Raw genomic sequence first — 57,671 nt, forward strand, 5'->3', positions numbered from 1 at the left:
ACATTTCAAACTTTTCTTAAGAATTTATAATCAAATTGTCATAAAACATATAAAAATCTATGTTTTCTATTTGTTACTTTGAAAATGTAACTAATTGATTTTTAAGGCAATTACACATTCTGGGTGCCCGCTCAGATGTTATGAGTCAAATGTAAGGAATTAAGGACAAAAAGATATTTATATAGAATTATTAAAACCTTTATATATATCTTTTAATGCTTTTACAACACTTTCAATAGTTGAATCATCATTTAAAGGATTAACCATTAATCGAACAAATGCACTATTTTCTTCCTTTTGTATATGCTTTTCTAAAATATTATTAAGTCTTTTTACTAAACCCTCATTGCTACTTGCAATTTTTCTCATTTCTCTCCCTAATACAATTGGTCCGATGCTTTCGAAAACTATATTTTTTGTTTCATCAAATAAATCGTTATGATGTTGATATATCATTTCATCATTTAATGTAAAAAAATGGACAACTAGATTCGAGATGTCAGTAGCATCCTTTTGACGATGTTCGGGTCTATCATCGTAAGCAATAAACTTGAGTAAGGCTATTGCAGGTAATGTTGCTACTTTGAATGAATGTCCAGTCTCAAATTCTACATCTTCTATCCCATTATTATATACATCTATTAATCCATCTACACGAATACTGGTCATTCCTTGTCCATTAACAGTGACACTTCCATCATCTTCAATTTCACCAAATGGTAAAATGTCCACTTGCGTACCATCTGGAGCAATTAGAACAAATGCATTACCTCTATATGGTGTAAATTTTTCAGTATCTATAAGATACGCTCTGATCCGCTGGTACTCATCTTCATTACACACCAATACAGCATAATCAACATCTTTTGTTGTTCTAAAACTCATGTTACCTTTTTCGTACCATACTTGTCTAGCTAATGCGCCTATTAAGTAAAAGTCTATATTTAATTGATTAAAGCTGCGCTCCACTATATCAAATATATGTTTAAGTTCTCCGTGTCTCATATTAGGAAAAATCTGCTTTTAAATAACTGTCAAAAATCGATTCTGCAACCTCTATATTTCTTGGATCTTGACTAATGATTAAATCAGCATAAATTAATATTGGTGGCGCACAGTATTTCTCTAAATTATACGCTTCTTGCCAAAAATGCTGTATGATTTCAATATCACCTTTAGAGTCGGGTACAAGCATCATTTTTGTCATAAGCTCCATCTTCGATAATTTGGTGTAAAGTGTTTTTATTTCGGGTTCAATATAATTTGACATTATGTTCGCACCAGCTTCTCCTCCCCATACATCACCAGGTGCAAGTTGTTGCTCTTTCCAATATTTATTATTTTTTAAAAACCGATAGCGCCCTACCATTAGTTTTGGTTTCAAGGTCTCGCCATAGCCTGTAATCCATCGGTCTAGTAGCTCTCGTTTACGAGTTATTATATATTTATTTCTATTTTTAGCGATTAGATAACCGGCTTCTTGTAAATTATTTATAACTAAAGGAACGTTGCCTAGTGCTACATTTGCTCGATGAGCAATTTCCCTATAAGACATATTTAAAGCGTTCTTTTCAGTAAGCAATAAAAAGACTATTTTAAGTCCAGTAGGAGTAAATGCTCTGTTAGGTTTTTCTTTTTCCACTGTTGGTATTCTGTTTCCCTCAATAAAAATATAGCAGCTCTCGTTCCGGAAATAAAAATTTCCAGCTATATCTAAATACGCTATATTTTCATTTCTTAGCATTTCCTTAGCTTTAGGAAAAATGTTTTGTGCTAAGAGTAAGAACATATCATTTACGTTAGCACGAGCTTTAATTAGTTCTATATGTGTGTGGCGGATTTCTTTCTTTATGTCCGTTTTAAAACTAATTCTATTTTCGCCTAAAGAAATTGTCAATATTCCATCTATTCCTGTATTTTTAGTATGTTCTAAGAATTCCCACTCTCCATATATACCCGCTACATTTTGGAGATTGTTCAATGCTTTATTTACCGTCTTGATTTCCTGTTGAGACATTGGTTGTTCATTTTATTGCAGCGTTCACGTTACGTGAACAATCAAATTTAATGAACATTATTTAATAATCAAAGAAATATTATATGTTTAAAACTTGAATTAAATATATAAGAGTTTAGTTCGTGGATAATAAACATATAATGGTTCTATTATCCGGATATTATCTAACTTCATATAATCGGATTGTCAAAAAACAAAGGAAATACTGTGTTTTCTATTTGTTACTTTAAAATCGTAACTAATTGATTTTTACACTAATTGAACATTCTGGGTGCCCGCTCAGTTTGTTTTGTGATAAAGGTAAGTAATTATTAAAACTTAGTGGGAATAATAGGATGATTGTCATTGATATTTGGTCAAGGTTGATCCAATTTTATCTATATTTCCCCAATAAACAATTTTACCTTCTGGATTTAAAATTATTGTAAGAGGAATTGGTGCTTGACCAAACATTTCATACATATCCTCGATTTTTGAAACTTTAAGAAAAGTCAGATTTATACCATATTGGGATAAATATAAGGAATCAGTTCCTAATGTATCCTTACTCATAGGAATATTGACTGAGTAAAATTTTATTTTTTCATTACTTGAAAATTTTTCATATTGAAGCTTCAAAGAAGGTAAATATCTGGGAGTATACGGACAACTTGTATTCCATATAAAGAATACGGATGTTTTTCCTATAAAGTTTTTATTACTGAGTCGAACATTTTCTTTGTAAAATGTGAAATGCGGAGCATCTTTTAATGTTTCCCCTGTTCCAAAAGTCCTGTAAATCATAAAGTCTTGCCATATTTTTGAAAATGTTGTAAATACCCATACACTTAATAGAATTGGTATAATTAGAATATAAAACTTATAAAATTTGTTATTTACCATATCTGAAATATACCCCAATGTTATCCCAATTACTGGTGCAAAAACTAACCCTGGGAAATAATCCAATAATTGAAAGAAAAACGAAAGGATGACCAATATTATAAATGGTAATAATACTAGAATTGATTTTATATTTTTTTCCTTTTGTAGGAGAGTCTTTTTTAAAATTAAATATGAGAATATAAAATATGAAAATAGACTAACAACAATATTTGTGTGGAAGTTATAATAGCTTCTAACTAAAGGTATAACTGATAGACAAATAATTAGTAAAACAAAAGACAGAATAGGATACTTCCAATATTTTTTGAGATTTTGCATAAATTATGATTTAATTGGATAATCATAATTATGATGAATTAGTTAGGGTTATTCCATAAATTATTTTTCAACAATATACTTTAGAATGGGTGAATTGTATTGGGATTGTCAAAAAACATAGAGAAATCTATGTTTTCCATTTGTTACTTTTAAAACACAACTCATTGATTTTTAGAGTTATTTAATTTTCTGGGTGCCCGCTCAGTTATTATTTGACAAAGATACTAATGATATAATTGATTTAGAGTCATTGTTTTTGAAAACGCTTATCTTCTAAAAAATAATACGATTATAGTATTTTATTATATTTGGAGTATGAGTCTTAAGCTAACATTTTGGAGCCATTTTAGAAATTTATGGATTCTACTATTTTACTTTATTTTGATGTATTTTGTTCTGTGGGCTAGTGATTTTGAGCAGGGAGTTTTTCTTTTAGCGATTTTTGGGGCTATGGCACTAATTATTCCCACTCTAATAATACATTTAAATCATAATCAGTACTGTAAAAATCGGACTGTTGTATTATTACAAGATATGATAAAAATTGAAAGTAAACATGAAGTAATCACTATACCAATTAATGATATTGTTGAGGTGAAGATATTTATGTCGAGCACTAGATATTCGAGCTTAAGTATTCAAAGTTTTCCATTTGAAAATTACTTTTATTGTAAGATCGAAACAAATTCAAATACTACATACTATCTTCCTAGTCTTTTTTCGGATAAACTAGATAAACTTTTACAAGAAAAATATAATGTAGATACTAAATATAACAGAATATATTATCCTTACATCAATAATGAAAATATAGGTTAAATAAGTTGAAAAAAATAGTTTATTTTATAATCCAATTGTCAAAAAACAAGGTTAAATCTATGTTTTTCATTTGTTACTTTAAAAATATAACCTACTGATTTTTAGGCTAATTAAACATTCTGGGTGCCCGCTCAGTTGTTATAGGGCAAAGGTAAGGAATTAAATAAGCGATTTAAATGTAATTATTTTCATAATTGGCCAAAGATTTTTCTAATCTTCGTTTTATAAAATTTTTTAATCGAGGAGGAGAGATAACTTTTATATTTTCTCCAAAACCTAAAATCTCACGTTCTAATTCAAAGTTCAAAACCACATCTATGCGTATAATGATACTTCCATCTTCTCTTTTTTTGAGAATTTGTTGGGATGGATGTATAGGCTTGGTTTCTACATAAGGAGCATTGTATGCATCTATTTCGAGAATGACACGTTGACCTCTGTCACGACTAGTTTTTGTAACACCGATGGTGTCTTCGAAATAACGTTCAAAATCTATTCCTTCGTAAGGTACAAATCCGGATTTTGCCATTTCTTCAATTTCAAGTATTCGATCTAAAGCCAAAGTTATTAAAACGGTTCCCTTTTTAGGTTTACAGATCAAAAACCAACGGTTTCGGTATTCCTTTAATAAGTAAGGAAAATAAACTTGTTGCGTTTCTGCTTTAGACTTGAAAGATTTGTAGGATATTAATAAGGGTATCTCGTCACGAATGGCTTTGTGTATTGCTGTAATCCACTCTAAACCTTTGAGTAGCTTATTGCTTTCTAATTGTATAGCTACTTTTTTATTTCCTTCGGATTTACTCAAATTGGACTCTAAACGAACAATCAAATCACTCATTTCTTCAAAATGAGTGAAACCATTCATATATTTCAAAAAATCTACAGCATCTTTCATTTTACCTAAATCAGCATCAGTCATTGGAGAATTATTAATACTGTAACTAGGGTCTGAGTAAGTGTAGTATTTTCTATCTACCACCACAATTGGTGCATTATAAGCAAGCTTATTAGAACGCATAAACTGTATGTCACCTTGCACCGTTCGTTTGCTGACTCCAGATGTAATACCCTCGTATTCATATAATGCATCTGCAATTTTTATCATCAAATCTTCCAATGTCCACTTTCTATGGCGCTGTCTGAGGAAGTGATCTATAGTTTTATAACGTATAAGTGCAAGTTTATTTACAGACATGGCTATTTGTGTGCTTTAAATACAGTATTAAATGTAAGGACAATTATTTTACTACGCAAAGGACTTGCGTAATTATTCACTAACAAACCTCATTTTTGTAATAAATATTGTTTTATTAAAAATTATACAACTGATTTTAAGTAAATTATCTGTTTATACGAAATTTATTTCATTAATTGTTTTACTGCGCAAAACTGTTGCGTATAGACCTTTGCATCTTTGTAATGTCAGCTAAGTTGAATGAGTTCTTTGATTATAATGAAGCGAAAAGCTTATAAAGATATGTGCACAAACGTGCACAAAGAAACCACAAAGCTCGAATGCTTGTCCTAGTCTCTTGTTTCTGTATAGCAAGATAGTGTTGATTCCATAGAATACAATATACTGACATAGCAAGAGGACAGTGGTGTTAATGCTAGGGTCGTAGGTTCGAATCCTACTTTTGTCATAGACGAAATAACTCAGTGGGTAGAGTATAGCCAAAAAAGGCGGGTTCGAGTCCCGCACACATCTGTCACATGTGTCATCGGTTGGAGGAACGAAAGTTCCATTTTTGAAGTTTAGACTTTCTTTCAAAAAGTCACCATAAGCTTTTCGTCTCTTGTTCGGTTGTTGAATTGCTTTAATTAAAGTATGAAAATAACAAATCGGCTTGCTTCTTAGCAGAATAGAACAAGTTTGTTAAACATATTCGTATGTAATCTCTAGGGAAATCTTTGGTCGTAGATCATCGAAATATAATAGATGAATACTCGTGTGGCTTAGTAAACTCCTTCTGTACTCCGTAGCGAACTGATGAGCAAGACTCGAAAGGCTTTTTTAGAAGAATTGAGGTATGAATAGTTAGAATTAGGAGTTCAACTGTTCAAATAATTAAAAACATTAAAATCAATAATATGAAAAGAGTAACTATTAACACTAATGAAGTTGGATTTGTTGTAAAAAACAATGCTGTAGTTCGCATATTGACTGCCGGGAAATATTGGTTAGGATTCGGCGAGAATATACAAAGATATGATATGGCAAAGCCATTTCATACGCCATATGATGTTGATGTATTGTTACAGATTTCAGGTTTTTCGGAATTGGTAGAAGTTGTAGATGTATTGGATCATGAAATTGGAATTGTTTATGCAAATGGTAATTTCAAGCAATCATTAGCATCAGGTAGACATGTATTTTGGAAAGGTTTGCAAAAATTAACTTTCCAAAAAGAAGATATTTCGACAATAGAAGTTTCTAATAGCATAGACAAAAATTTGTTAGAGAAATTAGCTTTCTACGTTCGTCAATATAAGATTGAGCCATCCGAGAAAGGGTTATTATTTGTCGATGGCGCATTCGTCAATGTGTTGGAAGCGGGTACCTACTACTGGTGGAAAAACTCCACTACTATTGCCGTCACACAAGCGGATATTCGCTTGACAACGATGGAAATCGTGGGCCAAGAAATATTGACTAAAGATAAAGCACAAATCCGTATCAACTTCTCGGTTCAATACCAAGTGGTTGATATAATCAAATCCTTATTGGAGAATAAGGATTTTGAAAAACAATTGTACACTTTAATGCAGTTAGCATTACGTTCTTATATAGGTCAATTGACTTTGGACGAATTGATGGAGAATAAGTCAGCTCTAAATGAGCATATATTGGCAGAAGTTGAATCTCAAGTAGAATTATTAGGTGTAAAAATCTTTAATTCCGGATTGAAAGATGTGATTTTACCAGGTGATATTCGTGAAATCATGAATCAAGTTTTGGTAGCTGAAAAACGTGCGCAAGCTAACATCATTACACGTCGTGAAGAGACGGCTTCGGCAAGAAGCTTGTTGAATACAGCCAAATTGATGGAAGAAAACGGGATGTTGTTCAAATTGAAAGAGATGGAATATGTGGAGAAAATTGCGGAAAAAATCAACTCCATTTCTGTTTCTGGCAATGGTCAAATCGTTGATCAGTTGAAACAATTGTTTGTTAAATAATTAGATTTTTAGACGGTTAGGGGTAGTTTTTGAAGAGGTTGCTACCGCTAACCAAAAATAGGGAATTAATGGAAATGAAAATAATATCAAGATTGAAGAAAATAGAAGAAAAGCACGGCATAGAAATATTGTTTGCTTGCGAATCTGGAAGTAGAGCTTGGGGTTTTCCATCAACAGATAGTGACTATGATGTTCGTTTTATCTATAAAAGAAAGAAGGATCATTATATGACCGTATTTGAAGAATCTACTGAATTGGGGTTCGCCATAGTGGATGATTTGGATTTTGTAGGCTGGGACATCAAGAAAGTGTTTTTGCTACTTCATAAGAGTAATGTGACTCCATTTGAATGGTTGCAATCGCCTATAGTTTACTGTGAAAAGAAGGATTTTAGAAACTATATGAAATCAGTTTCCCCAAATTTTTATGTGTCAAAAAGACATATACATCATTATTTGGGGATAGTTAAAGGTCGAATGGAAGCTGTATCTTTTGAAGAAATGAAATTGAAATCTTTTTTTTATATCATGCGCTCTTTGCTTTCAGCTTATTGGAATATGAAATTTGGGACTTATGCGCCTATGGAGTTTGAACCTTTGATGACTTTGCTTCCGGAGAAAATAAAAGTATCATGTAAAGAGTTGAGAAGTCTGAAGTTAGAGCTTGAAGAAAGTTTTGTTTTTAATCTTTCAGATGAAATGAGAAAATTCATCATAGAATTACAAGACGAAATATGGACTTACGCCGATACTTTGGATGCAATGATAATAAGTAAAGAATTGGCAAATGTTGGATTTTTAAAAATATTGGAAGATGACTATAGAAGCGCTTCGTGCTAATGGATTAATACTTTTTGAAGTAGTAGCTGGTAGCCATGCTTATGGATTGGCTACTAAAGATTCGGACATGGATATAAAAGGTGTCTTCTATCTTCCTAAAGTCGATTTTTATTCGGGTGAATATATAGCACAAGTTGCGGATGAAAAAAATGATGTGGTTTACTACGAGTTGGGTCGGTTTTTCGAACTCTTGTCCAAGAGTAATCCGAGTGCTTTGGAAATATTAGCAACCCCTATTGATTGTGTGAGATATAAGCATCCTTTGATGGAAGATTTGAATATTCGAGATTGCCTTTCCTTGGAAGCTGTCAAGACATTTTCGAATTATGCAATGGTTCAGGTTCAAAAAGCAAAAGGTCTAAATAAGAAAATCAATAATCCGATAGCACGGGACAGAAAAACATTGTTAGATTTTTGCTATATTCTAGAAGGTAATGATGCCAAACCTTTTGTTCAATGGTTGGAAAATAAAGGTTGGGATCAGACCAATTGTGGATTAGCTAAATTGAATCATTGCAAAGGGACATACGGCTTGTATCATGACTCAACAAATGGAAAGTATAAAGGAGTTTTAGCAAAACCTGATAGTTGTGACGTGTCCTGCTCATCCATACCTAAAGGTGAAAAATTGGAAGCTTATCTAGTGGTGAATCAAGATTCATTTGCACAGCATTGCAAGAATTATAAGGAATATTTTGATTGGGAATCTAATCGTAATGAAAAACGATTTCTTGCTAACTTGAACCATAATACTGGATACGATGCCAAGAATATGATGCATACAATACGCCTGAAGGAAGTCGCTAAGGATATATTGCTTCATAAAGATTTACGGGTTAAAAGGTCAAATCGAGAAGAACTGCTTAAGATAAAATCTGGTTTATATACCTATGAAGAGTTACTAGATAAGGCTGTTACTCTGCAAGATGAAATAAACGAATTGAGTATCACAAGTGAATTAAAAGAAACTTTAAATATAGAATTGTTGCGATCTATATTGGTTGAGATACGTACAATTTTGTACAATTAATGAGTTAGTATTAATGGAAAATAAAAGAATAAATGGCAACGATTTGATTGCTTTAGGATATAAAGAAAATCATGCTATGGGAGTAGCATTGAAAATTAATAAAAAACGTTTGGGGCTCACAAAAGAAGAGATGCTTCAAAAGTTTAAAGATGTATTAGAAACTCCTGAATCCTTTTTGGAAGATCCAACTTTTGAGCCTTTGGCGAATATCTTGCTAAATATAGAAAAGATTGATGAAGAGCTGATTACACTGAATGATAAACCCAATGAATATACCGTCTATGGTGTAGAGAATATTGAGGAAGGTGCTAAAGATCAAATGAATGTAGCTATGACGCTTCCTGTAACTGTTGCAGGAGCCTTGATGCCCGATGCGCATCAAGGATATGGATTGCCCATTGGTGGTGTGTTGGCTACCAAAAATGCGATTATTCCTTACGGTGTAGGTGTGGATATTGGTTGTCGAATGGCGTTATCAGTTTTTGATTTACCTGCTAATTATTTAGATTTAGAACATCATAAATTGAAGAAAATCTTAATCGACAACACCAAATTTGGTGCAGGTCATGGTTTTTTAAAGCACGAACGCTCGGATCATGCTGTATTGGATAACTCCTTGTTTGAAACTAATGCTTTCATTCGAGAATTGAAGGACAAGGCATGGACGCAATTGGGTACTTCTGGAGGAGGTAATCACTTTGTGGAATTTGGGGTAATGGAGTTCAAAGAGAAGGATGAGGTTTTAAATATTGAAAAAGGTTCTTATTTGGCATTATTGACACATTCAGGTTCTCGAGGAATGGGAGCTACCATAGCAGATCATTATACCAAATTGGCAAAGGAATTATGTAAGTTACCTTTCAAAGCACAAAATTTGGCCTACTTAGATTTGGATTCTGAGGCAGGACATGAATATTGGTTGGCGATGAATTTGGCTGGTGATTATGCTTCTGCTTGTCATGAAATGATTCATGTTAAAATAAAATCAGCCTTAGGAGCTGAATTATTAGCCAAAGTAGAAAACCACCATAATTTTGCTTGGAAAGAGCAAATCAATGGTGAAGAAGTGATCGTACATCGTAAAGGGGCTACACCTGCTTCCAAAGACGTTATGGGAATTATCCCGGGTTCTATGGCTACACCAGGATTTTTGGTACGTGGAAAAGGTGAGGAAACTTCTATTAATTCGGCATCACATGGTGCAGGACGGCTTATGAGCCGTACAAAAGCTATAAAGACATTACGTAAAAATGATCTTAAGACATTGTTGTCAGATCATGGCATTACCTTAATCGGAGCAGGAATGGATGAAGCACCTATGGCGTATAAAGATATTCATACGGTGATGTCAGCTCAAAAGGATTTAGTGAATATTGTAGCTACTTTCTCGCCAAAAATTGTTCGGATGGCCGATGATGGTTCTCGTGAAGATTGATGACAATAAAAAAATGTTCCTGTTATATCATATGATATAACAGGAACATTTTTTTCTATGTCGTAAAGAACTTCATCTCAAACTTTCTTTCAAAATTTATAATCCAATTGTCAAAAAATACAGGAAATTCTATGTTTTCTATATGTTACTTTAAAAACACAACTCGCTGATTATTAAGACAATTAAACATTCTGGGTGCCCGCTCAGTTTGTTATGAGTCAAAGGTAAATATACTTTTTATATTATCTAACCCATAACTGTTGAAGTTTAGGTAGAATGTAATAGACAAATCCTAGAGTTAAAATAGTAATAGATATACTTATAAGTAAAGGCAAAATAAAAAGCAAATCAAATTCATGTTGAAGATTACTGTATGCAATAAATGGATAGGTATGAATGAAGAAGTACTTGTATTCCCATTCTATTAAAAAGATTGAAATAAATATTAGTAGTAGAAATGGCACAGTATTGATTAATATATTATGAAAGAATATATTTAGTATGGTGTGTATGGCTGATAGACAGATGCATACTGGTAATAATGTGAAAGTATATATAATAATAAAAGTTGGATTATATAAGTTAAACTCTGGGATATGGTAGTAGGCTCCGATTACATATCCGCCAAATAGTAACATAAGGGAGGATGTTATAATTATAAATGCTAAGAATATCCACATGACAAAGAGTTTTGACAAAAAATATTCACCCATTTTTAAAGGCAATGTAGAATGTGTTCTAGGTCCGTTATAGCGATATTCATTGTCAAAAATAATATAAGGGTAAATTATTGCAAGTAATGGGAATATAAATGTTAGTATTAGAAGGACATCTTTGCTATAAATAACCCATAAATCATACCCAGTTTTTTGAAAATTAATTGTATTATCTTTCGTTAATAGTATTAAGACTATGGCCAATATTTGGGGTAAAATTAAGGTAAGACGCATGGGCTTATTATTAAGAATTTTAACAAAGTCCGCATAAAATAATCTTTTTAATGATATCATATTTTATCAATTTTTGTAAGAGAATCTAATATTCTGAAATATAGTTCCTTGAGGGTTGTTTGTTTCAAGTTATCAATAACCAGTTCTTCTAAATCTTGTTCTGAGGGATTAATTAACATATATTGTTGATTATCCAGGTTTAAAAGATTTTTTAAATTAAGTGTTTGAATGTCTTGGATTTTCTCTTTACTCACTGTATATATATTAAACAAATCAGAAGTGTTTTTATGGAAGTTCAAAACTATGCGGCCAGACTCTATAAATATGAATTGAGAACAAAGACACTCCAGTTCAACCAAGTCATGAGCAGCGATGAAAAAGGTTATATTTAATTTAACATTGAGCTCCTTTATCTTTTCAGTTAGAAACTTTGAGTTAACTGGGTCAAGAGCAAGCCAAGGTTCATCCAGAAAGATTACGCTGGGATTGTTGAGTAAAGCGATTACGATTTTTAGACGCTGCTTGTAGCCAGATGATAGTTGAGAGACTTTGAATTTACTGTAAGAAGTCAATTCAAAATCATCTAATAATTTTTCTCCTATACTTAAGTCTTTGTCCCAAATATTACAGAAGTAAGTGATATTAGCTATAACGGACATATTATCATATGTAGATGATCTATCAAGAATAGCACTTATCATAGACTTGATTTTTATTTCATTTCCCTTAATTGGTAGATTGTTGAAATATATGTCTCCTAAATAATTAGTAAGAACCCCAGTAAGAAGATTAAACAACGTAGATTTTCCGGCTCCATTTGGACCTAATATGCCAATTATTTCACCTTTTTCTACCCGAAAAGAGATGTTTTTAATTATTTCTCTGTCTTTATAAGAGAAATATAGATTGCTAATTTTATATAATTCTTCCATTAGTATTTACTAGGTTGCATGTTTTTAATAAATATAAACGTGTCAAATTTATTGAACCAGTCGTCTTCTATATTATTGTGTCCGTAAAAACGCATAGTTGACTTTTGCTTTTTTAAGTTATGAGGAACCACTAAAATGCGATGTTCTTCAGTTTTTTCTGCTAATGTATTTTCGACCGATAAAGATGTTGGAGGATTTAATTTTATGACCTTGTTAGAGTTTATATTAGTGGTGGAGCCATTTAATGAAGTTGTCAGGATTATTAAAGAGTTTTTGTCATAATGCTCTTTTATATGTGCACCTATACGAACCCATTGGTTTTTATCATTGCTTGCATGTGCATTTGCGGTCCAAACAATAACTTTTGATGATTTGTTTTTATTCATTTGCCATAAAATATTTGAAAACATAACAGAGTCTCTAGTGTTATTGAACTCATTGTCTTTCAAATACATTTTGGAATAATAAAAATGGTAAATGTTATTAATGTATTGTAAGTAAAGACTATCCCTCTCCGTTTTACTTTCTTTCTTGTTGATGAGCTGCTGCAAGTCAAGTAATTCCTTCAGACATGATTTTCTATTGGTATCCATTCTTTCTCCAGGTGTATTGAAATACAGCACTGGGCCAAACCGGTTGGTTAATGAATGCTTTATGTGTTTGATCTGAGATTGTTTAAAGCCTGGTATTTGTTTTGCATAAGAAATTAAATCTTCATAAATTTTATGTTGAGAAAACTTAATTGGTATTTGAAAATCTATTCCTTTTAGATAAAGAGGGGATTTATTCTTTGATTTGAAGATTATAGTATCTCTAAGTAATTTGGTTTGTTCTGCATTCTTCCAAAATGGATATATTGTGGATCGATGAAAATCATTTACTTGTCCAAGTTGTAAGCGTTCCCAAAAGCGATGCGTGTCATAAAAGGAAGTTTCAAGAAACAGTGTATTGAAGCCTTTTTGATTTAGATACAACACTAGCTCAGATAATATTTTTTGTGTTGTTCCATCTCCATGTTGTTGCTCGCCTAATAGAATTATCTGCTTATTACTAATGAGAGAGTCGAGTAGTCTCCAATCCATATTGTGAGAAGTGTTATTGTGTAAAATCTCGGTTCCAATAAGTTTATTTAGTGCAGTTTTTTTATCTATGAAAGAGTTGTTTGATATATAGCATATTATGAGGGCTGTAATAGCTAATAATAACAGAGAAATACTTACGTAAATAATTGGCTTAAGATTCATATAGTGTTTATAATGGGTTAATCTCTGCTATTATATAATAGTAAAACTATGATGCTTTAGTTATTGTATTTATAAAAAAAATCTAAAAAACCTATATATAATAGCTTTAATGAAATTAAGATTTATTTATGGTTAATAACATGATGATTTTATAAGCTATATTCCATAAATTATTTTTTAATAAGATTTGGGAGGATCAGTTAAAAGTAGTTGATATTTAACTTAATTAAACATCCTGGGTGCCGCTCAGTTGTTATTATACAAAGGTAAAAGTTTATTCAATGAAACGGATTTAACAACGGATTATTCAATAAACAAAATTCGCAATAAAGTGTTGTGAGTCCTATTTGTATAAAGGGTATTAAGCAGCTTAGCAAAATCTGCTAAGCCGTTAATGCTCAGTTTGCCAATAATGACTAAATAGTTTCTATGTTAAAGCCTTTGGCTTTTACAATTTCTAATACTTTTTCTTCTGAGATTCCTTCGGATGAAACCGTTAAAATTTTATCTGCATTATCCGTGTCTACAGCCCAATGGCTTATACCTTCCGCAGTGTCTAGAGCTAGTTTTACTTTAGAAATACACCCTCCACAGTTAATGTTAGTTTTGAATTTGAAGTCCTTGTTTCCCATGTCTTTAAAATTTAGTTATAATCTTGTTTAATTTTTCCACTTTAATAGCAAGCTATTGGACACTACCGAAACACTACTTAAGGCCATAGCAGCTCCGGCTAGCATAGGATTTAGCAAAAATCCATTGATAGGATATAAAATACCTGCGGCAATTGGGATGCCAATTACATTGTAAATAAATGCCCAGAATAAGTTTTGTTTTATCGTTGCTACAGTCTGTTTAGAAAGTCGTATAGCTTGTGGAATCTTCGTCAAATCCGAAGATATAATGGTCATCTTCGCCACATCCATCGCAATATCCGAACCTTTACCCATCGCAATGCTCACGTTTGCAGTGGCTAATGCTGTGCTGTCGTTAATACCATCACCTACCATCGCCACAATATTACCTTGCTTCTGAAGTTCCCTAACAAATGCCGCTTTATCTTGCGGCAATACTTCCGCTCTGTAGTTTTTTATTCCTGTTTGTTTTGCTACAGCTCGAGCGGTTGCTTCATTATCCCCAGTAAGCATATATACATCAATACCCATACTTTGCAATTCTTGAATTGCATGAGCCGAAGTTGGTTTAATTTGATCAGAAATGGCAAGCACTGCTAGTGCTTCATTTTCATTCGCAAACCATATAACTGTTTTACTTTCACTTAACCAGCTGTTGGCTTTTGTTTCCAAATTTGAAGGGAGGAAGATAGCCTGTTCCGTTAGTAACTTTTTGTTTCCAACGAAATATGTTAGTCCACTATATTTTGCTTTAGCTCCTCTACCTGTAAGGCTTTCAAAGGTATTTAATTCAACAATTGATACATTATCTAAATATTTGACTACGGCGTCGGCCAATGGATGTTCGGATTGTTTTTCAATACTGTATAAAATCGCTTCGTCTGTTTTATTAAAATTAGACCAAACTACCTCATCGACTTCTGGACGTCCTTGTGTAATAGTACCAGTTTTATCCAGAATAATCGCATCTATTTTTTTTGCTAATTCCAAACTCTCCGCATCTTTAATTAAAATGCCTTGTTCTGCACCTTTTCCTACACCTACCATTATCGCCGTTGGCGTAGCCAATCCTAATGCGCATGGACAGGCAATAACCAATACTGTAACTGCAGCTAACATGGCTTGTACCATAGCGTGTTGTCCGCCAAAAACAGTCCACAAAACAAAAGTAAGAATGGCAATTGCAATAACTATAGGAACGAAAACACTTGCTATTTTGTCAACTAGTTTTTGAACAGGCGCTTTGCTACCTTGTGCATCTTGCACCATTTTGATGATTTGAGCCAATAGGGTTTCCTTTCCTACTTTTTTCGCTTCAAATTGAAAACTACCTTTCTGATTGATCGTGCCAGCAAATACCTTATCCCCATTCGATTTAGATACGGGAACAGGTTCACCACTCAACATACTTTCGTCGACATAAGAATTGCCAACTAATACCAATCCATCTACAGCAATTCTCTCTCCTGGCTTTACTAACATACGATCACCTATTTGCACTTGGTCAATAGGTCGAGTTTCTACCTCACCATTTTCCATAATCAAATTCACAGTTTTAGGTTGCAAACCCATCAATTTCTTTATCGCTGTAGAAGTATTTCCTTTGGCCTTTTCTTCTAAAAGTTTTCCCAGTAGAATAAACGCAATAATAACTGCGGCCGCTTCAAAATACACATGTGCATGTAGACCTCTTTGTATCCAGAAGTCCATAAATAACATATTGAAAACACTGAATAAATAGGCAATCCCTGTACTCAATGCCACCAATGTATCCATATTGGTCGTACGATGTTTTGCCTGTCTCCATGCACCAACAAAGAAATCTCGTCCTAACCACACGACCACTGGTGTAGTAAAAACAAACATGATTTCATTAGCATACGGTATATCCATAAAAAACATACCAATGATTACGACTGGAATTGATAAGGTAATTGCCCAAAAAGTTTTGGTTTTCAATTGTTGGAATTTAGCTGTATGTAAAGCTTCCAATGTATCTTGTAGTGTACTTTCATCCTCCAATAACAAATCAAAGCCACCAGATTGTAGTGCTTGTTGTAGTTTTTCAGAAGAAGTGATATTTGACCTATAATCCACTGATAGATTACCTGTAGCAAAATTGACAGAGGCATTTAATACACCTTCTTGCTGTTTGATAATGTTTTCAGCACTTCCAGCGCAAGCAGCACAAGACATGCCCAATACTGGATAAGTTCCTTTTATAATATCTTTCCCTTGCTTTGCCATAGAGTGATTATTTTAATGTTCTAGTACAAAGTTTGCAAAACAAACAATATAAACTGTTATACTATTTTGGAAAGGTTTTGTAAGATTTACTTATACTTCATCCAGTGGCTTTCTTTTGTCCACACGGATTTGTTTAAATTGGCTAGGAGATAGGCCTGTGATTTTTTTGAATTGATTGCTTAAATAAGCTACACTTGAATAATTTAATCGATCGGCTATCTCGCTAAGTGATAATTCATTATAGACTAATAACTCTTTTACTTTTTCGATTTTTTGAGCGATATAATACTTTTCAATCGTAGTTCCTTCTATTTCGGAGAAAAGATTGGATAAATAGCTGTAATCCTGATGGAGGAGTGAACTGATCGATTCAGATAAATTCGTTTTTGAATGATTATCATCGTAATGAACCAACTTAATAATTTGATTTTTAATTTGTGCTACAAGTCGACTTTTTTTATCATCAATCCGCTCGAATCCCAATGATTCGATACGCTTAGTAAATTGTTGAATTTGTTCATCGGTAGGCTCTTTTGCTAATATTACTTCACCTAACTTTACTTGAGCATCATGAATATTCGCTTTTTCCAATTCATGTTCAACCACCATAATACAACGGTTGCAAACCATGTTTTTAATATATAATGTAGGCATAATGAACTTGCGTTTAACAACAAAGTTAATAGTTTGATACGTACGATTTGTAAGACTGCTGTTAAATTCGTCTTAATGACAAGAACATTAGTTAGCTGAGTATTTATTTGGTGAGTATGGCTCTGCATATCAAGAATTCATATAAAGCTAAATAAATACCTTACCAATCTATGCTTTTTCTGTACTCGATTATTTATAAAGAGAAAACTTCGTTTGTTTGTGCCAAGCGTTGGGAACCTGTATTTGCAGGACAAGCAATATCATCTGTAGCATCGTAGATTAGCTTTTTGCCGTTTAAACGAGTTATAATATCTTCTGGTACGTAGATCTGCGTTTTGGTTTGACTATACCCACTAGGAAAATAACGTACATAATAACCGTCAGGATGGCATGTCCAAATTCCACGAGGCGCATCTGTCCGCGCTGGAGCCATCCCCGCTAAAATCGCATATTTCTCAAATTCAGCATAAGAATAGTTACCAGATGAAACCAAGTTTCTAATGTTATTTTCTGCTTCAAAAACTAATTTCAATTCGCTAGGTAATTGATCTTTTGCTTTTTGTACGACATCAAAAGGAAGAATACCTAATGCACCACCTTCTAATTGCAACAATTGTTTGGGCGTCAGTAATCGTATCGCTGTTTCTTTTACAGAACCAGAATAATCACTAAATTTTGTTCGCGCAATAATTGTCCACAAAAGCATCTGTATATCTGACTGTTTGACTTCTGGATGTTTTTCGGCACTTTTCAGAATTATAGTCACAATATCTTTTTTCTTTCCCAATACTGGCGCATACATATATCCATCACCAGAGGATGGAGCATACGTTCCAGCTTTCAAACAATAACTTTTATTTATAATTTCAAAATGTCCCGCCTTCAATACATATCCTCCTTCTGGATTTTTTGGTAAATCAGTAAGTGGAGTATACTGCTGATCATTATGAAAATCGGGCATTTGTTCATCCGTACGGTTTACATCACCAAAATTTGTTGATATGGCTTCTGGCTGTTTGAGGATATTATCCAATCCGAGTGCCTTTGTTCCTTTTGCAGCAGCTGCCTTTGTCGCCTTATTCAATAAATCTCCAAATTGAGCGTGAGCTGAATTTGTCAATATGCCTATAAATAGCAAAAGACTTAATATTCTGAAGTGTAATCTTTTCATTTTATTTATGATTAGCTTGTGTTAACAAAAAAATTACGATTAAGTTAAGGAAAAAATCAAAAATATGAATAGATAAGCAAAATATTACTGTGTATCGAAGGGTAGATAGTTGCAGTAATAATCTATTAACAAGATGTAAATTATCCCAAAATTATTTACACCTTGTTTTGATGTGCTAGTTAATAGTACCGACAGTCAAAGACATAAAGTGATGTAAGGCCTATTGAAGCATACTTTAATCTTAAACAATTATTCATTTCCAGCCATTATAATTAAAACGATTCCGATCAAAAATAATAGAAACATACCAACCAACATATTGGTAACCTTTTTAGAACTATTTTTAAATTCTTTCCAAATTATAACTCCCCAAAACGCGGCAACAAGTGTAGCGGCTTGACCTAATCCATAAGAAATAGCAGCTCCCGCTTTTCCAGCAGCTACCAGATTCATTACATTACCAGTTCCCCAGATTAAACCACCCAGTATTCCGGGTAAATGATTCGCAAATGATCCTGAAAAATATGCCTTGTAAGATGTCGGTTTACCAACAAAAGGTTTTTTAATCAGGATCGAATTAAACAACATATTACTAATCAACACGCCTATTGAGAATATAAAGAAAGCTGTGTATGGTGTCATTTTTCCCGCTAGTGGATTTGCAAAGTTTTCTAAATCCATTGATGATGCTATAAAACGGTAGAAAAATGCCATTAAAAGTCCTGCAAAGACAGGCAATATAAGCCCTTTTTTAATCGAGGATTTATTGTCTTCTTTTGTAGCAGTGCTCTTATAAGCTAAGGAATTTAATATAATAGCACATACTATAAATAATACACCAAGACCTAACAGTAGAGGATTTCCACTTTGTGACCCCATGTAAATTATAACACCTAGAACTAGTGCAATACCGACACCTACAGGAAAGGCTACCGCCATACCTGCTATCGATATGGATGCTGACAGCAGTATATTTCCAGCATTAAATACAATTCCTCCCATTATTGCAGACCATAAATTGGACTGTTCGACTTGGGCTAAATCGGTCCAAAAATTACGACCTTCCGAACCAATGCTACCTTACGTAAAGGCATAAAGTAATGATGAAAGGACCATGCCGATTACGTAGTCCCATTAGAATAACTCAAAACGCCATTTCTCTGAAGCGAGCTTTTGCGTGTTACCCCAAGATCCCCAGCAGAACATAGTGATAACACACAGAATCACTGCTAGTGTATAACTTTCAACTCTAAACATAATTATTAAAAATTAATTGGTTAAATATTTTAGTTAGATGTATTTAAGTCTTCTAAAGTCGGAGCCGAAGACTGCGCGCCCATCTTCGTAACCGATATTGCCGCTGCTTCACAAGCTAGTCGTACCGCATCTACCAATGTTTTATCTTGTGCTAGTCCTACCACTAATGCCCCGTTGAATACATCTCCTGCACCTGTGGAATCTATCGCAAATACTTCCTTTGTAGGAACTAACGTAAGCTCATTGTTTTCATATACATAAGCACCACGTTTGCCTAGTGTAATTACCACCGTGGAAACCCCCATTTCCAATAATGTGTTGATGGCTTTTACTGCCGCTAAACTATCATTAATTTTCAATCCTGTTAATAATTCACACTCAGTTTCATTAGGAGTCAAAATGTCTACATATTTCAATATTGATTCATCCAATTTTGTAGCTGGAGCAGGGTTAAGGACTACGATAATACCTTTTTCTTTCGCTCGTTGACAAACAAACTGTACAGTTTTTAATGGTATTTCCAATTGTACGAGTAAGATTTTACACTTCTCCAGAATAGTATCTAAATGTTCGATATTTTCAGGTAAAAGCGTGTTGTTAGCGCCAGGTGCTACTACAATATTATTTTCTCCTTTTTTATCTACTGTTATTAAAGCCACTCCAGAACTCACTTTATCGTCTATAAGAACTTGGGTGGTGTCTATGTTTTCTTTTTGCAGAGCTGCAATAGAATTTAGTCCGAAAGAGTCATTTCCTAATTTAGAGATAAAGACAACGTCTCCACCTAAACGTGCTGCAGCGACAGCTTGATTTGCACCTTTCCCACCTTGGTAAACACAAAATTCACCACCTAAAATGGTTTCACCGGGTTGCGGAAAATGGTTAGTCTTAACGACCATGTCGGTGTTAGTACTTCCGACTATAAGAATTTGATTTTTCATAAGATAGTTGATTGTCGATTGCGACAACGTTGTCGCGAAATAAATAAAATATTTAATTAGAGCAATTATATTAAATTTATTTATTAATGGTGCGCACAGAGTTTCTTTCTACCAAGTAAGCATCTAGCAGAATAGGTGTGGAAGAATACTTTGCGTTTTTGTTGTTGATCATATCTAAAATAGCACTTGAGGAATGTACAGCAATGGTTTGGATGGGCTGCGCTATGGAAGTAATAGGTACTTCTAAAAAATCTAAATAGGGAGAATTATCTATCGAAACCACGGATACTCTTGTAGGAACTTTCCAGTTATTCTCTTTTAGAGCTTGCAGAACACCTAATAATATAGTATCACCAAAAGATATGATGGCGGTGGGTGTGGCGCTACTGCTAATCAATTCTCGAGTACTTACATAGCCATTTTATGCTGTAAATTCTTTACCTCCTATATACGAAAATGCTAAATTATAATCTTTAATAAACTTTTCGTAACCTGCTACACGCGATGCATTAGATGAAACTTGAGGGTCTCCTTGTATACATGCTATTTTTCGATGACCTCGCGTATAAAGGTAATTCATTAACTTATAGGTGGTCTTATAGTGATCGGTGCTCACATTTAGATAATTCATTCCAGATATCATACGATCGATGAAGACAATTGGCATATTGAGCTTAGATAGAGCGCTGAAATTGGATTTATCCCCGCAAGGAATTATTAATAATCCTTCCAAATTTTGTCCAATCAATGATTTCAAATATTTAACCTCATCTTTTGGGTTGTTGTTACAATCGCTAATCAACACCACATAGCCTTTAGCATAAAGTGTTTTTGTTACAGTACTCGCAATCTGTGAAAAAAAAGGATTATCTAAAGAGGGGAGAAGTAAACCTATGGTTTTACTACGGCTATTTCGTAATGTCTTAGCCGCCATATTAGGTATGTAACCTAATTCTTTAGATTTTTGAAGCACGATTTCTTGCGTAGTATTTGCGATTCGATACTTTTCAGATGTTCCATTCAATACGCGCGATACCGTAGTTAATGATAAATTCAATGCTTCAGCTATAGTTTTAATAGTTGTTTTTCCCGAATTATCCATTTTATTGAACTTGTGTGATTTCAAATACTATGAATTTCATTAATATTTAAATTTATTTTGTTGAATTGAGCATATTTAAATGTTTATACAAAAAACAAATCATCAATTTTGTAAATCCGATTCTTTACCTTGCTCTTCACCTTTCGAAAGTTACATTTAATTAATTATTGTAGGACTTAATTACGTGTGGTACGAAAATTGTTCTGTAAATGATTATTTGAATTAACATTTTCTTTAAGATTTAATTATATGTATTTTTTTCTTTTGAGTACCACGATTAATAGGTATTTGTGAAATAATTATAGATTAAAATATAAAATACTAATAAATTTGAGTACACCTATTGAAAAATCACTAACAAAACTTCAACTATGAAACAATTTCTACTTTGCGTAGCAATGCTATTATGTTCTATTTTTATGTATATAGTTGTAACTATACTTGAAACTAGCACATTCCAAAAAACTGCACAATTAAATAGGACTCAGAGCTTAATAGGAGATCTTTCTGTGTCCGACAAATAAAAAACCTGCTCGAGGCAGGTTTCTCTTACTTAATCTCTTTTATATTGTCGCTCGCTTCTATGTCGGCTAAACGTTGGGTAGGATCTATCGTAACTTTAGCAATACCTTTTGCAGCTTGGAATGCGTATGTTGGTTTAGTCCAAAACCAATCTTCTAATACGGTGCGCTTCACGCCAGTGTAGATCGTATAATCTTCTGTTGGTTTTTCTCCGCGCATTTCACGAAGTGGAATATAGAATAATTCTTTTGAACCATCTTTGTATTCCACCAAAATATCTAATGGCATCGCCATATCAGATTTATTGCGAATCACAATATTATTGTCGGCAACACTTTCCACCGCATAATCGATCTTACGCGTCGTGTTGATAAATAAGTTGAAATACCACTTCAAATTAATTCCTGAAACTTCTTCCGCTACACGCTTGAAATCATTAGGCGTAGGGTGTTTGAACTTCCATTGTTTATAGAATTTCAAAAAAGTTTTCTCTAAGTTTTGTTGACCAATAATATAGCCCAATTGTTCAGCTAATACCGCACCTTTATTGTAGGCTTGGTTAGAATATCCATAGTTGGTTTTGTAATAATCAGCCAACAAACTCATTGGCTCTTCTTTTCCTGACAAAGCCAAACGGTAATATGCACGATAAGGCTCAATCACTGGATTCGTTGCGACAGCGCCTTTCTTTTCAAATATATGCTGCATACCCAGCTCTTCGATGTATGAAGTAAATCCTTCGTCGAACCATTCGTCCACCGTTTCGTTGATACCAAACATATGCTGATACCATGAATGTGCCACTTCGTGGAATATCACGTTTACTAAGCTTTTCAGATTACGACCACCAGTAACCAACGTCATCGTTCCGTATTCCATACCGCCATCACCACCTTGTACGATCGTGTAAGTAGGCCAAGGGTATTCGCCAAAACGTGTTGATGTGAAATCAAAAAACTCTTTCGAAAAGCCTAAAGCTTGCGTCCAATTCGAAATAACGTCTTTATTACTTGGAATATATACTGCGTATATCTTAACACCTCCTGCCGAAGCTGTAGAATCAACCACAAATTTAGGGTCTGCACCCCATGCAAAGTCGTGAATATTCTCCGCTTTGAAACGCCATGATGCTTTGTTATTTTTAGTCTTAATCTTTGCTTTATTTACGTAGCCTTTTACCTCATTTGGATTTTGTAATACACCTGATGCACCCACCACATAATCTTTATGCAAATGAATAGTCACATCAAAATCTCCGAAAGGAGCAATAAATTCACGGCCTACATATTCATCCAAATGCCATCCAAATTCATCAAAATGTGCCATCTTCGGGTACCATTGCGCCATTGAAAATGCTACACCCTCTTTAGAATTACGACCACTACGACGTATTTGTTCAGGTACTTGTGCTTTCCATTTCAACTCAAAAGTAGTTTTAGAACCATCTGCTAATGCAGTAGGTAATGTCACTTCTAAGATTGTACCATCAACTTTGAAGTTCGCGACAGAGCCATTCACTTTGATCGAAGAAATCTTTTGGTAACCAATCTGCTCCGGAGTCAGTTGGGAGATACGACTTTGGTAAACTGGCTTTTCCTTCGTACCCAAATTTTTTACCATACGTGCGTCTGGATCTGCAATAGATACCAACCGATTGTCCATCATACTTCCCGGTTGAAAGGCATTGAAGTACAAGTGAAAATAAACTTTTGAAAGAGACTGTCCGGAATTATTGCCATATAATAATGTCATTTTACCATCGTATTGGTAATTCTTTTCATTGACATCAATATCCATCTTGTATTGAACATCTTGCTGCCAATACCCCTTTCGCTGCGCAAAAGTTGATGTTGATAACAGGACACACAGTAGAAGTGCAAAGTATTTCATAAATCAAAGTAGTAGTTTAAAAAATAAAATTAGGGATTTATCGCTTGGAGCGACAAATCCCTTCTATATTGTTACAAAATAAACGAATTATACGAGTATTAAGCTTCTTTTTTCCTCAAAAAGTATTTTTCTTGAAATTTGAATTGTGGTGTCAGCCAATACATCAGCACAATTCTGGAATAACGGTAATTAAAAGGCGCAAGTAGAATAGCCACGGCAACTGCAACTGATAAATACAACCATGGAGATTCCAAATTACCTGTCAGAATATATGTTCCTACACAAGATGCTACCAATTGAGCCACTATAAAAGCATAACTCACGTACATGGCTACATAGAAGTAGCCCGGCTCTTTCTCAAATTTCAAATCACAATGTGGGCACTGCTCATACATCTTCTTCGATTTGAAACTCAATAATGGTGCTCTAAACATGTTGCCCTTTCTACAACGAGGGCATTTTCCATCTATGGCACTCTTAATTTCACTAGGTATTGTATATTCTGTAGACATAGTATATGTATTTCTTAATGTTATATGTGTTTTCTAAATTCTTCTGGCGTCACACCCACTGCTTTCTTAAAAAACTTTGTAAAATACGAATTATCGTTAAAATTCAGCTCATAAGCTATTTCAGCAACGGAGTAATCTTTGATTACAAGAAGACGCTTTGCTTCCAATATTACACGATCACGAATCAGCTCGCCAGCGGATTGACCCATTAATTCTTTGCAAAGTGCGTTTAAATGATTTGGCGTAATGTACAATAATGCTGCATATTCTTTGGGAAGACGTAATGACGTAAAATTTGATTCTATCAGATTCAAAAAATTACGCAACAGGGTATGATTATATGCATTTGTATCTTGAGTCACAGATGGTACACGTCGGGAATTCAACAGATTAAACAGGTAATACAATGAGCTTGATACAAATTCCTTCTGCATGCTATCCTTAGCAAGACGTTCTAGAATTTCCAAAACCAATGATCTATCCTCTTCATTCACGACAAATACTTCATCTCTGACCAATCCAGAGAAAAACGATAATGTCGTCAGATAATCGGAACGCAACAATACATTTTTAAATAAATCCTTATGAAAATTCACTACATAGCCCTGCATATCCCCTTTGAATTCCCAAGCGTGTATCTGTCCCGGCGACATAAAATAGATTTGCCATGGCTCTATCACGAACTTTTCAAAATCTATCGTATGTGACCCTTGTCCTGCTGTGAACAAGACAAAATGGTAAAAATTATGGCGATGTGGAAATACAAGATTCGAATTTCGAACCAAATAATCTGCTAGACTCTCAATCATAATATCTTGATTGAGCCCATCAGACACCACACATTGCGCTATAACAGGAACTTTTGCCATCGTATACAAAGATACTTTGAATACGCCATTATATATGGTAGTATTAATTTAATTAATGGTACTTTTTATGGATAAGTAAATAATACCACAATTTATATGGCTCTTTCATTAAATACTCAGTATTAAAAAAAGTTCTTGCACATTCCCCACAGCTACGAACAATGTCGCCTTAATGGATTGGCAACACCAAGAAGGGTGTGACATTGTGCCAATCCGGTAAAACGACGAGGTTTTGGTTACTTTTTTCGCTAAAAAAGTAACTGCCTGCCCGGCAAGAGGGCTTATCAATAAACCTAAGAAATTCAACATTTCTTACTAACTTTAACCTAATGTCGCTACACAAAGACCACGAACTCAAAGCAGCTGTTCTTAGCCTTCCTCCGAAGGAGAAGGATAAATTGTTGGTGCGCTTAATCAGCAAAGACAAAATGCTGATCAAACAACTGCACTACCAATTACTGGAAGATGAATTTGATTTGGAAGAACGCATTAATGCCTTACGTGAAAGACTTAATGAGTTATTAGCACCCAATCGTTCGGGTATAAAGAATGTCGCGATGTATTCCCATTACCGCGCGTTGACGGTATTGCTACGACAAGCCAGCGGTATGATCAATGAGCACGAGAAGGTGACTAAAGATAAATTTAGCGAAGCTGAATTTCGCTTGTTGATATTAGAACGTGCTTTCGAACATTATCCTGCCTTATTTCACAAAACCTACGTCGCTGCTGCTGACAAATTACAACGCTATGTAGCCGCACGCCTTAAAACGACTTTCAACAAATACGTCAAACTTCACGAAGATTTGCAATTTGATCTAAAAGTATCATACGAAAAGGTTCTTGCTTTTGCTGATGAGCACGGCTTAATGATAAGCTAGTTGGATGTATCATCGAGCCTGCCCGGCATAGAGGGTTATGAAAACATAATCATTTAACAACACCTCTTTCCCTCCTTCTAAATATTTTTACCGATTTCTATTCCATTTTCACCGAAAATCTGCGTCTACTGGTCGAAACGACGTTTCGTAGCCCACGTTACTGCTATACCTTTGTCATAACAAAACACCAGAAATTAAAATATACAAGTTATGAAAAGAAATATAAAAACAATAGCAGTAGCAGTTATCACATTAGTATCAACTGTTTTTTACGCACACGCTGATAGCAAACCTTTCAAAGAATTGAACAGCAAGGAAGTTGTCATGAACTATGTAGGGGCAACTCTATTGGGAAGTTCAGAATACACTAAAGAAATGTTTGCTGAGAACTTCGAATACAGCAATACCGCTAACAACGACAAATTTGGCAAGAAAGAATACGTAAACTATTTGAAATCTGTCAAAGACTTAAAATATAACTCGACACAAACTATTGAAATCGTAGATCAGGTAGGTAGCACGACGATCAGCAAAGTGACTATGGATTTCGGTACGTTCAAAAGAGTAGACTACATTACATTGATCCAATCTGCTGAAGGCTGGAAAATTAATAAAGTCGTAACGACTTATCCATAGGTACTGGTTAATTTTTGTTTAGTATGAAAGTCTGCAGGACTGCAGGCTTTTTTTAGTTATTTTAAATTGTTAAATAACTCAACTTCATAAAATCCCCACTCCCATATTTTTAGTAACTTTGGTGAAAACATTGGGACTTAAGTGAATATTCAGGAAATCTTAGCACATTACGGGAAAACAACACAAGTCACTACACTTGTAAAAGCAATTCAAAGTAAAAATCCTAAAATCCAACTCAAAGGACTTATTGGGTCATCAGATGCGATGGTGGTGGCTTCGGCGTATCATCTGCAGGAGCGTCCTTATGTCTTTATTTTGCCCACGCATGAGGAAGCATCGTACTTTTTGAGTGATTTGGAGAGCTTGTTTGACAAACAGATTTTGTTTTTTCCCGCCTCTTACCGTAAGGCTTTTGATTTTATGCAACTGGATAGTGCACACGTGTTGCAACGTGCCGAGACGCTGAGTTCGCTCAATCATACTTCCGAACTTCCGAAAATCGTGGTTACCTATCCCGAAGCCATTGCAGAGAAGGTGATCAATCGTCAGGATTTAGAGAGAAATACCTTACCGATCACACAGAATACCAAGTTGAGCATTGATTTTATCAATGAGTTCTTGTACGAATACGACTTTGAACGTGTAGATTTTGTCTACGAGCCAGGGCAGTTTGCGATTCGTGGTGGTATTGTTGATATTTTCTCTTTTTCGAATGATTTGCCTTATCGTGTAGAATTTTTTGGTGATGAGATCGAGAGTATTCGTACGTTTGATATCGAAAGCCAGCTTTCGGTGAGTAAGATTCACACCGTAACGATTGTTCCCAATGTTCAAGCAAAGTTTTTAGCCAATAATCATATTTCCATACTGGAATACATCGATAGGGATTCGGTGATTTGGATTAAAGACGTGCAATTCACATTTGATATTATCCAAGAAGGCTACAAAAAAGCTTCGCAATTGTGGAAAGCCTTGTCCGAAGCCGATCTCAAAAACAATCCAGACTTAGTAGATCCACGTTTCACGTTTATGGATGACAAGAACTTCGGTTCGATGTTGTTTGATTTTCCAAATGTGGAGTTTGGTAAGCAATTCTTCTTTAAGGCTGATGAGGTTATCAACTTTGATACCCATCCGCAACCATCCTTCAACAAGGATTTTAACTTGTTGATTCATAATTTCAAAGAAAACGAAAGCAAGAAGATAAAGAATCTGATATTTTCGGACTCGACAAAACAGGTTGAGCGAATCTATGCCATATTGGATGACATAGATAAGTCGGTGACTTTTACGCCAATATATAAAGCTCTGCGTGAAGGTTTTCGTGATGACACGATACAATTAGCTTGCTATACAGATCACCAGATTTTTGATCGCTACTATAAATACAAGCGCATCAAAGCGTATGAGCGTTCGCAGGCGATTACGTTGAAAGAATTGCGTGACCTAAAGCCAGGTGATTACATCACCCATATAGATCACGGTGTAGGTAAATATGCGGGTTTGGAAAAGGTCGAAGTGAATGGCAAGACGCAAGAGATGATTCGTCTGATCTATGCAGACAATGATCTTTTATATGTCAATATCAACTCCTTAAACCGTATTTCAAAATATTCCGGCAAGGAAGGTACAGTTCCTAAAATGAATAAGTTGGGAACGGATGCCTGGGACAAACTGAAGAAAACAACCAAGAAAAAGGTTAAAGATATCGCGCGTGACCTGATTAAATTGTATGCCGTGCGTAAAGCACAGACAGGTAATGCATTTAGTCCAGATACGTATTTGCAAAAAGAATTAGAAGCGTCCTTTATCTATGAGGACACACCAGATCAAGAAAAAGCGACCAACGATGTGAAGCGTGACATGGAGTCCCCACATCCAATGGACAGATTGGTGTGTGGCGATGTCGGTTTTGGGAAAACTGAAGTGGCTATTCGTGCTGCGTTCAAAGCTGTTGCGGACAGCAAACAAGTTGCGGTTTTGGTACCGACAACTATTTTGGCATTGCAACATTACCGTACATTCTCTGAGCGTCTAAAAGGTCTTCCAGCGAATATTGATTATATCAATCGCTTTAAGTCTACGAAGCAAATCAAAGAAACTCTTAAAAAACTCGAAGAGGGTAAAATAGATATTATCATCGGTACACATCGCTTGGTGAGCAAGGATGTGAAATTCAAAGACCTCGGTCTGATGATTATCGATGAGGAACAAAAGTTTGGTGTATCAGTCAAAGAGAAATTAAAAGTAATGCGCGCCAATGTGGATTCGATGACATTGACCGCAACACCTATTCCACGTACATTGCATTTCTCATTAATGGGCGCGCGTGACTTGAGTATTATCTCGACACCTCCACCAAACAGACAACCTGTGCAGACAGAATTGCATGTTTTTGGTGAAGCCTTGATTCAAGAAGCTGTGGCTTACGAGTTGGATCGTGGGGGACAGGTATTCTTTATTCATAACCGCGTTGCTGATTTGAAGCAACTAGGCGCAATGATTCAAAAGCTTGTCCCAGGAGCTCGCGTGGGCGTAGCACACGGACAGTTGGAAGGTGATGACTTGGAAGATGTGATGTTGAAGTTTATCAACCACGACTTTGATGTGTTAGTGGCCACGACGATTATTGAAGCTGGTTTGGACATCCCGAATGCCAATACCATTATCATCAACCATGCGCATATGTTTGGGTTAAGCGATTTGCACCAAATGCGTGGTCGTGTAGGTCGTTCGAACAAGAAAGCATTTTGTTATTTGTTGAGTCCACCGATGTCGACTTTGACACCAGAAGCGTACAAGCGTCTTTCTGCAATCGAAGAATTCTCGGAATTAGGTTCCGGATTCAATGTGGCGATGCGTGATTTGGATATTCGTGGTTCGGGTAACTTGTTGGGGGCGGAGCAATCAGGCTTTATTGCGGAAATTGGTTTTGAGATGTACAACAAGATTTTGGATGAAGCCGTTCAAGAATTGAAAGATGACGAATTTGGGGAATTGTTTGCGGACGAACAAAACAGAAAATACGTGTCGTTTACGCAAATAGATACCGACTTGGAAGTGATGATTCCAGACGAATATGTAACCAATATCGGCGAGCGGTACAACTTGTATAATGATATTGCAAAGCTCGAAAATGAACAACAGCTTACATCTTTCGAGAAAGAATTGGAAGATCGTTTTGGCCCTATTCCTGCACCGGTATTTGAGTTGTTCAACACACTGCGTTTGCAATGGCTAGGCAAAGAAATTGGTTTTGAGAAAATTTCATACAAAAAGCAAACATTAAAAGGTTTCTTTATCAGCAATGCGAAATCCAGCTATTTCGAATCAGATCAGTTTGGTAAAGTATTGGCTTTCGTTGGTTCTAACCCTTCTATTAGTAACCTAAAAGAAGTAAAAGGACAATTACGCTTAGCTTTAAGTAATATAACGACAATTGATTATGCTCTGCATTTGCTGAAGCAAATGGTGTAGGAAACTCATTTCAAGATGATTCTATTCGTGTGAATGCAATAAATGCACTACAAGTAGCTGAATTATTAGCGAAAAAAGGATTGATCTAAATAAATAATCTCATAGGATTTTTGTGAAAAGCTGTAAGTCCCGAACACGCCATTACAGTTGGAAGCATTAGGCAAACTCTCGGTCTGACGGACAGAAACTACATATAAGGCCTAAGCTGCTGGATGAGGTTGCCAAACAAACTAAAGTCCTATACTGTACAGAAGCATCAAGGTAAATGTAGCAGACACATGAGATGAAAGTTATCGTTCTTACCCGGGGAGATCTCACAGACTTGTGGAAGTTTTTTTTTCAGAAGCAAGGAGTAAAGCTAGCTGTGAGAAGTCAGCCGATTTCGTACTTGCTTACGGCAAAGCAAGGAAGGAATGAACCTTAAGTTAGTGATCAATACATGAAAATTACCTAATGAAGGACAGAATGCAGAAAATTGATAAGGTTTATCAACCTGGTCACAAAAGAATAGGGCGGAACCCGAATGCTATGTGGGAGGGCAGACTTTTATTGGGATGATTGAAAAGAACCTCACCTATACAAACACAAAAGTAGATGGACTTTTAGAACAACTCCTTGACCGCCAGAGCTTGAATACTGCCTATTTACAAGTGGTTTGTAATCGTGGTGCTTGCGGTATCGATAAGATGGGCGTCGAATCCTTAGGGGATTATCTTAGAGAGCATAAGGAGAAACTTTTAACATCCATCAAGCAAGGGAGTTACTACCCTTCTGCATTAAGACGTGTTGAAATTCCTAAAGACAATGGGTCAAAGCGAATGCTGGGCATCCCAACAGTAGTTGATCGGCTCATCCAGCAGGGCATTAGTCAAATCCTGACACCAATCTACGAACCTGAATTCAGTGACCACAGCTATGGTTTTCGTCCGGGTCGCAACGCGCATCAAGCGCTTCTCAAATGCAAGTCATACATTCAACAGGGGTATAATTATTCCGTAGACATGGACTTAGAGAAGTTCTTGGATACGGTGAATCACAGTAAACTGATTGAATTATTATCACGCACGATCAAAGATGGAAGACTGATCTCACTTATCCATCGATACTTGAGAGCAGGTGTAGAAATAAACGGAAGGACTAAAGTAACTACAGAAGGTGTACCTCAAGGAGGCCCACTAAGCCCACTTTTGAGCAATATTATGCTTCATGAACTGGACAAAGAACTGGAATCTCGAGGACACAAATTTGTACGTTACGCTGATGACCTTATGATACTTTGTCGTAGTAAACGGAGTGCCTCACGGGTTATGGAATCGATCACAAAATTTGTTGAAGGTAAGCTGATGCTTAAAGTCAATAAAGAGAAAAGCGTCGTTCGTCATGTATCCAAGATTAAATTTCTAGGCTATAGTTTCTACAATTACAGAGGGGAGTGGCGCTTACGTATTCACCCTAAAAGTCTAGGGAAGATGAAAGCTAGGATTAAATGCCTAACGGGCCGCAGTCGAGGTTGGAGCGATGAACAGCGAATTCTCTACCTGAGGGAATGCCTCACAGGCTGGATGCACTACTTTAAACTCGCGGACATGGGGAGTAATCTCCGGGATATGGATAAATGGTACCGTCGTAGGTTACGTATGGTCAAATGGAAACAATAGAAACGAATCAAGACTAAAATCACGAACCTGGTGCAACTAGGCGTGAGTAAGTACAAGGCGTATGAATGGGCCAACACAAGGAAAAGTTACTGGCACACAGCAAAAAGCTGGATACTGACAACAACCCTTTCCAACGACTATCTTAAACAACTGGGATACCCATCTTTACTGGCAGAATACAAGCGAGTTTGTGTTACAACTTAGGGAAGCGCCGTATACCGAACGGTACGTGCGGTGCTGTGGAAGGTCGGAACGGGAATTAATCCCGTTCCTCTTATCCGATTTATAATTCATTATAAGGTTGTTAATCGAAATTTCTCAGAAAGCAATCAAAAATGAAGATTTCAATTTTACTTTTGAACAAATAAAAAATGAATGGCTTGGTGAAGTTCCACCAACCGAAAGGGGAGTAGCAGAAGTTGAAGGAAAGCTTGGAGTGAAACTACCAGAGGATTACAAAGAGTTTTTGAGAATAACAAATGGTTTTTCATCCCCGAATGACATAGAGCCAAGTTTTGAAAGGATTACGGAAATTGATTATCTGAAAAACTTTGCTCCATAAATAATTGATGCGTACGATGTTCTGCCGGAATTGGATAATGCGATAATTGTAGGTGGAAAATTAGAAGAGCAACAATTTTTATTATTGCCTCCAAAATCAGAAAATGAAGATTGGAGATATCGGAAATTTGCGAACTGGTATCCGGGAGAACATGAGTTTGAAAACCTAAAAGAATATTTTAAAAATGTTCTTAGTTTTATAGTTGAACAGCATGAAAATTAAAAACTACTCGTAATAGTAATCTAAACCGCGTCATTTCGTCGTCAGGAGAAATCTTTAATTGATTTCTCACTACATTGTGTTTCTTTCGAAATGACGAAATAGTAAAAAAAATTCAATAACTACTACCTCAATAACTCCTTCAAATCATCTTGCGAAAGCGATTTTACAAAACTGTCTTCTGTAGTGATAAGTGATGTAGCGATAGACATTTTGCGGTTTTGTAGTGCCACTATTTTCTCTTCTACGGTATCCTTGCTGATAAATTTATAGATAAACACATTGCGGGTTTGTCCGATGCGGTGTGATCTATCAATAGCTTGCTGCTCGACCGCAGGATTCCACCACGGATCTAAGATAAATACATAATCCGCTTCAGTTAAGTTCAGACCAACACCACCAGCCTTGATGGAGATTAAAAAAACCTTGACAGCATCATTCTCCTTAAACTCTTGTACCGCTTGCGCTCTATCTTTCGTTGCACCGTCTAAATAGGCGAAAGGAATGTTTTTTTGCTGAAAGTAAGATTTGAATATATCCAGATGCTTTACAAATTGAGAGAAGATCAGCACTTTGTTTCCTTCGGTAGAGATAGATTCCAACATGTTGATAACAGCCTCGAATTTTCCAGAATCTTCGGTGTAATCGGCGTCAACCATTTTGGGGTGATTCGCCAGTTGGCGCAACTTGGTTAAACCTTGTAATAAAGCGATTTGATTTCCTTTCGCATTGTCATTCACTGTTCCTTCAAGCAATGCATTGCGGTATTCCGATTTTGTCGATTCGTAGAGTTCAGCTTGCGATTCATTCATCTCGCAATACACGATTTGTTCGGTTTTAGGAGGCAACTCAGTCGCTACCTGACTTTTGGTGCGTCGCAGTACAAACGGCTTTATAATCGCTTGCAAACGCTTTGCTGTACTCTCATCTTTCTTTTTCTCAATTGGAATCACAAATTCTTTTTGAAAGAAAGAATAACTTCCCAATAATCCAGGATTCGAAAAGTGCATTTGAGACCAAATATCCGACACAGAATTTTCTATAGGTGTTCCGCTCAACGCGAGTTTGTGTCTGCTTTTGAGTGATTTGATGGATTTAAAAGATTTCGATGTTGGGTTTTTAATATTTTGACTTTCGTCCAAAATAATATAGTTGAAGAAGAACTTACTAAAAAGCTCTTCATCACTACGCACTATACCATAGGTCGTAATCACTAAATCAAAATGGGTAAATGCGTACGCATCTTTGAATCTATTTGATCCTACATGCATCAGAATACGCAACTTAGGTGCAAACTTGTCTGCTTCTTTTTGCCAGTTATAAACGAGTGATGTAGGAAGCACCAGTAAAGAAGTTTTCGCATGATCGGTGCTCTTCAACTCTTCTTTTTGCTTTTGCAATAAGGCTAAAGTTTGTACCGTTTTCCCCAGACCCATGTCATCAGCTAATACACCGCCGAATTTGAATTCTTGTAAGAAATGGAACCAATTGTAACCAGCCTCTTGGTACGGACGCAAACTGCCATTAAAGTCTATTGGAGGCTCTGCTTTGGCTATCTCCTCAAAATTGCTGAGGTTTTGTAATTTACGACTCATCGTCAAAGCCGTGTGTTCGGATATTTCATGTAAAATCCCGATGTGAGCTTTATTGAGCTGAAGCCCATTCTTTTTTATCGCAAATTGAAACAAATGCTCGTACTGCGCAAACCATTCCTCTGGGATAATGGCTATTTCACCATTTGGAAGTGTAAATTCTTGAATTCTATTCAGAATATGATCACGTAGTTGTATGAAAGGAATTTTATAAGGTCCAAAATTCGCGAATGCGCGTACATCAAACCAATCGTTATCCTCGACAATCTCGATATCTAGGGTTGTCTTCCCAATAAAGAAATGCTTATCACCTGTTTCTTGTTTGATGATATAGCCCTTGGTAACTAATTCTTCTTGCTTGTGACTCAGCCATTCAAATACATTTGGGAACTCGATTTTATTGGTGGTATAGCTTCCAAATAATGAATCTTGCCTTTTTAGACCCAATTCTTCAAGGAGATTATGCTGGTTATCTTCCCAAATAACCGAACGCTTAATTCGCGTAAAGGTAAACAGATCGTTTTCCTCGTTATAAGACATGCGGACGGAAACTTTCTGGTCCGAAGTAGGGGAGAAGGTGTAATCGCCGTATTGAAAACTCAGTTGAATATGTGATTCACCATTCTGCACATAATTGAGTGTCAAAATAGGCGTAGCTTCTTCTTTGAGTGTTTTAATATCAAATCCTTCAGCATAGACCGCATATTTTTCAATCAAAGGCGAAATAAAGGTTTCATAGTATTTGCGCTCTGTGGCACGTGAAACACTGATGTATCTTTTATTAAGAAATGGGGTTAGCTTTTTGCCTTCTAAGGGTTGGTCAAAGTGATAAAGAACATTGTCCAACAAAAGCCAAGCTTGTGCATTGATGACTACTTCCGCGTTTTTGAACATAAATTCCATGCGGTGGCCATCATATTTCAATGTCGGAAAATAGCGCGTTTCTTCTTCATTTCTTCTGAAGTGAAAAAGAATAGATGTAGTCTGTTGTGCTATTCGTAGCTGTTGTTCTGCAGGATAGCCATCCTTTTTACTCATCAAATAGATTGGCTTATCACCAATCATATCCATGACCTTCAGCAGTTTCTTTTCTAATTTTGGACGAATATAGTTGCGAACTTTATCGTCAAATATTTTACTGAAATAGTCAATCGGTCGAACAGGCTTTTTGTGATATTTCTTGATTACGTTACTTTGTTCGATTTCATCAAGCAGTTTGATGATTTTATAATCCGTTTCGTTCAATGCGTCCGCAAATTCATCTACCGTATTAGTGAATACTCTTTTAGAGGAAAGCGAAAGACTACCGTTTGGATTGAGCTGTACGATATGTGGTTCGATAAGATAACCCAAATAAGGGTGCTCACCAAAAGAATATATTAATTTGTACGAATGTGAAGTATCTATCTGTTGCATCAATCTGTAGTATGTCCCTCAAAAAAGACAACTAATATACCTTGAAAATGTAGGAAGATGAAATAATACGTTAATAATACTTAAAATAATTAATCAATTTCGATTTCACCTTTAAATACAAAGTTCGCTGGACCTCTTAAATACACATTTGTAAATGTAGTTCCGGATTTATGAAATGAAATATAAAGCTGCCCACCCAATACACGAATAGGTAAAGTAATGTCGCCTTCTAAGTTTTGATCTATTGCCATTGCCATGGCTGCTGCAGTTGCACCTGTCCCGCAGGCAAAAGTTTCATCTTCAACACCGCGTTCAAAAGTGCGTACAAAATATCCATTTCCTTCTGGCTCAATGAAATTAACATTAATACCTTTTTCGCCATAAGTTGCATTATTGCGAATCGCAAAACCTTCTTTGAATACATCGAGATTTGCTAAATCTTGGACTTTCAGAATATAGTGAGGTGAACCCGTATTTAAGACGAATGCATCATTAACACGCTCAACAATTTTTACATCGATCATGCCTAAATTGACTTGGTCGGCAGTGATTTCTGCCGCGTGTGGACCGTCAACTGCCACAAAGTCAGTTTTGTCTGAAATGATTTCCAGATCTCTAGCGAATGCAACTATACAACGTCCACCATTACCACACATGGTGCCTTCGCCACCATCTGCATTGTAATAAACCATCTCAAAATCAAAATTTTCATTATATTGAAGCAACATTAAGCCATCCCCACCAATACCGAATCGGCGATCGCATAACTTTTTAACCAAATCTTTGTTATTTCTATCGAAAAGGTTACTTCTGTTATCTATCAGTACAAAATCGTTTCCTGCGCCTTGGTATTTAGAAAATTGGATTTTTCTGCTCATATATTTGAAAATTTAGCTCAAATTTAATATTCTTGTTACAAAACTAAAGCAAATTTGTTAAAACTTGTTAAATAGCTTGTTTACACGTGATTTGTTAACAAAATTTAACTGACAAAGGATATGTCATCTGCCAATATGGTATTAGATTTGAATGCCACAAGATAAGAATAGAAATACAATAATTAAGAATTTTAAAACAGCAATAAATAATATGAGAAAAATAGGAATAAGTTTATTGACAGCTGTCTTAGGTGGAGCAATAGCTGTAGGTGGATACAAATTGTTTGAAGACAAACAGTTTGGAAACATGACACTAGAAGAACAGCAAAAAGTATATTATGCAAATAATCCTTCGGCAGAAATTATGTCGTCGACAGGAAATCCAGATTTCACGCAGGCAGCAGCAGCGGTATCTCCTGGAGTAGTGCATATAAAAGTGACAATGACTGCGCGCGGATCGCAACGCGGTGGTGGAAGTTCTCCATTCGATATGTTTGAGGAATTTTTCGGTGCACCACAACGTCGTCAGCAAGCACAACCTCGTCAACAGCAAGCTTCTGGGTCTGGTGTGATTTTGACTCCTGATGGTTACATCGTGACAAACAATCACGTTGTTGAAAATGCAGATAAAATCGAAGTACAACTGACAGATAAACGCACTTTCGAAGCTAAAGTCATTGGAAAAGATGCCAACACGGATTTAGCTTTATTAAAAGTGAATGCTACAAATTTGCCTATGGTAAAAATGGGTGATTCGGATAATGTACAAATTGGTGAGTGGGTATTAGCTGTAGGTTATCCATTGAGTTTACAATCCACGGTAACAGCGGGTATCGTTAGTGCAAAAGGTCGTCAAATTGGTATTTTGGGAGATTCACAGCAACAACAGCCTCGTGGCTTCGGTGATCAAGATCAACAAATTATCAATACAGCGATTGAGTCATTTATTCAAACAGATGCGGTAATTAACAAAGGTAATAGTGGCGGAGCGTTGGTGAATGCGCGTGGTGAATTAATTGGTATCAACTCAGCGATTGCTTCTCCAACAGGTGTATATGCAGGATATGGATTTGCTATCCCAATTAACTTGGCTAAAAAGATTTTGGATGACTTTAAAGAATTCGGTAGTGTAAAACGCGGTTTTATTGGTGTAACATTCACTGAAATGAACGAAGCATTGCGTAAAGAAAAAGGTATTGATGACGTTAACGGTCTTTATGTGCAAAATGTTGTAAAAGGTGGTGCTGCAGAAAGTGCTGGTATCAAAGGCGGTGACATTATTACTAAAATCGAAGGCAGAACTATTTACTCATCTTCAGATTTACAAGAGCGTGTAGCTAGACTTCGTCCAGGTGACAAAGTAAAAATCACATACAAGCGTGAGGGCAAAGAGAAAGATGTAAACTTAACGTTAAAAGCTGAAGAAGATACAAAAGGGAAAGGCGGTGAAGATGGACCAAGTGCAAGTGCAACCGAAATCTTCAATAAATTAGGTGCTAGTTTCATTCCTGCAACGGATGCACGTAAGAAAGAATTGGGTGTGTCGTCTGGAGTTATCGTGACTCAAGTACACAGAGGTGGTGTTTTCGAATACTTCGGTGTAGAAAAAGGTTTAGTAATTACTGAAGTAAATGGAAAAGCGGTGAACAGTGTGGATGATGTAGAATCAGCATTGTCATCAACAAGACGAAATATTGTACGTATCAAAGGTGTGCCTCAACGCGGTAGCACAGTTGAACTAAATGTTCCTATTGAATACTAATAGCAATACTTAATTGATATAAAATGGCTTTCTTCGGGAAGCCATTTTTGTTTTTACAGAATAAAAAGACATTTTTGTGCTATGAAGATTTTAATGGTTTGTTTAGGAAATATTTGTCGATCGCCATTGGCACACGGCATTTTACAATATATAGCAGATAGTAAAAATTTAGGCTGGGAAGTAGATTCTGCAGGAACAGGTGATTGGCATGTCGGTCAGTGTCCAGATAGACGCAGTATTGATGTAGCTAAGAAATACGGAGTGGATATTTCTACACAGAAAGCACAACATTTTACAACGGCGTTATTCGATAAATACGATCGTATTTTAGTTATGGATAGACAGAATTATAATGATGTAATTCGACTTGCGCAAAATGATGCTCAAAAGGCGAAAGTGTCGCTGTTTTTGGACGACGATATTGTGCCAGATCCGTATTACGATGACGCGATGTTTGAGCCAGTATATGCGATGGTGGAGAAAAGATGTCAAGATCTCATCTTGAAATTGTCCAAATAACGTAACGATTAAATCAGGCTGTGCCAAAACCAAATTATAAATAGTATTTTGGCGCAATAGCTAGTATATGAAAGCAACAGAAGTAAATCAAAAGTGGAATGTTCTTCGGGAAGCCATTGCGCAAAGTTTCGACATGGAATTACCGGATCTGAAAGTCATGCTATTTTTGATCGGTGTACAGGAATTGGGAAAAGGACCAAAACAATTTTCGAAACGAGAAAAAGAAGAACTGATGCATATTGCAACATGCAGGTTGTTTTCTTCGATGGGTTTTTATGAGTTGGAAGGTTCAGACGAGGATGGTTGGCCGCATTGGAAATTAGTAAAACCCGTTCCTAATTATACATTATTAGAGCAAGAGTTGATCATGAAATCGTTGATTATTGATTACTTCCAAGATTTAGATTTTATATAAAATAATATAAATGAAAAGAATAGTTTTAAGTCTCGTTTTGACTTTTTTCGTAATGCAAAGTTTTGCACAAAAGCCACAACATTACTATATAGAAATCAAAACCAACAAAGGTGTAATGCTGGCGCAATTGTATAACCAAACACCCAAGCATCGTGACAACTTCAAGAAGTTAGTGAGTGAAAGATATTACGATGGTATTCTATTTCACCGTGTGATTAAAAATTTCATGATTCAAGGTGGTGATCCTGAATCTAAGAAGTCCACAACCACAAGTCTAACTGTACTGGGTAATGGTGGACCAGATTATAAAATCAATTCTGAAATTCAAGAAGGGTTATTTCACAAAAAAGGTGTATTAGGCGCGGCAAGAGACAATAATCCTGCAAAGTCATCATCCGGTTCGCAATTTTACATTGTGCAAGGACGTAAGTTCTCAGATGCTGGTTTAGATTCCTTGGTAACTATGCGTATGCAAGGAAAGCAATTCTCAGAACAACAGCGTGAAGCTTATAAAACCATTGGCGGTACGCCTCATTTGGATGGCAACTACACAGTCTTTGGCGAGGTTTTAAAAGGAATTGAGGCTGTCGATCAAATCGCTGCTGTATCCACAAATAATGTTGATAGACCGATTACAGATGAGCCAATGCATATTCGTTTGTTGACACGTCGCGAAGCAATAAATACTGAAAGAGAAATGAATGGGTTAAAACCTAAAAATGGTTTTTTTACTAAATTATTTGACGGATTCAAGTCCAAAAACTACAAACTCTAATCTATGAAAATAATCACATACAATGTCAATGGACTACGAGCTGCATTAAAAAAAGATTGGTTAGGATGGTTGTCGGAGGTTAATCCAGATGTCGTTTGTTTGCAAGAAATAAAAGCTACACCCGATCAAGTACCAGAAATTCTATTTTTGGAACAAATGGGGTATGAGCATTATTGGTATCCCGCGCAGAAAAAGGGTTATAGCGGTACGGCAATCTTAACTAAGATTACACCAAAACATGTAGAGTACGGTTGCGGTCACGAAGATTATGATTTCGAAGGTAGGGTAATTCGTGCAGACTTTGATGATGTGTCGGTTATGAGTACCTATTTTCCGTCAGGAACTACGGGTGATGTACGTCAAGATTTTAAATATAGATTCTTGGATGATTTTCACCAATATGCGCATAAGTTGCTCGTGGAACATCCTAATTTGGTTATTAGTGGCGATTATAATATTTGTCACCGTGCTATCGATATTCACAATCCAAAATCAAATGCGAATACTTCCGGATTTTTGCCTGCTGAGCGTGAGTGGATGGAGAATTTTATTAATTCTGGATTTATAGATACATTTCGTTCGCTGAACCCTGATCCACATCATTATACGTGGTGGAGCTATAGAGCCGGATCAAGAGGCAAAAACTTAGGTTGGCGTATTGATTACAATATGGCTTCGCAAGCTTTGCAAGATAGAATTGTTGGGGCTAAAATATTACCAGATGCGGTGCATTCAGATCACTGTCCTGTGCTTTTAGAGTTAGCTTAAAAAAATAAGGAGAAACATTGTTTCTCCTTTATTTTTTATATGTTGCCGAACACTTTTGTGTTTCTTCGACTTTGCATCGGATAAGCGTACAAGCGTTGTCTCTAAGCTGTTGCGGTGCTATAACTTCTACGAGATGCTGTGCAATATTTTCAGCTGTTGGGTTAAATGGGACGATAACTAGACTTTCGGCTGTAAGCTTTTGTAATTCTTCAAGCATAGGATCATTTTCCCAAATCAAGAACTTGTGATCATAATTGTCTTCAAGCCACATGCACAATTTTTCTTTGATAACAGAAAAATCCAAAACACGACCTACCTCATCCAATTGTGCTGCTGCTACTTCAAAATGTATTCTATAATTATGCCCATGCAAAAATCTGCATTTTCCTTCGTGCCCAACTACTCTATGTCCACATGAAATATCATGATATCGCTCTGCTGTAATCATGGCACAAATATAATGTTATTTTATCAATCGATCTTGAAGCTGATGAATATTGTCTACAGTGAGCTGTTGCATGACTTGGTATAGATGCGCTTTAAACATGTTGATCGTATGTTCTCCACCTTCTTCCCCTAACGCACCTACGCCATACATAAATGGACGTCCCATAAAGTTGAATTCTGATCCTACGGCATGTGCTCTTGCTAAGTCTACACCCGAACGAATCCCTCCATCCATCATGATTTTTAGCTTACTCTTGTACGATGGGTTGGATGCTAATTTCATTAATGACACGATGGATGACTCTCCAGCATCTACCTGTCTACCGCCATGGTTGGAAACTATAACCCCATCTACTCCGAGTTGGATCGAAGCTTCCATATCTTCTTCTGTCGCAATGCCTTTTAGTACCAATGGACCTTTCCAAATATCACGAATGGCTTTCACTTTTTCCATATTTACCTTCCCTGTGAATGTACGGTTCATAAACTGTCCCAGTTGTGCCATATCTAATCCTTTTTCCATGTAAGGTTTTAGCGTCGCGAAAGAAGGAATACCATGCTTCAATGTCTGAATACCCCAAGTAGGTCTTATCAACGTCTGGAGAATATTCGTAATATTCATTTTAGGAGGCATTGACAATCCGCTTTTAATCTCTCTATAGCGTAATCCAAAGGATGGAACGTCTACAAGAACGACCAATACCGGACACTCAACAGCTTTAAGGCGATTTAAGATGTCATCACGTAACCTGTTTTCTGTAGGATGGTATAATTGAAACCAAGCTTTACCATCAGAAACTTCAGCAATGCGTTCTATACTACTTGTTGATACGGTACTCAGCGTGTAAGGAATATCATGTTTTGCCGCAGCTTTGGCAAGAATCTCAGGTGCATTAGGCCACATTAATCCCTGAAGCCCAATAGGAGATACACCAAAAGGTGCACTGTATCGGCGTCCAAATAATTCGACGGACATATCAATCTCTTCGCCTACACGTAAATATTGCGGTTTAAGCAATATATTATCGAAGTCGTTTTCATTGCGCACGAGATTTAATTCCTCATTGCAACCCCCATCTAGGTAATCAAATGCGAATTTAGGAATACGTTGTTTTGCTTTTTTTCTTAAATCAGCAACGGAAGGATATTGACGATTATATTCAAAAATTGGTTTTGCAGACATTGGTTAAATTATTTGTCGCAAAGATAATTAAAAGTGTGAACTTGCTGTCCTGAACTATTATGAAAATTATAATATTAGTTTAGAATAAATGTGTTTTCCACTTTTATCTGTCCCATAAAACAAAATATATTCTGCTTCGATGTTTATTCCTGTTGAACCCTCCTTCAAGTAGATAAATAAATTATTAATACGGATATATTTTCCTGCAATAGTAGTTTCTACAAATGGTTTGTTTTGTGTATCAAACTTTAAATATAATTTTTGGGAAGGATAGGAGACGAGTGTGATTTCGTAATGATTATCACCTAATTTTTCTGTTTTAACCCCATATGCATAGCGTCGCTGAATGCCTGTCAAAGGCTTTATTTCCCCATTTTGATCAAATAATTGTCGACTTATTTTTATGGGTTCTTTGTCATTAAGTCGGAGGTTTGAAGTGTAATTTGGCTGATAAATAAAGGTGTTTTTCCCGCGATTGTGTTGAATGTAAAATAAAATGTCTTTGGCTGTTGGTTTGGGGTATCCATCTTGCGAAAAGCCTAAAGAAAAATTTGATAAAAACAGAAATAATAAAACGAGCTTCTTCATGTATATTCTTCCTCACAAAAACTACATTAAGATAGTTACAAAATCACCAATTAGCAATAAATACACTGTCATTAAACTTATTAAATTTTAATAAAAGATTGATTAGTAGAAAAGCCTCTCTATTTTAGGTAGAAAGGCTTTATTATTTTGTTGAGAATTTGATTTTAATCTCTTCTTCCACCCATAAATTTTGATATTAACCAAATAATCAGCGCAATTACAATAACTACGATTATAATACCAGACCACATGCCGGCTTTGAATATTCCTCCGATTACCTCGCAACTTGAAAGTAGTGTGATAGTGGATAATATTGCTGCTAATAAACCTATTCTTTTCATAATTGATATGTGTTTTATTGTAGAACAAGTTAATGGCTAGGTTGTTTGGTTATTATTAACTTTGTTTAATTTGAAAAAATTATATCCAATAAAGAGCACCATAAATAGATAATAAAGGACTGGAGTTAGAAATTAAGAACACTATCTCTAGAGTTTGAGAATTCGGGAGCTATTATTGTTATTATTCCAGTAAATAATACGATTATAGTTAAAGATAAAAACAACAATCCAATGAGATTGATTTTTACTATCTTTTTTAAATTGATTTTATAAAGATCATTTTTATTTTGTTTATAATATCCACTGATTAAAGGAACAATTAACCCTAAAAGAGGATTTACAAACAATAATAATGAAGATAGATATAATGCCTTTATACTACCATTTTGGTTTTCATCAATACTAATTTGATTTACGTTTTGCATAATAATTTCTTCTAACGGTATATCTAATACGATGCAAATTTGGCGAAGACTAAAACCACTTATTTCCTCTGTTCCCTTTTCGATACGTTGCATTGTACGTAGTGATACTCCAGCCTTACCCGCAAGTTCTTGTTGGGTAAAACCTTTGGCTTTACGAGCAGTTTTAATGATTTCGTTATAATTTGGATTATTCATGACACAAAGTTGGTTTATTATGCTTTAAACAAAGAATTATCGATATGCCAATAATACGACAATTGTGTGAAATAATGCGATTAACAAAAAACCTCCCGCAATTTTGACATCGCGAGAGGTTTAATTTATTTAATAATACTAGTTCCGAAATTATGCTTCAGCTCTCAATACTTTAGCAGCTTCTACCATTGCTTCTAATGCAGCTTTAGTTTCTGGCCAAGCACGAGTTTTCAAACCACAGTCAGGGTTTACCCAAAGTTGAGATGCAGGAACTACATCTTTCGCTTTGCGCAACAAGTCAATCATTTCTTCTTTACTAGGTACACGTGGAGAGTGAATATCATATACACCTGGGCCGATATCGTTAGGGTATTTGAATTCGCCAGCGAAAGCATTCAACAACTTCATTTGTGAACGTGAAGTCTCGATAGTGATTACGTCAGCATCCATCGCAGCTATATCTTTGATCACATTGTTGAATTCTGAGTAACACATGTGCGTGTGGATCTGCGTATCATCTTCTACATTTGAAGAAGAAACACGGAATGCACGTACAGCCCAATCTAAATATTTTTGCTGTTCAGCTTGACGCAATGGTAAACCTTCACGGATAGCTGGCTCATCAATTTGAATAATTTTGATGCCTGCTTTTTCTAAAGCTTGAACTTCATCCAAGATAGCTAAAGCAATTTGATAAGTTGTCGTTTCACGAGGTTGATCGTTACGTACGAAAGACCATTGTAAGATCGTAACAGGACCTGTCAACATACCTTTTACAGGGCGGTTAGTCAATGATTGTGCGTATGATGACCAACGAACAGTCATATCTTCTGGACGGTAAACATCACCATAAATAACTGGAGGTTTCACACAACGAGAACCGTATGATTGTACCCATCCGTATTGAGTAAACGCGTATCCTGCTAATTGCTCACCGAAATATTCCACCATGTCATTACGTTCGAATTCACCGTGTACCAATACGTCGATATCTAAGTTCTCTTGCAAACGGATAACGCTTTCAGTTTCTTCAGCGATAGCTTTATCGTACTCTTCTTGCGTGATAACACCTTTTTTCAAGTCAGCTCTCCATTTACGAACATCTTTCGTTTGTGGGAATGAACCGATTGTAGTAGTCGCGAAATCAGGTAAACCAAATTTAGCTTTTTGCGCAGCTTTACGTGCTTCAAAAGGAGAAGTACGTTTTGCGTCTTCGTCAGTAATATTGCTTACGCGAGTTTTTACTTCAGGTTTGTGGATCAATGGAGAAGTACGACGGCTTTCAGCTGCTGCTTTGTTAGCTTCGTAACGCTCTGCAGTTGCAGTATCTACTTCGCCTTCAGCTAATACCGCTAAATCTTTTACCTCAGCCAATTTTTGCTTAGCGAATGCTAACCAGTTTTTAACCTCAGCAGGAAGAGTTTCTTCGTTTTTCTCACTGTCCAAATCAAAAGGAACGTGTAATAATGAAGAAGAAGTGCCTACCCATACTCTGTCTTTGCCTAAAGCAGCTACAGCTTGTTGGATTTTAGCTAAAGATTTTTCGTAGTCATTTTTCCAAATGTTACGACCTTCAACAACACCTAATGAAAGTGTTAACGAAGCAGGAACTTTTGCTAAAGCAGTATCTAATTGGTTTTCACCGCGAACTAAATCTAAGTGTAAAGCGTGTACTGGTAAACTAACCGCTAAATCTTCGTTGTCTTTTAACGCTTCGAAGTACGTAGTAGCGATTAATTTAGCTCCTTTAGCCGCAGCATTCAATTTTTCGAATACCGTAGTATATAATGCTTTTACTTTAGCATCAATATCCAATGCCAAATAAGGCTCATCAATTTGGATGTATTGTGCACCAGCGTCAGCTAGTTTCGAGATAATCTCTTCGTAAACTGGCAATAAACGATCGATCAAATCGATACGGTCAAAACCAGCCTCTTTTTCTTTACCAATTAATAAGTAAGTGATTGGGCCAATAACAACTGGTTTAGTTTCGATACCAGCAGCTTTAGCCTCGTTATATTCGTTTAAGAATTTTTCAGATGTTAATTTGAAAGTTTGATCTTTCGTGAACTCAGGCACCATGTAGTGGTAGTTCGTGTCAAACCATTTCGTCATTTCGGATGCAGTCACATCGATTCCGTCTTGTTGGAAACCACGTGCCATAGCAAAGTATAAATCTAAACTGTAGTTGTTATCGATTTTGTCCAATAAAGATTGGTAACGCGCAGGAATTGCGCCTACAGTTAATGATAAGTCTAATACTTGATCGTAAAAAGAAAAATCATTCGAAGGAATTAAATCAATTCCAGCATCTTTTTGAGTTTTCCAGTTGTTTTCACGAATTTCTTTCGCAGCTTTTAATAATTCTTCCGCAGAAATTTTCTTAGCCCAATACGCTTCATTAGCTTTCTTCAATTCACGGAAAGGTCCCACACGTGGGTAGCCTAGATTGTTAGTTAGTAACATATAATGTTCCTTAATAAATTAAAAATTCTTTGTTTTCTTGCTAAGAGAAGGCCACTTGGAATTAGTGATCTCAGCTTATCTGTCCCTATCGTTAGTTCGGGTAGAATGTAGCACCTTGTCCAGTGACAGGTTGCTAAGGCTTCTTCGGGTCCAGTCCCTCAGCCTTTCTCTATAAGCGGTGCTAAAATATGTAATTTTCCAATAGCATCAAAATTTTTCTTAAAAACTAGTGAATAAAATTGATAGATCTAGTAGACTATTTCATTAATAGCTTTAGATTCAGCGCAAAGAAATGAGAATAAAGCTTGCAAATTATTTTTGCGCTCTAATGGAGAGTATTTTATATATACTCTAATAAACAGGAAAACGGTCTGAAAATTTATATTCAGACCGTTTTCCTGTTTAACTAACTAGTAGCTTATATCCTCTACCGTGGACATTTACAATTTCCACACTAGCGTCTTCTTTCAAATATTTGCGAAGCTTGCTTAAAAATACATCCATGCTTCTGCCTGTGAAGTAATTGTCATCGTGCCAGATCTTTTTCAATGCCTCTTCGCGTGTAAGGACATCATTTTTCTTCAGACAAAGTAAACGAAGAAGTTCCGCTTCTTTTGTAGAGAGTTTTTGCTGTTGGCCTTTGTATGTAATGATTTGGCTGGTGTAGTCAAAGAAATAGTTGCCAATTTCAAACTTATCAGCTAGTTCTTCCTCCTTATCTTTTGAAGCTCTCTTCAATAAAGCGTGTATGCGCAATAATAATTCCTCTACACGGAAAGGTTTGGTGATGTAATCATCCCCACCCAATTCGAAGGCTTGCGTTTTGTCTTCCATCATACCTTTTGCTGTTGCAAAAATGATTGGAATTGTACTATTAATTTTGCGTACCTCTTTGCCTAAAGTAAATCCATCTTTTTTGGGCATCATCACATCAAAGATGCAAAGATCAAATTCACTTTTTTTAAACTCTTCAATTGCTTTTTCACCATCAGTAGATAGTGTGACATCAAATTTCCCTTTTAATTCCAGGTAATCTTTTAGTAATTCACCAAGATTCGGGTCATCCTCTGCTAATAATATTTTCTGCATATGTATACTTATCTATTTTTTTGACGACTTTTTCAGTGGTAATACTACCTCAAAAGTTGTGCCTTTGTCTTTTTCACTTCTAACCGTTATTTTACCGTCGAAACGTTTGATAATATCATTCACATAACTTAATCCAAGGCCAAAACCTTTTACATTGTGTACATTTCCAGTAGGTATTCTATAAAATTGATCAAATATTTTTTCTGCTTGATCCTTTGTCATTCCCATACCTTTGTCTGTCACTGATACAATGATCTTATTATTTGAATTGTATGTTTTAACAGATATTTCTGGTGAATTCGGGCTGTATTTGATCGCATTATCAACTAAATTAAACATTACATTGGATAGATGCAATTCATCACCAATTACGAGATCGTGTTTAGCAAACAGTTCTTTAGTCAGAGTGCCATTAGCTTTATCCACTTGTAGGTGCATACTATCTAATACATCCTCTACTATACTATTCAAATACACATCTGTTTTCTCGATTTTCAGATCTTCTTTCTCCAGCTTGGCAATATTAAGAACACGTTCGATATGATTTCCTAAACGTACATTCTCATCATAAATAATATTTGCCAATTTGTTTACGCGCTTATCATCGGCAGAAATTTCAGGATCTCGCAGAGATTCACTCGCAATCATTATTGTTGCTACAGGAGTTTTAAACTCATGTGTCATATTGTTGATGAAATCTGTCTTCATCTCCGAGATTTTTTTCTGTCTGAAAATAATACTCAATGTATAGGCAAAACAGCCGACTAAGAGTGCAAATAATGCAATAGTTGGCAGCATCAAGTAACTGATGTTTTGCGCAATTATATTTTTTTTATTGGGGAAATAAATTGAAAGACGTCCGCGTGATTCTCCAATATCACCTTTAAATAAATCGGTGGTATAGCGTGTCAACTTTTCTGGCTCCAATAATGTTTGAGGGTCTGATGTTTGATAAATCAACTTGAAATGGTCGCGAATCTCCATGTTGAATGGCGAATGAATGTCTCTACTACCGAGTTCTTGCTGAATCAATTGTTGCACACGACGCGTATTTATTCTTTTGTGCAATGGACGATTGGCTAACTGTACGCTCATTGCATAATCTTCTACTACACTAGCTTTCTTTCCACTGAGGATGGCAACTGTATCAAACAGTGTAACGGGATTGGATTCGGCGAGCAAATCTTCACGAATACGATCTAATTGACTAAGTAAATTGTTAATGCGTAAATTTATTTTTTCATCCTCTTTTGGAGGAAGCGTAGCTATCTGATACCAATTGACAAAACCCGTTAATAAATCAAATTCTGAAATAACATATCGAACAGAATCATCTTTTGCAGAAACTCTTGGTATCTCTCGGGTTGCTGACACGATTACGTAGGTGTTGGCAAGTGTCGTGCCTATAATAGGCTCTTGCTCCAAGCGAATCTGAATAAATTTACGGTTCTGCTTGTTTTTATAATAGGTTTCAAAAAACCAATTGTCAATAGGCGTAACATTTGGATACCTCGATTTCAGTTCTTCATCGGCTTCCTTAAATTTTTCGTAATTCTGTTGCTGTTTAGTGCGTAGCCTGTCGATTTCTTCTTGAATACTTACCTGTTGAGCTAGTTTTTGTTGTTTTTTTTGCTCAGCAATATATTTATCTCGATTTATTCTACCCTGTGTTTTGTATGAATCTTGTATCTCTGTTTTTTCGATTTCCGAAGCGACCTTAGACAAAGAAGTATTTACTTTTTCGTCAAAAAGCTGAGATTCTTGATAATATGTTTCACGGATAAAATAATATTGCATCGCCATTACGCCAAGTAAGGCAATTGACATCAGCCATATTATAAGTGAGATGCTTTTTTTCTTCATTCCATACAAAAATAACAATGATTACTTGTTAATAGCCTCATTTAACAGATTTTAACTTGAATGCGTAACCATTAATTGATAACTTTAATTGTTTAATAACCAATAAGTTTATGAAAGCATTCTTTTTAGTTTTTTCAATGGTCGGATTTTGTTATTTCTTTGCCTATGCGCAACATAAAGGTAAGGAAGCAAAATATAAAAGATTTTCATTGCCCAATATCGATTTACCGCTGCAAGATTCATTACAAAAGAGAAAACCTGTGAATTTGGATTCTTATATTCAAAAGGGTGATAATTCCGTCGCTATTCCGAACGTATATACTAAGAAAGAGGAAGAGTCCTACGCTATGTCTGTGAAGAAATTAAATGGAAAAGGTCTGGCTCCGATGCCTGGTACAGAGAATTTAGATAAGATTGATTTAAAAGTTCAGCCAGATTCCCTAAAATTTCTAGGCAAATATAAAAAATAAAATGGCGAGATATTTATCTCGCCATTTGCTTTACTTTGGCTAGTTTCTCATATATATTAAAGAAGAAACAGCATTATTCATGATTTTACCTTGTTTCGCTAATTTATTTTCAATGTTCACGAAGTCGGTTAAATTGATTTTTGAGCTTATAGCCCAGTTTTCTAACCTAACCGCATTTAATATGTCACCTGTTGTTGTTCTATTTTGTCCTTGTTTATTATACCATTTTGGAGCTGGAAGTTTATCATTATTTAGTTGATTAGCTTTGTGTGAAGCAAGTAGAAGCATACCGTAACAAGCTGATAAGAACGCTGGCACTTTTTGCACGGCTTGTTTTTCTCTCACCTGTGCTTGTCCACACCCCATTAAGCTTTTTTGATCTCTAAACCCCACTTCGATTTCCCATCTTCGTATGTAGGATTGAACTAAAGTTTTGAGATTTATTTCTTGATCAGTGGAGATTAAATATGCGGGGTTTCGGTAGAGTAATTTAGACTTTTTAGTTAATCTATATCCAATAGGCTTGATTACAATCAACATTAAATTTTTATCACCAGATTTTTTCCAACGTATATCCTTGAGCACTTTTACCTGTAATTCTCTTATCTTTCCAGCGACCCAAACCTCGATAGACTGATAAGGTACAGCGTCATCTTTCTTGGTTTGTTCTGGCGTTGGTAACTCTTGCCCATAATAGGCTTTACGTCCGCGGGAACCAGGTTTTTTCTCTTGCGTAGGTAAAGCATACAGTTTAGCATCCTTACGAATACGTCCTAACAAAACTACATTTTCAGGTAATTTGCGTAGCACGGTCTCATTGGTATAGCTACCATCTACACTGAGTATGAGTTTTCGCAATTGGTATCCATCTTGATTCAAATCTTGACGCAACTGTATAATTCGCTCAATACCTACTGCGCTCATTTTTTCTTTCTTCTGCCGCTCACGAAAAATTGCTACTTCTTGCTCGCTAGCATCTTTCGCAGGTTTAGCAATTGGAGGACAATGTAAAAAATCTACAGGAATAGCACGTGAGGGACCATAAATATCTTTCTGTAAAAGGGATAGTGATATTTGAATAAATCGCTGTCCCCAAATAAAATTATTAGCAAACGGAGGGCCTAATGGATCACGTAGCCAACCTGAACCATATATTTTCTTCCCTGTCTTTCGCAATAGGGTATCGTCCATGTGCGCATAGATATACCTATCCTCTGATTCATTCAAAAGAACAACTTGTTTTCGAATTACCCCAAAAATATCTTTTAGATTCATTCGGCTCCCCTTAAATAGACGGTATGCTGCAGACCAATCTTTAAATTGATTGCCACTTGCTGTTAACATACCAGTCACTGTACATCGACCTAGACTACATAGCAAACCCAATGCTAAACTGCGGGCTCTCTGAAAGGTACGGTGTTGATTAAAAGCCGAACTACATTGTTCAAAAAGATATTGAAAATGAGCGATTATGCTTTTTTGGGAAGTTTTTTTTAAGGTCTTTTACAGACTCGTCACTTCGTTGAAGAACAAGTCGCTGATGATCATCTATTACCCACTCTACAATTTCTCCTTGTTGAAATTCAATAGCTTGAGCAACTGCGGCTGGAAAGTTAACATACCACTGTTCACTTTTAGCGCGTTTAATCACTTGAACTTTTGTTGGATATCCCATATCTAGTTGTTTAACTAGATGTTAGGTTATAAAAAAAATTCGATAAATCAAAAATCATTGCATTTTTTTTTAAAATATCTAGTAAACAGCCAAAGTCAAGAAAATGGCGAGATATTTATCTCGCCATTTGTATATTATTGAACCACAGAAACGCGGATTGTGTTCGTTTTTCCTTTTTTATGTAAAGGCGTCGAAGCTGTATTAATTACAATCTGTCCTGGATCAACCAATTGATTTTGACTTAATAATTCATTTACATCTTGGATTGTACCATCTGTACTCTCGAATTTTTCGTAAATGAATGTACTAACGCCCCATACTAAGCTCAGTTGATTTAATAATTGTGTATTACCAGTAAATACATAAATATTCGCATTAGGACGGTAGCTAGAAGTTTCAAGTGCTGTGTAACCTGACGATGTCATAACAACAATAGCTGAAGCTTTCGTTTTTTCTGCTAAGAAAATAGATGAACCACAGATTGAATCTTGAATAACAGTCTCTGGATTTGCAGCATCATTTCTCGCGCTGTAATACGGATAAGAAGTAGATTCTACATGCGTAATGATTTTCGCCATTGTTTCGATAACGATTTCGGGAAATTCACCAACAGAAGTTTCACCACTCAACATTACCGCATCAGCACCATCTAATACCGAGTTTGCAACGTCATTCACCTCTGCACGTGTAGGACGCGGAGTAGTAATCATACTCTCCAACATTTGTGTAGCGATGATTACTGGTTTAGACAAGTTACGACATTTTTGAACGATGATCTTTTGCAAACCTGGAACTTCTTCCATTGGCAACTCTACGCCCAAGTCACCACGTGCTACCATGATAGCATCAGTAGCTTCGATAATTGCATCAATGTTTTCAATAGCTTCAGGTTTCTCGATTTTCGCGATTACTTTAGCATGACTGCCTTTAGCTGCAATGATTTCTTTACACTGAACGATATCCTCAGCCGAACGTACGAATGACATCGCAATCCAGTCTGCGCCGTGATCTAATGCAAAGTTCAAATTGTCTAAATCTTCTTCTGTCAATGAAGGGATAGAAACTTTTGTGTTTGGAAGGTTTACACCTTTACGAGAAGTTAAAATGCCACCATGAACTACTTCACAGATTACAGAATCTTTATGGTTTGTCGATAGTACACGCAATTGCAATTTACCATCGTCTAATAATATAATTTCGTCTTCTTTTACGTCGTTAGGGAAGTTTTCATAAGTGATGTATACTCTTTTTTCATCACCAATCAACTCTTGTGTAGTCATTTCGATCTGTGTGCCATTAACAAGAATAGCACCGCCTTCTTTCATTTTTCCAATACGAATTTTTGGCCCTTGAAGATCGGCTAAGATAGCAACATGAAATGGGTGTTCTGCGTTGATCTCTTTGATCGTGTTGATTACTTTTAAATGGTCTTCTTGACTACCATGCGAAAAGTTTAGTCTGCACACATCTACACCTTTAGCAATCAGTTGAGTTAATACCTCTTTTTGTGCTGATGCAGGGCCTAGCGTTGCGACTATTTTCGTTCTTTTTTGAATTTTCTTCATTTGAGTTTTATTCTTTATTACAAATAACACCCAGATCTTTTTAATTGTACAGACCGGATGTAATATTTAGGCATAATTATATATCTTTTCTCAAAGTGTAAATAGTACACTTTCTAAAGAGTTTGCTAAAATATTAGATTTTCTTTAGATTTCAATGAAGTTGGTTCAATTTCTTTTACCAACATTATGTCATTGATTGATTTTAAGTTGTCGATTAACTTATTTAAATCTTCTATGTCAATGTAATGTTTGATCAACATGAAATAATCAAAACTAGCCAATTCTGGAATTAGAACGCCATTTTCAAGACTCTTATTGTTGATAATGTAATATTCATACTCAAAACTTTCGCAACAATATCGATACATTGGAAAGCTGTGTGTTGAAGTTTTAGACTTATTTTTCTCTGTAATGATATGGTAATCTAATTCTTCTTGAGGCTTGGATTTGATATTTCCATTGTGATCGATAGGGGATTCCTTTCCAAATTGGAAATGCAATCCTGTATGCTTATTTATGAAGTGGCAAAGTCTATAATCTCTTAAAGATGAGCTAATACCTATTAAAGTAAAATCTAGCTCTAAGTCGAAATCAAGATCGAGTTTAAAAGTTACTTTGTTCAAAATCTAGCCTAAAATTTAATTTAATACGAAATTACAATAATTAATACGCATTAAATAATTTAGCTCTTAAAATGTGAACTTTTTTTGTAATTGCTTGTTGGAATTAGTATAATTGAATATAAATATTTATTCAATTCCGAAGTAATGGGACTGGGTACTTTAGCGGACGTTTGATGTTTTATTTTGTACCTAAATATCAAAAAGGTTTGATATATGAGTAAATTTATTTTTCTTTGCACAGATTTATTAAACAATTAAACTATTTAATCATGTCAGATATCGCATCAAGAGTAAAAGCAATTATCGTTGAAAAGTTAGGTGTAGATGAAAATGAAGTAACACCAGAAGCTTCTTTCACGAATGATTTAGGTGCAGACTCACTTGATACAGTTGAGTTGATCATGGAGTTCGAAAAAGAATTTAACGTAGCAATTCCTGATGACCAAGCTGAAAACATCGGCACAGTTGGTGAAGCAGTTGCTTACTTAGAGAAAAACGTTAACTAACTAATTTTATTAGGCCAAACATAATAAATGGAGCTTAAGAGAGTAGTTGTAACAGGATTAGGCGCACTTACACCAATAGGTAATACGGTTTCTGAATTTTGGGAATCGTTAGTTAATGGTGTAAGTGGTGCTGCTCCTATTACGCATTTTGATGCGTCTAAATTTAAAACACAATTCGCCTGCGAGGTTAAGAATTTTGATCCTCTTCAATATATGGATCGAAAGGAAGCGCGCAAGGTGGATCCTTTTGTGCAATATGCTATTGCTTCTACTGATGAAGCCGTAAAAGATGCAGAATTGGATTTTGATAAATTGGACAGAAACCGTATTGGTGTTATTTGGGGAGCGGGTATTGGAGGATTAACTACTTTTACAGAAGAGATTTTTTCTTTTTCCAAAGGAGATGGGACGCCTCGTTTCAACCCATTCTTTATTCCTAAAATGCTTATTGATATTGCGCCAGGACACATTTCTATGCGTCATGGTTTGCGCGGGCCAAATTTTTCAGCTGTGTCGGCGTGTGCCTCAGCAACGAATGCAATGATTGATGCCTTTACTTATATTCGTATGGGTAGAGCTGATATAATCATTACAGGTGGTTCTGAAGCTACGGTAAACGAAGCTGGAATTGGTGGTTTCAACGCAATGCACGCATTATCAACACGAAATGACGACCCGAAAACGGCGTCACGTCCTTTTGATAAAGATCGTGATGGCTTTGTATCTGGTGAAGGTTCAGGAGCTATTATCTTAGAAAGTTTAGATCATGCTTTAGCTCGTGGAGCTAAGATTTATGCGGAGATTGTAGGTGGTGGTATGAGTGCTGATGCGCATCATATTACAGCATCACATCCTGAAGGATTGGGCGCTAAGTTAGCAATGACTATGGCAGTCAATGATGCAGAAATGCAGTTTTCAGACATTGATTACATCAATGTGCATGGAACTTCTACACCAGTAGGGGATATTAGTGAAACAAAAGCCATCGTTGATTTATTCGGCGAGCACGCTTACAAATTAAACATCAGTTCTACCAAATCTATGACAGGTCACTTGTTGGGAGCAGCAGGTGCTGTAGAAGCTATCGCTTCTATATTAGCTGTTAAAAATGATATTGTCCCTCCGACGATTAATCATTTTACAGATGATCCTGAAATAGATAACAATTTGAATTTCACATTTAATACCGCTCAAAAGCGTGAAGTAAAAGCCGCTTTGAGTAATACTTTTGGTTTTGGTGGACATAATGCTACTGTAATCTTCAAAAAGTATAAAGGTTAGTATTGAGTAAGATAAAAAAGTTGATAGGTAGTTTAAAATAAATTAAACTACCTATTTCTACTTTTTAGCAGTTGGAAAATGTCATTGCAGATATATAAATTATATTTTTCGCGTAATAGAGCTTATTATAAAAAGCTCAAAAATATACTGGGATTTGTACCTGGTAATGTGAAGTTATATCAAATGGCTTTCCGTCATAAATCTGTGGCTGTTCCGATCAAAGAAGGTGTCAAAAATAGCAACGAACGTCTTGAATTTTTAGGTGATGCTGTGCTTGGTTCGGTGATTGCAGAATTGCTGTTCAAATTGTATCCTTACAAAGGCGAGGGCTTTTTGACAGAGATGCGTTCCAAAATTGTGTCTCGTGCTAACTTAAACCAACTTTCTCGCAAATTGGGCTTTGACCAATTGATTCAATACGATTCGCGGATGATATCGTATCCCACAAAGCAAGGATCTCTTTTAGGTGATGCTTTTGAGGCTGTTGTAGGTGCAATATATTTGGATAAAGGTTACTTGTTCACCAAAGAATTTTTGTTAACTCGGATTATTGAACCACATGTTGATATCGAAACACTTGAAATCACTGAATCTAATTTCAAAAGTCGTTTGATAGAGTGGTGTCAACAAGAAGGCAAAGAAGTTGTTTTCAATCTTATTGAAAATCCTGAAGGTGAATCAGCTAAAATGTTCAGTATTGAAGTTGTAGTAAGCGGTGAGGTATGTGGCTTAGGTCGTGATTTCAATAAGAAAAGTGCTGAAAAATTAGCTGCAGAAAAAGCTTGTGACTACCTAAAGATTTTGTAATCTCACTTTGAGCGATATTCTTTCGCTTGATTATTTCATATTCGCTTTGTTATCTTACCTTTGCAGTATGGCAGCAATTAAACCATCATTGGCAAAAGGTACACGTGATTTTTCTCCTGCTGAAATGGAGAAAAGAAATTATATATTCAATACGCTCAAAACAGTTTTCAAAAAGTTTGGGTATAATGAAATCCAAACACCTTCGTTTGAAAATCTTTCTACACTTACAGGTAAATACGGAGATGAAGGGGATAAATTAATTTTTAAAATCCTAAATTCTGGAGATTATTTGTCTAAGGTTTCAGAAGAAAGGCTAACAGAGCGAAATTCCAATAAATTAATACCTCATATTTCCGAAAAAGCACTACGTTTTGATTTAACCGTTCCTTTTGCGAGGTATGTTGTTATGCATCAAAACGATATTGCTTTACCATTTAAACGCTTTCAAATTCAACCGGTATGGCGTGCTGATCGTCCGCAAAGAGGTCGTTATCGTGAATTCTATCAGTGCGATGTGGATGTTGTGGGGTCAGAAAGTTTGTTGAATGAAGCGGAATTTATTTTGATTTATCAAGAAGCTTTATTGGCTTTGGGATTGAAAGATTTTACAATCAAAATTAATAATCGTAAAATCTTAACAGGTATAGCGGAGATCATTGGTAAACCTGAACTCATCGTTGAAATGACTGTGGCTATAGATAAGTTGGATAAAATTGGTTTGGATGGCGTTAATAAAGAATTGTTGGAAAGAGGATTTACCAACGCGGATTTGGAGACATTGAAGCCTATTATTGAATTGCAAGGTTCGAATGAAGAAAAGCTTTCGCAATTAAAAACTGTACTTGCTAATTCGGAAACTGGATTAAAGGGCATTCAAGAAATCGAAGAAGTATTTTCTTATGTAAAAGCTTTTGCGAACGATCAAGTTTTATCACAATTCGTAGAAGTAGATATCACGTTAGCTCGTGGTTTAAATTATTATACGGGGTGTATTTTCGAAGTGAAAACTAATGAAGTTGCTATGGGGAGCATTGGTGGGGGAGGTCGTTACGACGATTTGACAGGTATGTTTGGCTTGAAAGGTTTGACTGGTGTCGGTGTTTCTTTTGGGGCAGATCGTATCTATGATGTCTTGGAAGA

At 35.7% G+C, this 57,671-nt stretch carries 52 protein-coding genes and 1 riboswitch (1 of these 53 running past the window's edge); of the genes, 20 read left to right on the forward strand and 32 right to left on the reverse strand.

Going from position 1 to position 57,671, the window contains the following annotated elements; all coding sequences use genetic code 11:
- Positions 1-177: 177 nt before the first annotated feature.
- The 4 genes from FLS47_RS00035 to FLS47_RS00050 form a co-directional block, all read right to left on the reverse strand.
- Entirely contained in the window at positions 178-1,005 is an 828-nt protein-coding gene (locus FLS47_RS00035; RefSeq protein WP_149912360.1) for a nucleotidyl transferase AbiEii/AbiGii toxin family protein, read from the reverse strand.
- Position 1,006: 1 nt separating this feature from the next.
- Complete coding sequence (locus FLS47_RS00040; protein WP_149912361.1) at positions 1,007-2,017, reverse strand: type IV toxin-antitoxin system AbiEi family antitoxin; 1,011 nt, start codon at positions 2,015-2,017, stop codon at positions 1,007-1,009.
- 342 nt (positions 2,018-2,359) lie between these two features.
- The gene (locus FLS47_RS00045) at positions 2,360-3,220 is read right to left on the reverse strand and encodes a TlpA family protein disulfide reductase (RefSeq protein ID WP_149912362.1); all 861 of its coding nucleotides are present in this window, start codon (positions 3,218-3,220) and stop codon (positions 2,360-2,362) included.
- 991 nt (positions 3,221-4,211) lie between these two features.
- A complete protein-coding gene (locus tag FLS47_RS00050) occupies positions 4,212-5,237 on the reverse strand; it encodes a helix-turn-helix transcriptional regulator (RefSeq protein ID WP_149912363.1) in 1,026 nt (341 codons plus the stop codon).
- 896 nt (positions 5,238-6,133) lie between these two features.
- Between FLS47_RS00050 and FLS47_RS00055 the strand changes: the two genes are divergently transcribed.
- From FLS47_RS00055 to FLS47_RS00070, 4 genes are all read left to right on the forward strand, one after another.
- Positions 6,134-7,222, forward strand: a complete 1,089-nt coding sequence (locus FLS47_RS00055; RefSeq protein ID WP_149912364.1) for a slipin family protein — start codon at positions 6,134-6,136, stop codon at positions 7,220-7,222.
- A 74-nt stretch (positions 7,223-7,296) separates the two neighbouring features.
- Positions 7,297-8,061 carry a nucleotidyltransferase domain-containing protein gene (locus FLS47_RS00060; protein ID WP_188347317.1) on the forward strand — a complete coding sequence of 255 codons (765 nt, stop codon included), beginning with the start codon at positions 7,297-7,299 and terminating at the stop codon, positions 8,059-8,061.
- Positions 8,036-9,091, forward strand: a complete 1,056-nt coding sequence (locus tag FLS47_RS00065; protein ID WP_149912366.1) for a DNA polymerase beta superfamily protein — start codon at positions 8,036-8,038, stop codon at positions 9,089-9,091. The genes FLS47_RS00060 and FLS47_RS00065 overlap by 26 nt, the downstream gene beginning before the upstream one ends.
- A 13-nt stretch (positions 9,092-9,104) precedes the next feature.
- Positions 9,105-10,526: an RtcB family protein gene (locus FLS47_RS00070; RefSeq protein WP_149912367.1), complete on the forward strand. Its 1,422-nt coding sequence runs from the start codon at positions 9,105-9,107 to the stop codon at positions 10,524-10,526.
- A gap of 242 nt (positions 10,527-10,768) precedes the next feature.
- On the opposite strand, the gene FLS47_RS18905 is transcribed toward FLS47_RS00070, so the two are convergent.
- The 14 genes from FLS47_RS18905 to FLS47_RS00140 form a co-directional block, all read right to left on the reverse strand.
- Positions 10,769-11,536, reverse strand: a complete 768-nt coding sequence (locus FLS47_RS18905) for an ABC transporter permease (protein WP_149912368.1) — start codon at positions 11,534-11,536, stop codon at positions 10,769-10,771.
- Positions 11,533-12,408, reverse strand: a complete 876-nt coding sequence (locus FLS47_RS00080; protein ID WP_149912369.1) for an ABC transporter ATP-binding protein — start codon at positions 12,406-12,408, stop codon at positions 11,533-11,535. The genes FLS47_RS18905 and FLS47_RS00080 overlap by 4 nt, the downstream gene beginning before the upstream one ends.
- Entirely contained in the window at positions 12,408-13,490 is a 1,083-nt protein-coding gene (locus FLS47_RS00085) for an erythromycin esterase family protein (protein ID WP_188347318.1), read from the reverse strand. Before FLS47_RS00085 ends, FLS47_RS00080 begins: the two co-directional genes overlap by 1 nt.
- A 578-nt stretch (positions 13,491-14,068) precedes the next feature.
- On the reverse strand, positions 14,069-14,284 hold the full coding sequence (locus FLS47_RS00090) for a heavy-metal-associated domain-containing protein (RefSeq protein WP_149912371.1): 216 nt from the start codon (positions 14,282-14,284) through the stop codon (positions 14,069-14,071).
- A 27-nt stretch (positions 14,285-14,311) separates the two neighbouring features.
- Positions 14,312-16,531, reverse strand: coding sequence for a heavy metal translocating P-type ATPase (locus FLS47_RS00095; RefSeq protein ID WP_149912372.1), 2,220 nt, complete (start codon positions 16,529-16,531; stop codon positions 14,312-14,314).
- 90 nt (positions 16,532-16,621) lie between these two features.
- Entirely contained in the window at positions 16,622-17,185 is a 564-nt protein-coding gene (locus tag FLS47_RS00100; RefSeq protein ID WP_149912373.1) for a helix-turn-helix domain-containing protein, read from the reverse strand.
- 193 nt (positions 17,186-17,378) lie between these two features.
- Positions 17,379-18,356 (reverse strand): hypothetical protein, encoded by a 978-nt coding sequence (locus FLS47_RS00105; RefSeq protein WP_149912374.1) that lies wholly within the window; start codon positions 18,354-18,356, stop codon positions 17,379-17,381.
- A 249-nt stretch (positions 18,357-18,605) separates the two neighbouring features.
- Entirely contained in the window at positions 18,606-19,430 is an 825-nt protein-coding gene (locus tag FLS47_RS00110; RefSeq protein ID WP_223225067.1) for a GRP family sugar transporter, read from the reverse strand.
- Positions 19,431-19,642: 212 nt separating this feature from the next.
- Positions 19,643-20,554, reverse strand: a complete 912-nt coding sequence (gene rbsK, locus FLS47_RS00115) for a ribokinase (protein WP_149912375.1) — start codon at positions 20,552-20,554, stop codon at positions 19,643-19,645.
- Between the two features lie 76 nt (positions 20,555-20,630).
- Complete coding sequence (locus FLS47_RS00120) at positions 20,631-20,951, reverse strand: substrate-binding domain-containing protein (protein WP_149912376.1); 321 nt, start codon at positions 20,949-20,951, stop codon at positions 20,631-20,633.
- 24 nt (positions 20,952-20,975) lie between these two features.
- Entirely contained in the window at positions 20,976-21,656 is a 681-nt protein-coding gene (locus tag FLS47_RS00125; protein WP_149912377.1) for a LacI family DNA-binding transcriptional regulator, read from the reverse strand.
- Positions 21,657-22,205: 549 nt separating this feature from the next.
- A complete protein-coding gene (locus tag FLS47_RS00130; protein ID WP_149912378.1) occupies positions 22,206-24,068 on the reverse strand; it encodes a M1 family metallopeptidase in 1,863 nt (620 codons plus the stop codon).
- A gap of 98 nt (positions 24,069-24,166) precedes the next feature.
- On the reverse strand, positions 24,167-24,580 hold the full coding sequence (locus FLS47_RS00135; RefSeq protein ID WP_149912379.1) for a DUF983 domain-containing protein: 414 nt from the start codon (positions 24,578-24,580) through the stop codon (positions 24,167-24,169).
- Positions 24,581-24,600: 20 nt separating this feature from the next.
- Positions 24,601-25,449 (reverse strand): helix-turn-helix domain-containing protein, encoded by an 849-nt coding sequence (locus tag FLS47_RS00140; RefSeq protein ID WP_149912380.1) that lies wholly within the window; start codon positions 25,447-25,449, stop codon positions 24,601-24,603.
- 329 nt (positions 25,450-25,778) lie between these two features.
- On the opposite strand from FLS47_RS00140, the gene FLS47_RS00145 reads away from it, so the two are divergent.
- The 6 genes from FLS47_RS00145 (at position 25,779) to FLS47_RS18335 (ending at position 32,885) form a co-directional block, all read left to right on the forward strand.
- Positions 25,779-26,330: a hypothetical protein gene (locus tag FLS47_RS00145; RefSeq protein WP_149912381.1), complete on the forward strand. Its 552-nt coding sequence runs from the start codon at positions 25,779-25,781 to the stop codon at positions 26,328-26,330.
- Between the two features lie 210 nt (positions 26,331-26,540).
- Positions 26,541-26,966: a nuclear transport factor 2 family protein gene (locus FLS47_RS00150; protein ID WP_149912382.1), complete on the forward strand. Its 426-nt coding sequence runs from the start codon at positions 26,541-26,543 to the stop codon at positions 26,964-26,966.
- A 141-nt stretch (positions 26,967-27,107) separates the two neighbouring features.
- Positions 27,108-30,443: a transcription-repair coupling factor gene (gene mfd, locus FLS47_RS00155; protein ID WP_149912383.1), complete on the forward strand. Its 3,336-nt coding sequence runs from the start codon at positions 27,108-27,110 to the stop codon at positions 30,441-30,443.
- Between the two features lie 530 nt (positions 30,444-30,973).
- On the forward strand, positions 30,974-32,101 hold the full coding sequence (gene ltrA, locus FLS47_RS00160; protein ID WP_223225060.1) for a group II intron reverse transcriptase/maturase: 1,128 nt from the start codon (positions 30,974-30,976) through the stop codon (positions 32,099-32,101).
- Between the two features lie 301 nt (positions 32,102-32,402).
- Positions 32,403-32,663, forward strand: a complete 261-nt coding sequence (locus FLS47_RS18330; protein ID WP_223225061.1) for an SMI1/KNR4 family protein — start codon at positions 32,403-32,405, stop codon at positions 32,661-32,663.
- Between the two features lie 30 nt (positions 32,664-32,693).
- Positions 32,694-32,885 carry a hypothetical protein gene (locus tag FLS47_RS18335; RefSeq protein WP_223225062.1) on the forward strand — a complete coding sequence of 64 codons (192 nt, stop codon included), beginning with the start codon at positions 32,694-32,696 and terminating at the stop codon, positions 32,883-32,885.
- A gap of 122 nt (positions 32,886-33,007) precedes the next feature.
- On the opposite strand, the gene FLS47_RS00170 is transcribed toward FLS47_RS18335, so the two are convergent.
- Positions 33,008-35,890, reverse strand: coding sequence for a DEAD/DEAH box helicase (locus tag FLS47_RS00170; RefSeq protein WP_149912384.1), 2,883 nt, complete (start codon positions 35,888-35,890; stop codon positions 33,008-33,010).
- 89 nt (positions 35,891-35,979) lie between these two features.
- Positions 35,980-36,768 carry a diaminopimelate epimerase gene (dapF, locus tag FLS47_RS00175; RefSeq protein ID WP_149912385.1) on the reverse strand — a complete coding sequence of 263 codons (789 nt, stop codon included), beginning with the start codon at positions 36,766-36,768 and terminating at the stop codon, positions 35,980-35,982.
- Positions 36,769-36,979: 211 nt separating this feature from the next.
- Between dapF and FLS47_RS00180 the strand changes: the two genes are divergently transcribed.
- The 5 genes from FLS47_RS00180 (at position 36,980) to FLS47_RS00200 (ending at position 41,007) form a co-directional block, all read left to right on the forward strand.
- On the forward strand, positions 36,980-38,530 hold the full coding sequence (locus FLS47_RS00180; RefSeq protein WP_149912386.1) for a Do family serine endopeptidase: 1,551 nt from the start codon (positions 36,980-36,982) through the stop codon (positions 38,528-38,530).
- Positions 38,531-38,611: 81 nt separating this feature from the next.
- Positions 38,612-39,049, forward strand: a complete 438-nt coding sequence (locus FLS47_RS00185) for a low molecular weight protein-tyrosine-phosphatase (RefSeq protein WP_149912387.1) — start codon at positions 38,612-38,614, stop codon at positions 39,047-39,049.
- A gap of 67 nt (positions 39,050-39,116) precedes the next feature.
- A complete protein-coding gene (locus FLS47_RS00190; RefSeq protein WP_149912388.1) occupies positions 39,117-39,464 on the forward strand; it encodes a hypothetical protein in 348 nt (115 codons plus the stop codon).
- A gap of 10 nt (positions 39,465-39,474) precedes the next feature.
- Positions 39,475-40,239: a peptidylprolyl isomerase gene (locus FLS47_RS00195; RefSeq protein WP_149912389.1), complete on the forward strand. Its 765-nt coding sequence runs from the start codon at positions 39,475-39,477 to the stop codon at positions 40,237-40,239.
- A gap of 3 nt (positions 40,240-40,242) precedes the next feature.
- The gene (locus FLS47_RS00200; protein ID WP_149912390.1) at positions 40,243-41,007 is read left to right on the forward strand and encodes an exodeoxyribonuclease III; all 765 of its coding nucleotides are present in this window, start codon (positions 40,243-40,245) and stop codon (positions 41,005-41,007) included.
- Between the two features lie 28 nt (positions 41,008-41,035).
- Here the strand turns inward: FLS47_RS00200 and FLS47_RS00205 are convergent, their stop codons facing one another.
- The 8 genes from FLS47_RS00205 to FLS47_RS00235 form a co-directional block, all read right to left on the reverse strand.
- Positions 41,036-41,455 carry a 6-pyruvoyl trahydropterin synthase family protein gene (locus FLS47_RS00205; RefSeq protein WP_149912391.1) on the reverse strand — a complete coding sequence of 140 codons (420 nt, stop codon included), beginning with the start codon at positions 41,453-41,455 and terminating at the stop codon, positions 41,036-41,038.
- 15 nt (positions 41,456-41,470) lie between these two features.
- Positions 41,471-42,637 (reverse strand): alpha-hydroxy acid oxidase, encoded by a 1,167-nt coding sequence (locus FLS47_RS00210; RefSeq protein WP_149912392.1) that lies wholly within the window; start codon positions 42,635-42,637, stop codon positions 41,471-41,473.
- A gap of 66 nt (positions 42,638-42,703) precedes the next feature.
- A complete protein-coding gene (locus FLS47_RS00215; protein WP_149912393.1) occupies positions 42,704-43,225 on the reverse strand; it encodes a DUF4833 domain-containing protein in 522 nt (173 codons plus the stop codon).
- 164 nt (positions 43,226-43,389) lie between these two features.
- Positions 43,390-43,566 (reverse strand): hypothetical protein, encoded by a 177-nt coding sequence (locus FLS47_RS18180; RefSeq protein WP_188347319.1) that lies wholly within the window; start codon positions 43,564-43,566, stop codon positions 43,390-43,392.
- A 125-nt stretch (positions 43,567-43,691) separates the two neighbouring features.
- Positions 43,692-44,186, reverse strand: coding sequence for a helix-turn-helix domain-containing protein (locus FLS47_RS00220; RefSeq protein WP_149912394.1), 495 nt, complete (start codon positions 44,184-44,186; stop codon positions 43,692-43,694).
- A gap of 150 nt (positions 44,187-44,336) precedes the next feature.
- Complete coding sequence (gene metE / locus FLS47_RS00225; protein ID WP_149912395.1) at positions 44,337-46,652, reverse strand: 5-methyltetrahydropteroyltriglutamate--homocysteine S-methyltransferase; 2,316 nt, start codon at positions 46,650-46,652, stop codon at positions 44,337-44,339.
- Between the two features lie 72 nt (positions 46,653-46,724).
- Positions 46,725-46,830, reverse strand: a riboswitch (SAM riboswitch).
- A 224-nt stretch (positions 46,831-47,054) separates the two neighbouring features.
- Complete coding sequence (locus tag FLS47_RS00230; RefSeq protein ID WP_188347320.1) at positions 47,055-47,741, reverse strand: response regulator transcription factor; 687 nt, start codon at positions 47,739-47,741, stop codon at positions 47,055-47,057.
- Between the two features lie 12 nt (positions 47,742-47,753).
- Positions 47,754-49,604, reverse strand: a complete 1,851-nt coding sequence (locus FLS47_RS00235) for a sensor histidine kinase (protein ID WP_149912397.1) — start codon at positions 49,602-49,604, stop codon at positions 47,754-47,756.
- A gap of 110 nt (positions 49,605-49,714) precedes the next feature.
- Here FLS47_RS00235 and FLS47_RS00240 point away from each other — a divergent pair, with 110 nt between their 5' ends.
- Positions 49,715-50,074 (forward strand): hypothetical protein, encoded by a 360-nt coding sequence (locus FLS47_RS00240; RefSeq protein ID WP_149912398.1) that lies wholly within the window; start codon positions 49,715-49,717, stop codon positions 50,072-50,074.
- A 39-nt stretch (positions 50,075-50,113) separates the two neighbouring features.
- Here the strand turns inward: FLS47_RS00240 and FLS47_RS00245 are convergent, their stop codons facing one another.
- The 4 genes from FLS47_RS00245 to FLS47_RS00260 form a co-directional block, all read right to left on the reverse strand.
- Positions 50,114-51,547 (reverse strand): IS701 family transposase, encoded by a 1,434-nt coding sequence (locus FLS47_RS00245; protein ID WP_317131670.1) that lies wholly within the window; start codon positions 51,545-51,547, stop codon positions 50,114-50,116.
- A complete protein-coding gene (locus FLS47_RS00250) occupies positions 51,519-51,749 on the reverse strand; it encodes a hypothetical protein (RefSeq protein WP_149912400.1) in 231 nt (76 codons plus the stop codon). Before FLS47_RS00250 ends, FLS47_RS00245 begins: the two co-directional genes overlap by 29 nt.
- 134 nt (positions 51,750-51,883) lie before the next feature.
- Positions 51,884-53,314 (reverse strand): pyruvate kinase, encoded by a 1,431-nt coding sequence (pyk, locus tag FLS47_RS00255; protein ID WP_149912401.1) that lies wholly within the window; start codon positions 53,312-53,314, stop codon positions 51,884-51,886.
- 125 nt (positions 53,315-53,439) lie between these two features.
- The gene (locus FLS47_RS00260) at positions 53,440-53,937 is read right to left on the reverse strand and encodes an IPExxxVDY family protein (RefSeq protein ID WP_149912402.1); all 498 of its coding nucleotides are present in this window, start codon (positions 53,935-53,937) and stop codon (positions 53,440-53,442) included.
- Between the two features lie 269 nt (positions 53,938-54,206).
- On the opposite strand from FLS47_RS00260, the gene FLS47_RS00265 reads away from it, so the two are divergent.
- The 4 genes from FLS47_RS00265 to hisS all read left to right on the forward strand — a co-directional run.
- A complete protein-coding gene (locus FLS47_RS00265; RefSeq protein WP_149912451.1) occupies positions 54,207-54,443 on the forward strand; it encodes an acyl carrier protein in 237 nt (78 codons plus the stop codon).
- A gap of 27 nt (positions 54,444-54,470) precedes the next feature.
- Positions 54,471-55,724: a beta-ketoacyl-ACP synthase II gene (fabF, locus tag FLS47_RS00270; protein ID WP_149912403.1), complete on the forward strand. Its 1,254-nt coding sequence runs from the start codon at positions 54,471-54,473 to the stop codon at positions 55,722-55,724.
- Positions 55,725-55,802: 78 nt separating this feature from the next.
- The gene (rnc, locus tag FLS47_RS00275) at positions 55,803-56,531 is read left to right on the forward strand and encodes a ribonuclease III (protein ID WP_149912404.1); all 729 of its coding nucleotides are present in this window, start codon (positions 55,803-55,805) and stop codon (positions 56,529-56,531) included.
- Positions 56,532-56,598: 67 nt separating this feature from the next.
- A protein-coding gene (gene hisS / locus FLS47_RS00280; protein WP_149912405.1) for a histidine--tRNA ligase crosses the window boundary here: on the forward strand, positions 56,599-57,671 show its 5' portion. The gene runs 310 nt beyond the window's last position; 1,073 of the gene's 1,383 nt are visible here — the first part of the coding sequence; its start codon is at positions 56,599-56,601; the stop codon falls past the right edge of the window.

Origin of the sequence: Sphingobacterium cavernae (assembly GCF_008520265.1) — a bacterium.
Classification (GTDB): Bacteria; Bacteroidota; Bacteroidia; order Sphingobacteriales; family Sphingobacteriaceae; genus Sphingobacterium; species Sphingobacterium cavernae.

Coding starts and splice junctions, on each gene's coding strand:
- FLS47_RS00040 (WP_149912361.1), bottom strand. CDS start 2,017: ATGTCTCAACAGGAAATCAAGACGGTAAATAAAGCATTGAACAATCTC.
- FLS47_RS00060 (WP_188347317.1), top strand. CDS start 7,297: ATGAAAATAATATCAAGATTGAAGAAAATAGAAGAAAAGCACGGCATA.
- FLS47_RS00185 (WP_149912387.1), top strand. CDS start 38,612: ATGAAGATTTTAATGGTTTGTTTAGGAAATATTTGTCGATCGCCATTG.
- FLS47_RS00095 (WP_149912372.1), bottom strand. CDS start 16,531: ATGGCAAAGCAAGGGAAAGATATTATAAAAGGAACTTATCCAGTATTG.
- FLS47_RS00080 (WP_149912369.1), bottom strand. CDS start 12,408: ATGGAAGAATTATATAAAATTAGCAATCTATATTTCTCTTATAAAGAC.
- dapF (WP_149912385.1), bottom strand. CDS start 36,768: ATGAGCAGAAAAATCCAATTTTCTAAATACCAAGGCGCAGGAAACGAT.
- FLS47_RS18905 (WP_149912368.1), bottom strand. CDS start 11,536: ATGATATCATTAAAAAGATTATTTTATGCGGACTTTGTTAAAATTCTT.
- fabF (WP_149912403.1), top strand. CDS start 54,471: ATGGAGCTTAAGAGAGTAGTTGTAACAGGATTAGGCGCACTTACACCA.
- FLS47_RS00190 (WP_149912388.1), top strand. CDS start 39,117: ATGAAAGCAACAGAAGTAAATCAAAAGTGGAATGTTCTTCGGGAAGCC.
- FLS47_RS00215 (WP_149912393.1), bottom strand. CDS start 43,225: ATGAAGAAGCTCGTTTTATTATTTCTGTTTTTATCAAATTTTTCTTTA.
- FLS47_RS00070 (WP_149912367.1), top strand. CDS start 9,105: ATGGAAAATAAAAGAATAAATGGCAACGATTTGATTGCTTTAGGATAT.
- FLS47_RS00200 (WP_149912390.1), top strand. CDS start 40,243: ATGAAAATAATCACATACAATGTCAATGGACTACGAGCTGCATTAAAA.
- FLS47_RS00265 (WP_149912451.1), top strand. CDS start 54,207: ATGTCAGATATCGCATCAAGAGTAAAAGCAATTATCGTTGAAAAGTTA.
- metE (WP_149912395.1), bottom strand. CDS start 46,652: ATGTTACTAACTAACAATCTAGGCTACCCACGTGTGGGACCTTTCCGT.
- FLS47_RS00210 (WP_149912392.1), bottom strand. CDS start 42,637: ATGTCTGCAAAACCAATTTTTGAATATAATCGTCAATATCCTTCCGTT.
- FLS47_RS00065 (WP_149912366.1), top strand. CDS start 8,036: ATGACTATAGAAGCGCTTCGTGCTAATGGATTAATACTTTTTGAAGTA.
- FLS47_RS00125 (WP_149912377.1), bottom strand. CDS start 21,656: ATGGATAATTCGGGAAAAACAACTATTAAAACTATAGCTGAAGCATTG.
- FLS47_RS00050 (WP_149912363.1), bottom strand. CDS start 5,237: ATGTCTGTAAATAAACTTGCACTTATACGTTATAAAACTATAGATCAC.
- FLS47_RS00130 (WP_149912378.1), bottom strand. CDS start 24,068: ATGAAATACTTTGCACTTCTACTGTGTGTCCTGTTATCAACATCAACT.
- FLS47_RS00105 (WP_149912374.1), bottom strand. CDS start 18,356: ATGAAAAGATTACACTTCAGAATATTAAGTCTTTTGCTATTTATAGGC.
- pyk (WP_149912401.1), bottom strand. CDS start 53,314: ATGAAGAAAATTCAAAAAAGAACGAAAATAGTCGCAACGCTAGGCCCT.
- FLS47_RS00045 (WP_149912362.1), bottom strand. CDS start 3,220: ATGCAAAATCTCAAAAAATATTGGAAGTATCCTATTCTGTCTTTTGTT.
- FLS47_RS00035 (WP_149912360.1), bottom strand. CDS start 1,005: ATGAGACACGGAGAACTTAAACATATATTTGATATAGTGGAGCGCAGC.
- FLS47_RS00240 (WP_149912398.1), top strand. CDS start 49,715: ATGAAAGCATTCTTTTTAGTTTTTTCAATGGTCGGATTTTGTTATTTC.
- FLS47_RS00135 (WP_149912379.1), bottom strand. CDS start 24,580: ATGTCTACAGAATATACAATACCTAGTGAAATTAAGAGTGCCATAGAT.
- FLS47_RS00150 (WP_149912382.1), top strand. CDS start 26,541: ATGAAAAGAAATATAAAAACAATAGCAGTAGCAGTTATCACATTAGTA.
- FLS47_RS00145 (WP_149912381.1), top strand. CDS start 25,779: ATGTCGCTACACAAAGACCACGAACTCAAAGCAGCTGTTCTTAGCCTT.
- FLS47_RS00100 (WP_149912373.1), bottom strand. CDS start 17,185: ATGCCTACATTATATATTAAAAACATGGTTTGCAACCGTTGTATTATG.
- FLS47_RS00230 (WP_188347320.1), bottom strand. CDS start 47,741: ATGCAGAAAATATTATTAGCAGAGGATGACCCGAATCTTGGTGAATTA.
- FLS47_RS00170 (WP_149912384.1), bottom strand. CDS start 35,890: ATGCAACAGATAGATACTTCACATTCGTACAAATTAATATATTCTTTT.
- FLS47_RS00180 (WP_149912386.1), top strand. CDS start 36,980: ATGAGAAAAATAGGAATAAGTTTATTGACAGCTGTCTTAGGTGGAGCA.
- rbsK (WP_149912375.1), bottom strand. CDS start 20,554: ATGAAAAATCAAATTCTTATAGTCGGAAGTACTAACACCGACATGGTC.
- rnc (WP_149912404.1), top strand. CDS start 55,803: ATGTCATTGCAGATATATAAATTATATTTTTCGCGTAATAGAGCTTAT.
- FLS47_RS00090 (WP_149912371.1), bottom strand. CDS start 14,284: ATGGGAAACAAGGACTTCAAATTCAAAACTAACATTAACTGTGGAGGG.
- FLS47_RS00250 (WP_149912400.1), bottom strand. CDS start 51,749: ATGGGATATCCAACAAAAGTTCAAGTGATTAAACGCGCTAAAAGTGAA.
- FLS47_RS00195 (WP_149912389.1), top strand. CDS start 39,475: ATGAAAAGAATAGTTTTAAGTCTCGTTTTGACTTTTTTCGTAATGCAA.
- FLS47_RS00055 (WP_149912364.1), top strand. CDS start 6,134: ATGAAAAGAGTAACTATTAACACTAATGAAGTTGGATTTGTTGTAAAA.
- FLS47_RS00220 (WP_149912394.1), bottom strand. CDS start 44,186: ATGAATAATCCAAATTATAACGAAATCATTAAAACTGCTCGTAAAGCC.
- FLS47_RS00205 (WP_149912391.1), bottom strand. CDS start 41,455: ATGATTACAGCAGAGCGATATCATGATATTTCATGTGGACATAGAGTA.
- FLS47_RS00085 (WP_188347318.1), bottom strand. CDS start 13,490: ATGGATTGGAGACTACTCGACTCTCTCATTAGTAATAAGCAGATAATT.
- FLS47_RS00140 (WP_149912380.1), bottom strand. CDS start 25,449: ATGGCAAAAGTTCCTGTTATAGCGCAATGTGTGGTGTCTGATGGGCTC.
- FLS47_RS00235 (WP_149912397.1), bottom strand. CDS start 49,604: ATGAAGAAAAAAAGCATCTCACTTATAATATGGCTGATGTCAATTGCC.
- FLS47_RS18180 (WP_188347319.1), bottom strand. CDS start 43,566: ATGAAAAGAATAGGTTTATTAGCAGCAATATTATCCACTATCACACTA.